The following is a 57,671-nucleotide window of genomic DNA, read 5'->3' on the forward strand; positions in this document are numbered from 1 at the left end:
TCACCATCGCGACCTCTGTTGGGCAGCGCGAGGTCGAGGCGCATGTGCACGCGGGATGGCCCCGTCCCCGGCCAGCGTCAGACGCTCGGCCAGCGGCAGCCGGTCGATGATCGCCCGCGCCTCCGCCCCGAAACCGACGAACCGCCCCGCCGCTCCTCGCCCGACCAACCCGCCACCCGCCGGCCAGATACTGTCGATACAGGTCGCGCTGCCCGCCTCGCAGTAAGGCGAGCGGAGCGCGACCCTGGCGAAATCGGCCAGCGAGGTCGCCAGCTGGGTGCGCAGAGCCGTGAAGATATTCCGGTCCGAGATGGTCAGGTCGTCCCGCGCCAGCACCCGATCCACCCGCTCGCGCAATCGTGCCGGATCGGTCGACGCCATGGTCAGCCGGATCGCGTGATACTTTACCGTCAGCCATGCGGGGTCGGTGGCCGCAACCTGCCCGGCGGCATCGACCAGCGCCGACGCTTCTCGGGGCTCAGCCAGCGCCAGGGCCGCGACCAGCCACATGGACTTGCCCGTGGCCCGCCAACGCTCCTGAGCATGGGCCAACGCCGCCTCACGGTCCTTGGGTTGCAGCGTGCGTATCCAGTCCGCCGCTTCCGGCCTGGTCGCCGCCTTGTCGCTGAGCGTCATGTAATCGCGAAAGGCCACCGCCACGTCCGACCCAGCGTCGCGCTCGCCCAGTTCACGATCGAGCCGCGTGAGAAGCGCCGCCGGGCGCTCGTGATATTCGAGGATCTGACGCATCCGCCCGACCTCGCCCCGGCCATAGGTTCCGGCCGGGGCAGCGGTCAGCCGGTCGATCGCAGCATGGGCGGCGGCGAACGCGTCGGCCCGCCGCGCGGCCAGCGCCCCGCGCAACGTGGCCCGCGCCTCCAGATAAAGCCCCGTTTTCTGCCACGGCGACGCAGGATCGCGCGCGATCGCCGCAAAGCGTTTCGCCGCTTCGTCCCATCGACCGTCATACAGCGCGATCGCCGCCAGCTGATACGCCCGGTCGGCTCGCAGCCAGGACGGCGCGGCGGGGGCAAGCGCAGGAAGCGTCACGCCCGGCGTGCTGCACGCCTGAAACACGACGTCCTGCCCCGCCAGCCAGGCGCGGACATCCGCCGACCCCGCGCCATAGCGCTTCACCCGGTCGTTGAGCGTCGCGGTCGCTGTCAGGAAGGCGTCGTCGAAACAGGTCGGGATCGTCGTGTAGTCGGGCCCCTGCCGCTCGGTCGGAACATAATAGATATCGGCCCGCGCGCCCGGCACCTGCCGCCGCGCGGTGATCCAGTCTTCCATCGTCCGGCTGGGCGGCTGTCCGCAGCAGGGGTTGGCCAGTGCGTCGGCCGCCGCCTTGCCGACACGCAAGCCGTTGAGCGCCCGCCAGTCGAGATAGAGCAAAGGGTCGCTCGCATCGGCCTTAACGATGCCGATCCGCCCTTCGGCGAGCGCGGCACGCTCCGCTGCGTCCTGCGGAGAGGACAGGACATAATGCGGGGTCGGCGGCGGCCCGCCCGAGGCGATGACCCGCGGCCCCGCCAGCGCCAGGACCAGCGCCACGCCCCCGGCCGACCACCACCCCTTCATTGCCATCCCTCGACCTCCCTGCGCACGGCCGTGAAATCCGCTGGCGTCCAACTGCGAGGATCGAACAGATAGACGCGCCGCCCCGGCGGTGCTCGCCGGACGGGCGTGTCGGTCGCGATTCCCAGAGCCGTCCGGCAGCGAGGATGACGGAAATCCCCGCCCTTCGCCAGTCGGTCCCGCATGGTCCGGTCCCCCTGCCCCATGCGAAAGACCATGGGCACGATCTCATCGGCCGGTGCCGCGTCCAGCCAGTCCTCGGTATCGCACCACGACGCCAGCGCGGTCATCGACAGACGGACGTTCGGGGGCAGACCGCGCCGGACATCGCCCAGAAGATCGAGCAACACTTGGCGCTGAGAGGCACGCACCTCGAAATCGATCTGGACCATCGGCGCGGGGATGCGCGTGGCATAATGAAGCACCGCCGCGCTCGTCCGTTGTCGAAGGGCTGGCGTCCAGCGGAGCGGCACGCGCTCGTCGATCTGGATATGGACCAGCGCGATGCCGGGCGGACGCTCGACCAGCAGCGGATGGCGACGGCCGCGCGCTACGACCTGATCACCGACCAGTTCGACAAAACCGCTCTGCACCGCCACCTCGACCGGCGGCTTCAGGAAGCGCAGGTCCTCCGGCCGCTCCCAGGCCCAGACGATCAGGGTCGAGGGTTCGGGCGGCGCGGGGCCGGAACAGCCGCTTACCAGCGCGAGCATCGCGGACAGGACGATCCGGCGGATCAGCGCCCCGCCCCCGGTGATTCGGGCAGATGCCGTCCCACCTTTGACTCCAGCAGGGCGATCAACTCGGGCTGCATGAAGGCGAAATCGTCCGGGATGTCGAGGCAGATCACCCGTTTACCGCCCAGCGTCGCGCGAAAGCGCCGCTGGAGCTTGGTCCGGTGCGCCTTTTCCATGACGAAGATCATATCGGCCCAGGCGATCGTCTCGGCCGTGACCGGATTCTCCGCGTCATGATTGGTCCCGGCCGAGTCCACCTCCAGGTCCTCGCGGCGTGCGAAGACCTGCTCGGCGGTCGGACTGCGCAGCTTGTTCTGGCTGCAGATGAACAGGACGGTGCGGATGCGCGGCATAGGCGGTCACCCTATGCCGCCGCCGTTTCGATGCAAGAACCGGCGGCGGGGTTACAGCACTTTCCAGTCCACAATCGCACGCAGCCCGACGACGACCACCCCCGGGGCATCGCGCAGCCCCGATGGGCGATGGACATACTGGACATCGGGCTGAAGCGTCAGGAAGGGCGCCACCCGGTCGCTATAGGTCAGCTCCACCATGGTCTCCGACTTCACCAGCGGCGCTTCATCGGGCGGATTGGACTGGCGATAGGCGGTGCTGATGCCAGCGGTCGCAAAGCCGAAGGAGATATGGGACTCGGGCCGCCCGGACAGGATGGCATGCCCCGCCACGCCCAGTTGCAGGCCGTCGCCGAACGGCGTCGTCAGGCCATCGGAAAAGCCCACGCGCATGAACCCGATCCAGTGCCCAGGCCGGTCCGCCTGCCCGACCAGATCACGTTCGACCAGCGCATAGACTCCGTGCGAGGCGGCGGTGTCGGCCGTGACGATTACGCCCGGTGGCACGGTGCGCGGCTGGCGATGGCTATAGGTCCATCCGCCGACGCCGATCGCGGTTCGCCCCTTCACCCCGAGTTCGGCAATGAACAGCGCCGAGCGCCGCCCGCCCTGATCGGTCGTGCCGCGCGGCGCACGGACGATGGCCGCCTGGGCATAATGATGCTTGCCGTCCAGCCGGAGCCGCATCGCCAAATCGGTCTGCGGAAAGATCGACGGACCATTGGGCCCGGTCGCCGCCAGTTCCGACCCGATGCCAAAGGCTGGGGCGATCAACTGGGACGCAGCGGCGTTGTAATAGAATTCGCTGTTCAAATCATATTTGCCGATCAGGAGGGAAGCACGATCGCCCGCGAAACGCTGCTGCACCCAAGCCTGATAGAGAAGCAGGTCGGGACTGTTGACCTCGATATTGTTGACGCCTTGCAAGGTGCTCGCGATGGCGTTGGGTCGCCCACCGGCATTGCTGAGAATGCCGACATAGGCACTTCCACCCTTCCAATGGGTCGCACGGTCCAGATCGAGCGTGGCGACGGCGTCGAGATTGTCGAGATAGCGCACGCCCCGCACACGCTTGCTGGCCCCGACCGCGATCAGATCGGCCTTATAGATCAGATCCAGGGCCAGCGGCCCTGCTTCCGGCTCGTCTTCGGAACGCGTCTGCGCCATCGCAGGGCAGGACCAGGCCGCCAAGGTCAAGGCGGCGATACAGGTGATGGATCGACGCGATGCCATCGTCATTGCTCTGGGGCGATTACGAGCGGAGATACGAGCGGAGATACGAGCGGAGGCAGGCGGGCCCCGCCTCTGCCGTTCAGGCCACGGCGCGTCCGAAGGCTTGGCCTTCCGCGTTGGCGCCGTCACGGCTCAGATCGAGCGCAACGCTTCGCCGAAGCACATTTTCTCACCTGTCATACCGCCCCCTAATGCCGCTTTCGATCGGGGCTACTCGCGTCGATCGAAGAATAGATCAGACGCAGCTATAATGACCGATGATTAATGATGGGTTCGTCGGCGGCGAATTACGTATCAACCGACATTTGGCCATCTCCGTCCGCAGCGCCGCTCTGCCGGTTCACGTCCACCGCTCAACGAACTGCAAGCACGATCAATCAAGTAACGTACCGGTCACCCCGCCTTTGGTCTGCGCCGAGCATCGTTGCCGTCTAACCATCCGGGTCGAGGCGGATATTGCTTTCGTCGCCCAACCGGCTAGCGTGCCGCCCACGGGGGGTAGCATACGCATGGGTCTGTTCGATTTTCTGAGCAAACAGTTCATCGACGTGATCGATTGGGTCGAGGCAGCGGACGATCTCGCCCTTCGTTATCCCATGCGCGACCATGCGATTCAGAACGGCGCATCGCTGACCGTGCGCGACGGACAGATCGCCTTTTTCTATGACGAAGGCCGGATCGCCGATGCGTTTCAGCCGGGGCAACACACGCTGGAAACCGGCAACCTGCCGGTGCTGACCGCGCTGATGAACTGGGACAAGGGCTTTGTCTTGCCGCTCAAGGCCGACCTCTATTTCTTCACCATGCGCGAACATGGCGGGCTGAAATGGGGCACGGCGCAACCGATCACGGTGCGCGACAAGGATTATGGTCCGATCCGGGTCAGGACCTTCGGCAGCTATTCGTTCCGCGTCGCCGATGTGCCCCGGTTCAAGGCGACGGTGATGGGTACGCTGGAGCATGTCCGCGTCGGCGATGTCGAGCCGCAACTGCGCGGCGCGATCACCACCGCCATCGCCAGCGAGCTCGGGCGCGCCGAGATCGCCTTTGTCGATCTGGCAGGCGACCAGCAGGCGCTATCGGAGCGGCTGCGCCACGCCGTCGCCCCCGCCTTTGCGCAATGGGGGCTGGAGGTCGCGAGCTTCTTCGTCGAAAGCGTATCGCTGCCCGATGAAGTGCAGGCGCATTTCGACAAGGCGAGCGCGATGCGGGTCGTCGGCGACCTCGACCGCTATGTCCGCTTCCAGACCGCCGACGCGATCGACACCGCTGCGGCCCAGGGCGGCGGTATGGCGGGAATCGGCGCGGGCGCGGCGGCCGGGGCCGCGCTGGGCCAGGCAATGGCTTCGGGCCTGGGTGCGCCAGCCGCCGCCGCGCCTGTGGAAGATCCGTTCGCGCTGATCGAAAAGCTGCACAAGCTGCATGTCGCCGGCGCGCTGAGCCAGGAGGAGTTCGAGGCCAAGAAGGCTGCGTTGCTCGCCAAGATCGGCTGACATGACCGAATTCGCCTGTCCCCAATGCGGCGCGCCCGTCGTGTTCCGCTCGTCGTTGCCCTCGCGCGTTTGCGACTATTGCCGCAGCCTGCTGGTGCGCGATGGCGACGATCTGCGCCGCGTCGGTCAGGTCGCGGCGGTGCCCGAGGACGTCAGTCCGCTGCAACTCGGCGTGCGGGGACGGTTCGACGGCCATGGCTTCGAGCTGGTCGGACGTGTCCGCTGGCGTTGGACGGACGGGACGTGGAACGAATGGTATGCTGCCGTCGATGATGGCCGCTTCTGGTGGCTGGGCGAAGCGACGGGCCGCTACATGCTGCTCGCCCCCGCAAGCGGCGACGCGGAACAGAACGCCACCTATCGCAGGATCGCGAACGACAGAGAGCCGGAGGTCGGCGAGCAGTCCCGTATCGGTAGCACACAATACAGTGTGGTCGATGTCCGCTATGTCGAATGCGTCGCCAGCGAGGGCGAACTGCCGATATCGACCCCGAGCGGCAGCAAGGCGCTGAGCGTCGACCTGGCCGCATCGGACGGCCGCTGCGCCACGATCCAGCGCGATGGCACCGGGACCACCCTCTATAGCGGCCGCTACGTCACGCTCGCCGAGATCGCCGCCACCGGCCTGCGCCGCTTCGATGGCTGGCCGATGCCGGGTTACGCGGCGTGAGGATGGGGCAATGACCGACACGGTGCGCGCCGTTACCTGCCCGCGTTGCGGCGGCACCATCGCGTTGCGCGCGGCGGGGTTGAGCGTGTCGCTGGTCTGCGAGCATTGCGGCACCACGCTCGACGCGACGTCCGACGATGTGCGCGTCATCACCGCCGCGCGGCAGGCGATGCACCAGCCCGCCATCGCGCTCGGCAGGCGGGGCACGCTGCGCGGCGAGCAATGGGAAGTGGTCGGCTATCTCGAGCGGACCGACGGCTATCAGGGTTGGCAGGAATATCTGCTGTTCAATCCATATCTCGGTTATCGCTTCCTGGTCGATGACGGCCGCTGCTTCAGCCTGGGGGTGCTGATCGATCGTATGCCTGACCCGGCATTCGACGGGTACGCGCTGGACCGTGCGCGCTATCGCCGCTTCGGCGCCGGGTACGCGGCGTCGGTCACCTTCGTCGTCGGCGAATTCTATTGGCGCGTCAGGGTGGGCGAGCAGGTCCATGTGACGGACTATGTTCGCCCCGGCGCGATGCTGACCTGCGAGGAGAATAGGCAAGAGCGGAGCTGGACGCTGCTGACCCTGCTGGGCGTCGGCGAGGCGGAAGAGGCGTTCGGCCTGGAACCTCGGCCAAGACCCTCGGGGGTCACGCCGTCACCGCACGAGCCCTCGCCCCATCTGCGCCCGTTGCGCGAGGCGGCGTTCGCCTTCGCCGCCGCTGTGATGGCGCTGGTCGCGGTGCTGATAGCCCTGGGCCAACCGAGCCGGACGCTCCTGACCCAGACGATCGAACTGACGCAGGATGCTCCGCCGGTCGAACGTGTCGTCGCCACCCTGTCCCTGCCCGCCGCGTATAACCGGATCACGGTCGACGCCCGCGCGGATACGCTGTCCAACAGCTGGGTCGACTTGGATTATGCGCTGGTAGATCGGCGCACCCAGCGCAGTTTCGACACCTATGCCCTGGCCGAGCGCTATAGCGGCACCGATTCCGACGGCAGCTGGAGCGAAGGCGACCGTTCGCCGAATACCAGTTACGCCAGCATTCCCGGTGGCACCTATGACCTGGTGGTCGAGGCCGCGGTCCATGGCTGGACCGGCGCGCAATCGCCACCCGTCGCGTGGCAGACGGTCCCGGTCACGATCCGCGTGACGTCGGGCGGCAGCTTCGCCGGGCCGATGATCCTGGCGCTGATCGCCCTGTCGCTATGGCCGGGCCTGCTGGCAATCCTTCACTTCGCGTTCGAACAGCGGCGGATCGCGCCGGTCAAGGGAGACGATTGATGCGGCTGAGCACGATCCTCTATGCCCTGTTCTGCCTGGGCGTCGTCGCCCTCTTCACGCTGGCCGTGATGCGCAGCTACTCGCCCTTCGCCGACAGCCATCCCGGCGGCGGCGCTCGGGCGTCGGGCGGCGTTCGCGGCGCGCATGGACCCACCCACAAATGACGGAGCAAGGAATGCTGTCCACCACCGTGCTGCTCGCGACCCTGCTCTATGCCGGGCTGGGAGTGCTGATCTTCGCCGTCGGTTTCTGGATCTGGGACCGGCTGACGCCCGCCGATCTGTGGGGCGAAATCTGTCGTGGGAACCAGGCGGTCGCGATCTTCAGCGGGGCGATCGCCATCGCCATCGCGATCATCATCGGCGCCGCGATCCACGGCTGATCCCATGTCCCAAACCGTGCCGCCACCGCGCGCGGGCGCGGCCCTGTTGCTGTCCGCCTTCGTCGTCGCGACCTGCGGCCTGGTCTATGAACTGCTGGCAGGAACGCTGGCCAGCTATCTGCTGGGCGACAGCGTCACGCAATTCTCGACCGTGATCGGCACCTATCTGTTCGCCATGGGCATCGGATCGTGGTGCTCGCGCTATGTCCGACGCGACGAGCTGGCGGTGTTCGTCCGGGTCGAGATACTGGTCGCGGTGATCGGCGGCTGCTCGGCGGCGCTGTTGTTCCTGCTGTTCGACCGGGTGGCCGATTTCCGCCTGCCGCTTTACGGCATCGTGCTGGCGATCGGCACGTTGGTGGGCCTGGAAATCCCGCTGCTGATGCGCATCCTGAAGGACCGGCTGGAGTTCGGCGATCTCGTCTCGCGCGTGCTGACCTTCGACTATATCGGCGCGCTGGCGGCCTCTTTGCTGTTTCCGCTGCTGCTGGTGCCGAAGCTGGGGCTGATCCGCACGGGCTTCCTGTTCGGGCTGTTCAACGTCGCGGTCGCCATCGCGCTGATCCTGCGGCTACCGGGGCGACGGCTTCGCGGCGAGCTGGCGGTGGCCATCGCCGTCGCGTTCGGCCTGCTGGCCGGTTTCCTCTGGTCGGAGCGGTTGCAGCGGACGGCCGAGATCGCCGCCTATGGCGATCCCATCGTCTATGCCGCCTCCACCCCCTATCAACGGATCGTCATCACCAAGCGGCGCGACGATCTGCGCCTGTTCCTGAGCGGAAACCTGCAATTCTCGTCCCGCGACGAATATCGCTATCACGAGGCGCTGGTCCATCCCGCGCTGAGCCGAGTGGCGGCCTTGCGTGACGTGCTGGTGCTGGGCGGCGGCGATGGGCTGGCGGTGCGCGAGATCCTGAAATATCCCGGCGTCCGGTCGGTGACGCTGGTCGACCTGGACCCCGCCATGACCGCGCTGTTCCGCAACAGCGCCATGCTGTCGGCGCTCAACGCCCATGCCTTTTCCTCGCCAAAGGTGCATGTCGTCAATGCCGACGCCTTTCGCTGGCTGCGCGACAATCGGCGGCGTTTTGATGCGGCGATCGTCGATTTTCCCGATCCGACCAATTTCTCGCTGGGCAAGCTCTACACGGTCAGCCTCTATCGTGAGCTGGCGCGCGCGCTGAGCCCCGGTGCGGTGGTGAGCGTGCAGAGCACCTCGCCCCTCGTCGCGCCCCAGGCCTTCTGGACGGTGGCGACGACCATGGAGGCGGCGGGCTTCGCGACGCGCGGCTATCACGTCTATGTGCCGAGCTTTGGCGAATGGGGTTTCGTGCTGGCGGGCTTGGGCGCGCTTCCGGCGGCGGGGCCGCTGCCCGCGGGCCTGCGCTTCCTCGACCCGACGACCGAGCGGCTCGCCTTCGCCTTTCCGCGCGACATGGCGCGGCGGCCGGTCAGCGTGAACCGGCTGGACAATCAGGTGCTGGTCCGCCGATTCGAGGAAGAATGGGCGAAGGTCGAGGGATGAGGCTGACCCGCCGTACGCTGATCGCCGGGGCGGCCGTCGCCGGGTTGCTCGACGGATGCGCGCATCCGGCCATGGCGGGGGAGCTGGGCGGGGCCGATCTGGCGCGCGGCCACCGACTGCGCGACGGTGGCTTTCCCGAACCCTCCAGCGAGCTGCATACCGATATCGCGATCATCGGCGGCGGCATCGCCGGGCTGTCGGCGGCCTGGACGCTGGCCGACGCGGGAGTCGCGTTTCGCCTGCTCGAATTGGAGGACGAAACCGGCGGCAATGCCCGTGGCGGGCGCAATAGCGTCTCCGCCTATCCGCTGGGCGCGCATTACCTGCCCATTCCCAACCCGGAAGCGACGCGCGTCATCGCGCTGCTGGAGCGGCTGGGGATCATCACCGGCTGGCAGGATGGCAAACCGGTCTTCGACCCCTATCAAGTCGTCTCCGCGCCCGAGGAACGGCTGCTGCGGCTGGGCCGCTGGCACGAGGGACTGGTGCCCGGCACCGCGCTCAGCCCCGAGGACCGCCACGACATCACCGCCTTCTTCGCCGCGATGAAGGTGTTTCGCGACCGTCGCGACGATGGCAGGCCCGCCTTCGCCATACCCATGGCGCTGAGTTCGACCGCTGCCGACCTGAAGGCACTCGACCGGATCAGCATGACCCAGTGGCTGGACCGGCAGGGATGGCGCTCGCGCGTGTTGCGCGATCATGTCCGCTATGCCTGTCGCGACGATTACGGCACCGAGCCCGATCAGGTCTCGGCTTGGGCGGGCATTCATTATTTCGCCAGCCGGCGTGGGACCGCCGCCAATGTCGATGGCGACCTGGTGCTGACCTGGCCAGAGGGGAATGCGCATCTGGCCCGCGCTATGGCGGCGCGTGTGCGCGGGTCGATCGAGACCGGGCGGATCGTCTGGCGGGTGGAGCGTCAAGGCGACGGGGTGGTGGTCGACAGCCATGACGTGGCCAGCGGCCGCACAACCCGGCTGCACGCCCGCGCCGCGATCCTGGCGACGCCGCGCTTCGTTACGGCCCGGCTGGTGAAGGACGTGGATGCGACCGGCTTTCGCTATGCGCCGTGGATCGTCGCCAATGTGACCGTCGATCGGCCGCCGGAAGGTCCGGGTTTCGACCTGGCCTGGGACAATGTGTCGGCGACCAGCGAGTCGCTCGGCTATGTCGTCGCGACGCATCAGTCCTTGGCGACGGCCCCCGGCGCGACCGTGCTGACCTGGTACATGCCCTTGTCACGCATGGCCCCCGCCTCCGCCCGCAGGCTGATGCTCGAACGGCCGCTCGCCGCGTGGCAGGACATCGTGCGGGACGACCTGCTGGCGACCAATCCCGATCTGGCCGGCGCGATCCGGCGGATCGATGTCTGGCGCTGGGGCCATGCGATGATCCGACCCGAACCCGGCTTCATCTGGGGCGAGGCGCGTCGCCACGCCGCCCGGCCGCAGCCGCCCCTGTTCTTCGCCCATTCCGACCTGAGTGGCTTCTCGATCTTCGAGGAAGCCCATCACCACGGCGCGGAAGCGGCCGAGCAGGCACTCGCATCGATCCGGGGTGGCCGGGCATGAACCAGGCGGGCACGCACCTGATCGCCGACCTCTATGGCTGTCGGGGCCTGGACGACATGGCGCTGATCGAGGACACGCTGCGCGCCGCCGTCCGCGCGATCGGCGCGACGTTGATCGGACTGCATCTCCACCCCTTTGGCGAGGGACAAGGGATTACCGGCGTCGCGATGCTGGCGGAATCGCATATGACGATCCATTCCTGGCCGGAGACCGGCTATGCGGCGATCGACATCTTCGTCTGTGGCCAGGGTCACGACCTGGACCGGGGCATCGCGCTGATCGCCGACGCGCTGGGGGCCGATCGGGAGGTCCTCACCCGCATCCAGCGCGGCGCTTAATCGACGGCGACCGAGAAGCTCTCCGCAATGCCCGCGCTCGCCAGGATGGGGAGGAGCGCGGCGCCCAGCACCGTTGCCTTCTCTCCGATCGCCGACGCCCGGATCGCCGGGCGACCCAGCTCGTCATACCAGGGCCGGTCGGACAGCAGCAACGCCAGTTGCTCGCGGATCGGCTGGGGCAAGGGGCCGGAGAGGATGATCTCGCCCGGATCGAACCAAGCCAGCGCGTTACTGATGACCGGATCAAGCTGAGCCGCCGCGCGCCGGGTCCAGCTCGCCACCGTTTCGTTATCAGCGGCGATCAGTGGGGCGACGTCGTCCGCCGAGCGCACCTCATGCCCGGCCGCGCGCAGGCATCGCAGCAGATCGACGGTGCTGGGACGGGGACGGTCGCCCGGGAAGAGCAGTCCGATCTCGCCGACATTGCCATGCTGTCCCTTGGCGAGCCGCCCATTCTCGATCACGCCCGCACCGATGCCATGGCCGAACAGGATGACCAGTGCCGAGCGGCACCGCTGCGCGACCCCGGCCAGATAGAAATCGGCCAGGGCGGCGGCATTGGCGTCGTTCTCGATCCACACCGGCAGCGCCAGCGCATCGCCGATTACCGCCTGCAAATCGATGTCCCGCCAGGTCGGCAGATTGGGCACGGTCAGCCAATGGCGGCGATCGGTCACCGCCTTGGGCCCCGGCACGCCGACGCCGCACCCGATCAGCCGCCGCCCGAGCAGGTGATGACGCTCGACCAGTTCGTGCACGATCCGCCGGACCTGCCGGGCGAAGACCTCGGGACCGGTATCCTCGAATGCCTCCCGCACTGAGGCGATCGGCGAGCCGTGAAAGTCGACCAGCGTCACGTCGACCGCGCCGTGATGGGGTGCTGCACCGATCGCATAGCCCGCGTCGCGCGCGATCTGCAGTGGTACGGAGGGGCGGCCGCGAGCAGGCGAGCGCAGGCTTTCCGCCTCCTCGACCAGACCCATGGCCATAAGGTCGCGCGCCATCGCGGTCATCGCTGCCGGGCTGAACCCCAGGTTGCGCGCCAGGTCCAGGCGCGACGCCGCGCCCTTGACCCATAGCGAGTGCACGACGCGCTGCTGCGCCCGGTCAAGTTGGAAATTCGTCCTCACGGGCCAGCGCCTATCGGCTGTTCGCGACGCTTTTATTTATTTTTGCATAAATAATAAAATTCGTCACAAAGCGCAGCGAAAGGCCCGCCATCTCATCCGGGGGCTTTCCATGACCAAGCAGCATCTTCTGACCACCGCAGGCCTTGTCGCGCTCAGCGCTCTGGCCGCCACGCCCGTCCAGGCGCAACAGGCGCCCCAGGCCTCGGCCGCCACTACCGCCGAAACCGGCGACACGCCCGCCGAGCAAAGCGGCGACATCGTCGTCACCGGCTCGGCCCGTGCCGAGCGTCGCTTCGACGTCGCCTATGCCGTCAACAGCCTGTCCCAGACCGACATCCAGAAGATCGCGCCGCTCAACACCGCCGACCTCTTGGGCAACGTGCCGGGCATCCAGGTTGAGGCGACCGGCGGCGAGGTGCAGAACATCACCCGCGTGCGCGGCATTCCGACCGATCGCGGTTATCTGTATTTCCAGCAGGACGGCCTGCCGCTCTATCAGGAAATCGACGGCTTCTTCTTCAATGCCGGCGAAGGCATGAACCGCTACGACCTGATGACCGAGCGGATGGAAGTGGTGCGCGGCGGCCCGGCACCCATCTACGCCAGCGACGCCGCCGCCATCGTCAACAACATCACTGTCACCGGCACCGCCACTACGCGCGGCCGTGCGCAGCTGACGCTGGGTGATACCGGCCTCTATCGCTTCGACACCTATCAGGCCGGGCCGCTGGGCGAGAACACCTATTATGCAGTCGGCGGCTTCGTCCGTTATCATGACGGCTATCGCGACAACGGCTTCCCCAATGATCGCGGCGGCCAGATTCGCGCGAACATCAAGCACGACTTCTCCAACGGCTTCTTCAAGCTGAGCGCGCAGTTCGTCGACGACCACAATGTCTTCTACCTGCCGATCCCGACCAACGACCCGCGCAACCCGTCGGTCTCGCTCAACCCCTATATCGACTATTTCACGGGCACGATGAACTCGCCCGCGCTGCGCAACGTGGCGATCACCTTCCAGAATGCGGGCGGTGGGCTGACCACGCTGCACCGCGATCTCGCCAATGGCCGCTATATCCGCTTCGGCAACCTCGCCTTTACCTATCAGGCGGAGTTCGACGACTGGACCGTCTCGCTGAAGTCGGGCGCGACCATCGGCAAGAACAGCTTCGACGCCTTTTACTCGACGACCAATCCGGCCGACGGCAACACTTTCGCCGCCAGCTATCTGAACGCCGCGCGTACCGCCTTCGGACCGTCGGTCACGCAGATGGGCTATGCCATTGCCGGCACGAATGGCGCGACCACCTACGATCCGTACGGCGCGTCGGGCCTGGTCATGTCGGGCCAGTATCGTGCGGTCGAATCGAATTTCTACTCGGGCCAGGCCGACTTGAGCGTCACGCGCCAGTTCGACACGCCCATCGGCCGTCACGACGTGAAGGCGGGGCTGTACGGTTCGCTCTGGGGCCAGAGCGTCCTCCAGGCCTATCAGGATTATCTGATCGAGGTGCGCGGCAAGCCCCGGACGCTGGACCTCTTCGCCTATAACGCGAACGGCGCGATCGTCGGCAGCGTGACGCAGAACGGTGTCCTGCGCGACACGACCACGCTCAATCGCGGCAATGTCGATGCACGGATGGCCGCCATCTATGCCAACGATACCTGGGACGTGACCGACCGGCTGCGCGTCGATGCGGGTATCCGCCACGAATGGTATGGCTATGCGGGATATGCGGCGTTGACCACGAGCGCCAATCTGGGTGACCCGACGACGCTGGCCGACAACAACACCCGCGCCTTCACCGGCTCGGCGATCCGCAACCGCTACACGCCGCAGGCGACCAACTGGACCGCGGGTGTCAATTACGACCTGACGCGTCATTTCGGTGCCTATGCCCGCATCTCGCAGCTGGAAATCCCGACCAGCTCGACCACGGTGCTCAGCACCGCGCCGGTCGCCATCGCGTCCAAGGCGCGGCAATATGAGGTCGGTTTGAAGGCGGTGTCGGGCGGTTCGTACCTGTACCTGACCGGCTTCTACACCAAGTTCGATCCGCTCAACGCCAGCTTCACCGCCTATAACCCGGTGACCGGCCGCAACGACCAGCCGGTGACCTTCATCGGCACGGCCGTGACCAAGGGGATCGAGGCGGACGGCCGTCTGGCCTTCGGCCGCACCTTCTCGCTCGCCGGGTCGGTCACGGTCGGCGATCCGCAGTACAAGAACCTGGTCAACAATGTCGGCGCGGACCCCAGCGCGGTGAACGGCAAGCAGATCATTCGTGAGCCCAAGCTGTATGGCCATGTCCGTCCGACCGTCGATTTCGACATCGGCACGACCCACGTCTCGCTCTACGGCAGCTATGAATATACCAGCCAGCGCTACACCGACTTCTTCAACCAGACCGCCCTGCCCGCCTTTGGCAGCTTCGGCGCGGGCGTGATGGTGACGAACGGGCCGTGGCTGGTGCAGGTGGTCGCTGACAATCTGACCAACGCGCACGGCCTGACCGAGGGCAATACCCGCACCGACTCGCTGACCGGTCAGGGCAACGCCACCGCCATCTATGGCCGCCCCGTCTTTGGTCGCAACGTCCGCCTGGTCGTGAGCCGCTCGTGGTGACGGGACGCCTGATCCTCGCCGTCGGTGCCATGGCACTGGCGGCGGTAGCCATGGCCCAGTCCGCCCCGCGCCCGGCCGACGAGACTTTAAAGCTGAACCAGATCCAGGTCGTCGGCACGCACAACAGCTACGCCTTGCCCGCCGACCCGCGCGTGATGGCGATGATGGCACCGCGCATTCGGGCTCGGTTCACGCACCCCCCCGCCAGTCTCTCGCCCGAGCAGCGCGCCGCGCTGGCCGACGAGCATCCCGGCGGCCTCGCCGATCCGATGGACGCTTTCGGCTATATCCAGATGCCGCTGGAGGCTCAGCTGGCGAGCGGCGTGCGCAGCGTCGAGCTCGACCTGCAACCCGACCCCAAGGGCGGCCTCTATGCTGACCCAGCACCCTATCGCGCCCTCGCCGCACGTGGCGAGAAGGACCTGAAAACCATCGATCGCGACGCATTGCGCGAGCCGGGGCTGAAGGTGTTCCACGTCGCCGATCTCGACTTTCGCAGCCAGTGCCCGACCTTCCGCTCCTGCCTGACGCTGCTGCGCCAATGGTCGGATGCGACGCCGGGGCACAGCCCGGTCTTCGTGCTGCTCGAGCCCAAGCTCAGCGGCGCGGGCGAGCGCAGCGTCGCGCCTTTCGACGCCGACGCCTTTGCCGAAGTCGACCGCTCGATCGCCGAGATCATCGGGCGCGACCGGGTGGTGACGCCCGACGACGTGCGTGGGACAATGCCGACGCTGGAAGCCGCCGTGCTGGCCAAGCGCTGGCCCACCCTGGCGCAGGCGCGTGGCAAGTTCTTGTTCCTGTTCCTGGTGCCGGGAATGAACTTCGCCGCCTTCGCCCCCTATCTCGACGGGCATCGCTCGCTGGAGGGGCGCATGGCCTTTGTGCAGGGCAAGCCGGGCATGGCGCACACCGCCTTCCTGCTCTTCGACAATGCCCTCACCCGCCAGGCCGATATCCGCGCCGCCGTCGCCAAGGGCTATTTGGTGCGCACCCGCGCCGATATCGACACAGCCGATGCCCGGCGCAACGATCCTGCCCGGCGCGAAGCGGCGCTGGCCTCTGGCGCGCAGATCGTGTCTACGGACTATTTGACGACGCCCAATGTTCATGGGACCGACTATCATCTCGCGCCCTTTGCCGGCGGGTGGCGGTGCGATGCCGTGACCAGCCCTTGCCCCGTGTCACGCTGATACCTCGGGAGATCGAATGACCATGAAGCGTATCGCCCTCCTCATGCCGTTCCTTCTCGCCAGCCCGGCGTCCGGCATGGCCGGCACCGTGCCATCGGCCACCGCGACCGCCGACGACCGGGTGCTGGCCACATTGCAGCGTCAGCTTTTCCCCACCGTTACGGCCATGATGGCGACCCCGGCTGCCCGAGCGCTGCTGGCCGAGCGGGCCGGGCGTGATGCCCGGTGCAAGGGCGATACCAGCTGCCGGATCGAAGCCGCGCGCTGGTCGGATGCGGATATCGCGCGGCTGGCGACGCAGGGCGACGGGGCCGCGATCCGGCGCGAACTGGCCGGGCTGAACAAGGTCATCGCCGTCTATGCCCAGGGGGTGGCCCCCGCCTATCCGCTGATCGACGGGCCGGGCGTCACCGGTCCGGCCCTGATGGCTCTGGTCGCCACCGCCCTCGCCTCCGGCGACGCGCTGCGGGCCGAACCGGTCTCGGCCCATGATCCGGGTCTCGCCCTGGCCCTCACCCTGCTGGACTCGGCTGATCGGCTGGAGGCCGTCCACTTCGGCCCGCTGGCGGCCCAGGAGAATGCGCTCGCCTTCCGTCATGCCCGGACGGTTGCCTGGTCGCGCTACAAATACAGCGCGATCATCGTGCCAGGTATCGGTCCCGAAGACCTGACCACCCCGCTCAGCGCGGCGGGCAAGCTCAACGTCCATATGGCCGCCGCCCGCTATCGTGCGGGACTGGCCCCGTTCATCATCCTGAGCGGCTCGGCCGTCCACCCGCGCGGCACGCTCTTCTTCGAGGCGATCGAGATGCGGCGCGCGCTGATCGAACGCTACGGCGTGCCGGCGGAGGCGTTGGTGGTCGATCCCTATGCCCGCCACACGACCACCAATGTGCGCAACGCGGCCCGCCTTCTCGCGGCCATGAACGCACCATCGAAACCGGCGCTGGTCGTCACCAATGTCGGGCAGGCCAGCTATATCGCCGGGCCCGCCTTCGCCGAGCGCAACCAGCGCGAGCTCGGCTACCAGCCCGCCGAGATCAAGGCGCAACGCTCGCCCAATGAAGTCGAGATTCTGCCCCGCCGAACCGGGCTGTTCATCGACCCCGCCGACCCTCTCGATCCCTGACCTGGGCCGCATTACGGCGTTCGGCCCGCAAGCCTTTCGACCAGGAAGTCGACGAACACACGCACCCGCGCGGGCGTTGTCGAGCCGCCGACAAAGACGGCATGGATCAGCTCGACATCGCCCGGATTATATTCCTCCAGCAGCGGCACCAGCCGCCCTTCGGCGATGTCGGTCGCGACGCTGAAGCGGCCGACGCGGGTGATGCCGACCCCAGCCACCGCGAGCTGCCCCAGCGTCTCGCCATTATTGGCAACGATCCCGCCCTCGATGCTCAGCGCGAAGTCCCGTCCATCCCGGCGGAACGGCCAGATCGGTTCGGCCCGGCGGAAGTTGAAGCTGAGGCAATTATGGGCGTGCAGGTCCTCCGGCACCCGCGGCGTGCCCGCCCGCGCCAAATAGTCGGGCGAGGCGACGATCACCCGGCCGGACTCGCCCAGCTTGCGCGCGGTCAGCCCGCTATCGGCGAGCGGACCGAAGCGGATCGCGACATCGGCCTGTCCGCCCGCGACATCGACCAGCGTGTCGGTCAATGCCATGTCGATCAGGATATGCGGATAGGCCCGCGCGAAATCGCCGAGCAGTGGCACGATACACAGCCGTCCGTGTGACAGCGCCGCATTGATCCGCAGCCGCCCGCGCGGCGCGCCCTGATCGGCGATCTGCTGCTCGGCATCGTCGAGATCGGCGAGGATACGCCGCGCGGCGAGCAGATAGGCCTGCCCCTCGGCGGTCAGCGTCAGCGCGCGGGTCGACCGCAGCAACAATCGCACGCCCAGCCGTGCCTCGATCCGGTCGACCGCCCGCGCCACTGCCGATGGCGTCAGCCCCAGCGTGCGTCCGGCCGCGGAAAAGCTGCCCGCCTCCACGACGCTTGCGAACAGGGCGAGCGACCGGGCGCGGTCCTCTTGGCCGGCAAGCTTTGCATCCAATGCACAAATCCTTTGCTCCGGCAGGGCATTCCGCCGCCTGGCCCGACCGGCCATTTATGCGCCAGACCACGACATTCGCAAAGGACCTGTGATGGAATATCGGCAATTGGGATCGTCCGGCCTACGCGTACCCGCCCTGTCGTTCGGAGCCGCCACGTTCGGCGGCAAGGGAACGCTGTTCAGCGCCTGGGGCACAAGCGACGCCGCCGAGGCGCGGCGGCTGGTCGACATCTGCCTCGACGCGGGGGTCACGCTGTTCGACACTGCGGACATCTATTCCGACGGTGCATCGGAAGAGGTGTTGGGCGCGGCGATCAAGGGGCGGCGCGATGCCGTCCTGATCTCGACCAAGACCGGCCTGCCGGTCGGCGACGGCCCACAGGATTGGGGCGCGTCGCGGGCGCGGCTGATCGGTGCGGTAGAGGCGGCGTTGCGGCGGCTCGGCACCGACTATCTCGACCTGCTCCAGCTCCACGCCTTCGACGCCTCGACGCCTACCGAGGAGGTGATGGGGACGCTCGACCGGCTGATCGCCGACGGCAAGGTCCGCTATGCTGGCGTCTCCAACTATCCCGGCTGGCAGATCATGAAGGCGCAAAGCCTGGCCGATCGCCATGGCTGGCCGCGCCTCGTCGCGCATCAGGTCTATTATTCGCTGATCGGCCGCGCCTACGAATGGGACCTGATGCCGCTGGCGGCCGATCAGGGCGTCGGTGCGCTGGTCTGGAGTCCGCTCGGCTGGGGACGGTTGACCGGCAAGATCGGACGCGGACGGCCGATCCCGGCGGGCAGTCGCCTGCACGACACCGCCCAGTTCGCGCCGCCGGTCGAGGATGAGCATCTCTATCGCGTGGTCGACGCGCTGGAGGCGGTGGCGGCGGAGACCGGCAAGACCGTACCCCAGGTCGCGATCAACTGGCTGTTGCGGCGGCCGACCGTGGCGTCGGTCATCATCGGCGCGCGAGACGAAGCGCAACTCCGCGACAATCTGGGCGCCGTCGGCTGGACCCTGACGCCCGAGCAGGTCGCCTCGCTCGATGCGGCGAGCGACGTGCTGCCGCCCTATCCGCACACGCCCTATCGGCAGCAGGAGGGTTTTGCCCGCCTCGCGCCGCCGATGGTTTGAGGAACCCAAATCATGAAATTCCACTCTGGGCTGATCGCACTGGCGGTCGGCGCTTTCGGCATCGGCGTGACCGAGTTCGCGCCGATGGGCATGTTGCCGGTGATCGCCAGTGACCTGCACATATCGATACCATCCGCCGGATTGCTCATCAGCGCCTATGCGATGGGCGTGCTGATCGGTGCGCCGTTGATGACGCTGACCACCACGAGGTTCGACCGCCGGACGTTGCTGATCGCACTGATGGGCATCTTCACCCTGGGCAACGCGCTGTCGGCGCTGGCGGACGGATACTGGATGCTGATGGCGGCGCGGGTCATTACCTCGTTCAATCACGGTGCGTTCTTCGGCGTCGGGTCGGTGGTGGCCGCCAGCCTGGTGCCGCCGGACAAGCGTGCGGGCGCGGTGGCCGCGATGTTCACCGGGCTGACCGTCGCCACGATCGGCGGCGTGCCGTTGGCGACCTGGGTGAGCGAGGCAATCGGCTGGCGCACCGCCTTTGCCGGGATCGCGGGTGTAGGGGCGGTCGCCATGCTGTCGCTACGCCTCGCCCTCCCCTCGCTACCCTCGACAGGGGATGGCGACATACGCGGGGAACTGCGTGTCCTCACGCGGGGGCCCGTGATGATGGCGCTCGCCCTGACGACGATCGGCTTTGGCGGAGTTTTCACGGTCTTCACCTATATCGTGCCGATCCTGCGCGACGTGACGCATGGCTCGACCGGCTATATCACAGCGATGCTGATGCTGTTCGGGATCGGCGCGACCATCGGCAATGGTTTGGGTGGTCGACTGGCGGACCGGTCGGTCGATCGGACGTTGATGACCATGCTGGCGATCATGGCCCTCACCCTGCTGGGCTTCACAATCTTGATGCAATGGCCGGTGACCGCCTCCATCGCGATCCTGATCTGGGGCATTGCCAGCTTCGCGATCGTGCCGCCACTGCAGATGCGGGTGATGGACGCCGCCTCGGACGCGCCGAATCTGGCCTCCGCGATGAACATCGGAGCGTTCAACCTGGGCAATGCCGTCGGCGCGGCGCTGGGCGGCGGCGTGATTTCAGCCGGGCTAGGCCTGCCTGCCGTTTCGCTGGCGGGGGCGGCGATGGCCGCCCTGGCGTTGGTCACGCTGCTAGTGTCACGCCGTCGAGCAGGCACTTTTGTTCAGAGGGAGGAGGCACTGACATAAAGGCCGACACCGATCACCACCGCGGCAAAACCCCGCTCCAGCACGCCCTTGCGCCCGCCGAGCCGTTTGCCCAGCGCAATGCCGCCGATCGTGCCACCGACACCGCCCGTCACCAGCCATGCGGTGAGCGTCCAGTCGACCAGCCCCGATGCGGCATAGGACGCCGCGGTGGTCAGCCCCAGCGCGCTGACCACCACCAGCGAGGTACCGATGGCGAAGGGCAGCGGCATGGCGGTCGCCAGGACCAGCCCCGGCACGATCAGGAACCCGCCACCGATCCCGAAGAACCCGGCGGCGAGCCCTACGCCCAGCCCGATCGGTACCAGGCGCGGCAGCAGCGTCGCGGCACTCCCCCGCGTCAGCCGGACATCCGGCGCCTCCGCCGTCCGTCGCGGTCGCAGCATCGAAAAGCCCACTCCGATCATCAGCAACCCGAACAGCACCAGCAGGCGCTTGCCGTCAAACGCCTTGCCCAGTTCCGCACCCAGCGCCGCCCCGATCATGCCCGACGCCGCGAACACACCCGCACAGCGCCACTTGACCCGGCCCGCCCGTGCATGACCGATCAGGCTGGCGACCGCATTGACCGTGACCGCCACCGCCGCCGTGCCGATCGCGGCATGGGGTGACCCGACGCCGACGACGTAGACCAGCAGCGGAACGGCCAGAATCGATCCGCCCCCGCCGACAAGGCCCAGGATCAGGCCGATCACCCCGCCCGAGGCAAGTGCGGCAAGGATGGTGAGGCTACTCATGACCCGCTTACGCGGCCGCGCGCCGGTTCCAGGGCATCAGGCGCAGCAGGTTGGCCATGCCACACCAGCCACTCGCGCCCGCGAATATCAGCCCTGCGCCGACGAATGCCGACAGACCGAAAAAGCCGGGTGCGACGAACAGGCCAAGCAGCACGCCGATCAGGACCAGCGCGCCCGCCGTGATCTGCACCTGACGCATGATTTCGATCGGCTGCGACCGATCGGTGAGGGTCGGATGGCCCGCGCCGCGCCACGCCTCGATCCCGCCGCCCAGGACATAGGCCGGGGCGGCGCCCGCCGCCGCGCGAAGCTGGTCCGCATTGGCTGCGGTACGCATTCCCGACTTGCAGTGAAAAATGATCGGCCTGCCGTCGCCCGCCAGCTCGCCGATCCGGTCCAGCGGCAGGTTCACGGCGCTGGCAATCCACTCGCGCGCGTGTTCGTCGGCGCCACGAATATCGATCAGCCGCGCGCCTGCGGTGATGGCGGCGCGGGCTTCGGCGGGAGACAGGGTGACAAGGGTCATCACATCAATCCTTGCAATAGAGTTGGTACAGGGTGGCGAGCAGCGTTTCGACGCGCGGGTCGGCGATGGCGTACCAGAGCGTCTGGCTCTCACGCCGATAGGTGACGAGGCCTTCGTCGCGCATCTTCGCGAGATGCTGCGAACAGGCGGATTGCGACAGGCCGACATCGCGGGCGAGATCGCCAACCGTCACCTCGCCATGTTCGACCAGCTTGCACAGCAGCATCAGGCGGCGGGCGTTGCCGATGGCCTTCAGCGTGTAGGCCACGCCGCCCGCCTTCTTCTCGAACGTCGCCAGGTCCATCGGCGGTTTGAGCATCATCGCCACTCCATTAGATATTGCTTATGTAGCACTTCCTAATATATTAGCAAGGGCGAATGGAGGACATCATGACCCGACCGGTGATCGAGGCGTTTTTCGACGAACCGACCAACACGATCAGTTATCTGGTCGGCGATCCTGCCACGCGCGCCGCCGCCGTGATCGATCCGGTGCTGGATTTCGACATGCCGAGCGGTGCCGCCGATACCCGGTCGGCCGAGAGAATCCTGGCCTTCGCACGCGAACAGGACTGGCGGATCGCGATGGTGCTGGAAACGCATGCCCATGCCGATCATCTTTCGGCCGCTCCCTTCATCAAGGCCGCCACGGGTGCGTGGATTGGGATCGGCGCGGCAATCCGCGACGTGCAGAAGATCTTCCGCCCGATGTTCGCGATGAAGGATCTGAAGACCGACGGCTCGGACTTCGACCGGTTGTTCGCGGATGGCGACCGCTTCGCGATTGGCGACCTGGCCGTAGAGGTGCTGCACGTACCCGGTCATACGCCAGCGGACATCGCATACCGGATCGGCGACGCCGCCTTCGTCGGCGACACGCTGTTCATGCCCGACTACGGCACGGCGCGCGCAGACTTTCCGGGCGGCGATGCGCGAACCCTCTATCGCTCGATCCGTCGATTGCTGGCGCTCCCCGACGAGACGCGGCTGTTCCTGTGCCATGATTACAAGGCGCCCGGCCGCGACGATTATCGCTGGGAAACGACGGTCGGTGAGCAGAAGCGCGCCAGCGTCCATGTCCATGACGGGGTCAGCGAGGACGACTTCGTCGCCATGCGCGAGCGGCGCGATGCTGGTCTTTCGGTCCCGAAGCTGCTGCTCCCCGCGATCCAGGTCAATATCCGCGCCGGTCGCTTCCATCGGGCCGAGGCGAACGGCGTATCCTATCTGCGCATCCCGGTGACGTGGGCATCATCCGCTATGCCGTGACGGCGTGCGCCCATGAAGCCGCCACCAGCATCACCACCAAAACGATCGGGGGCGGCGGCGATCGCGAATAGCGGTCCGGGCAAGGCCTGCGCGGCGCCATAGCCGCCTAGGAACTGGTCATCGGTCATGAGGGCCGTCGGCACCAGATCGGCACGCAACAGCGGCAGGACGACATGCCCTCCGCCGAACACCAGCGCCCCTGCCCGGTAGAAGATGGCGAAAATCTCGGAACCCATACCTCCCGCCAGCATGGGGAGGCCGACCAGCAGCACCACAAACAGCGTCAGGCTGATCAACCTCACTCGCCGCGAAACGGCCAAGGTCAGCCCTGTAGCGGGCGAAGCCGGAATTGCACGGCACAGCACCAGTCCCCCGGCCGCGCCGATCAGGATCGCGGCAATCTGTCCCACCGCACCGCCGACCAGTGCCAGTACCAGCTCGGCGGCCAGGGCGATGCCCCGTCGCCGCCAATTTGGCGTCAGCGTCTGCGCCATGCCCCAGACCGCCTGGGCGACGACGACGATCGCCACCAGCTTCAGGCCATGGATCGCAGCCTTGGCAAGCTCGCCATGCAGCCGCGCCGAACCATAGGCGACCCGTCTTGGCTACGCCTCCAGCAACCGCCGGGCGCAGGTCCGGACGTGGTCGGCGATCAACCGGAAATCCGATTGGTCTCGCCCATCATATGTCATTGCATCGACACCACATGGATCAGACCGAAGCGTACCTTTCTTAAGCGTCCAGCAAAGATCCAGCAAAAATTGGCCATTATCGGCTCGCTCGAAAGACGAAGGGGGACGGACGTGGCTTCACAGCGATTGGGATTTCGGGACGCGATAGGCTGGCTATCGCAGATTATCGGCCCCGATGCCGCCTATGTGCGGTTGGGGCTTGTCTATACCGTGGCGATCAGCCTCCTGGCTCTGGCGACGCCGATCTCGGTCCAGCTGCTGATCAACAGCGTCGCGAACACGGCCATGCCCGCGCCGTTATGGGCGCTGTCGGGTGTGCTGCTGCTGCTCTTGCTGATGGTCGCCGGGCTCAGCGCGCTGCGGGTATGGATCATGGCGGCGTTCGAGCGGCGGCTCTTCTCGCGCGTGGTCGCCGAAGTCACCCTGCGCGCGGTCCATGCCCAGGACCCCTTCTTCGCCGACGGCAATCGCGGCGACCTGTTCAACCGCTATTTCGATCTGGTGGTGGTCCAGAAGTCGGTGCCCAGCCTGGTCATCGGCGCCTTCACCATCGTGCTGCAAGCGGTTATCGGGCTGACGATCACCAGCTTCTACCATCCCGTCTTCCTGGCCTTCAACACCGTCCTGGTCGCGGCGGTGCTGCTGGTGTGGATGCTGTGGCGGCGCGGCGCGATCAGCGGGGCGGTGGCGCTCAGCCATGCCAAGCACAATGCCGCGCGCTGGCTGGAAAGCGTGGGCGGATCGAACGGCTTCTACAAGTCGCTTCGCCATCTCGACTTCGCGATGGACCGGTCGGAGGCGGTGACCGCCAGCTATGTCGGCACCCATCGCCGCTATTTCCGCTATCAGTTCGCCCAGACCGTCGCATTCCTGCTGATCTATGCCTTTGCCAGCGCGGGGCTGCTGCTGCTCGGCGGGATGTTGATCCTGAAGGGGCAGTTGTCGCTGGGCCAGCTGGTCGCGGCCGAGCTGATCCTGTCGGGCGTCTTCTACGGCATCTCGCAGCTCGGCTGGTATCTCGACACCTTCTACGACCTGGCGGCGAGTTCGGAAGAACTGTCGCTGCTCTTCGCCATTCCGCAGGAACCCAATGTGCGCGGCGACAATGGCCCGCGCGACGGGGCGGTGAAGATGACCGATGTCGCGTTCGACGATGCCCGCTACAATCTGGCGCTCGCGGCGGGCGATCAGCTGGTCACCGTCGCCGAGCCGGGGGCGGAGCGTCGCCTGGCGATGCTGCTGAAGCGCCACTGCCTGCCCGATCGCGGGCTGATCCAGATCGGCGGCGGCGACCTGGGCTCGTTCGACATGTATCACCTGCGCTCGGACGTGACGGTGCTCGACCGGTCGACGATCGTCGAGGTGACGATCCGCGAATATCTGCGCCTCGCCTCGGGCGAGCTGGTGCAGAACGCGATGCAGGCGCTGGCCACCGTCGGGCTGGAACGCCGCTTGGCCAGCCTGCCGCAGGGGCTGGACACACTCCTCGGCTCGACCGGCTATCCGCTCAGCGTCGGCGAGACCATGGCGTTGAAGCTCGCCAATGCGCTCCTCGTCCGGCCCAAGCTGTTGCTGCTGGGCCAGCTTTACGACCTGCTGCCGCCCGAACGACTGGTGGCCGCGCTGCGGCTGCTCAAGGCACATGGCACGACCGTACTGCTCTGCACCGGGCGCCCAGAGGACTTGGAACTCGATGGCTATCTTCATCTCGGCATGACCGAGCAGCGCCGCTTCGCCCGGCTCGCCGATCTTCAGACCGCTTGCCAGCAGGAGGGCGCCAATGTCGCATCCGCCTGAACATCTCGCGCATTTCCGCACCCTCGCCTCGCTGCGCCCGCCCCGGGTCACCGTCGCCATCGCGTGGATCGTGACCGTGGGGATTGCCGCGGCCATCTTCATCCTGTTCTTCGTACCCTGGCTGCAGACCGCCCAGGGGCGCGGTCAGGTCGTCTCGCTCGATCCGCAGGACCGGGCGCAGGATGTGACCGCCCTGGTCCCCGGCCGGGTCGAGCGCTGGTATGTGCATGACGGCCAGCATGTCCGGCGCGGCGACCCGATCGCGCGGATCATCGACCTCGACCCCAACCTGCTCTCCCGCCTCGCCGCCGAGCGCGCGCAGGTGGAGGCCGAGATCGCCTCGGTCCGCCAGTCGCAGGCGGTCGCCCAGCTCGACGTCAACCGCACCCGCCAGCTTTATTCCGAAGGGCTGGCCTCGCGGCGTGATTACGAGCAGGCGCAGATCAAGGTCGCGGACTCCGGTGCCAAGCTGGCGGAATCCCGCGCCAAGCTGAACCGGATCGAGGTCCAGCTCAACCGACAGTCGGCGCAGCTCGTCCGGGCGCCGCGCGACGGCCGCATCCAGAACCTGAACGCTGCCGCCGGCGGTGCGCTGGTGTCGGCGGGCACCGCGCTGGCGGTCGTGGCGCCCGAACAGGTCGAACGCGCGGTCGAGCTGATGATCGACGGCCGCGACGTGCCGCTCCTCCGCCCCGGCGGCCCGGTGCGCCTGGAGTTCGAGGGTTGGCCCGCTATCCAGTTCAGCGGCTGGCCTTCCGTCGCCTATGGCTTTTTCGATGGTCGCGTCCGGACCATCGATCCCAATGCCAATGCACAAGGGCTGTTCCGCATTCTGGTCGAGCCCATGCCCGGCAAACCCGCCTGGCCGGAGCGCCGTTTCGTCCGGCTGGGCGGCAAGGTACAGGGTTGGGTCCAGGGGCAGACGGTCACCGTCGGCTATGAACTCTGGCGGCAGCTGAACGACTTCCCGCTGGAATTCGGCCAGACCGCGACCGACAAGAACGCGGACAAGGACGACGACAAGAAGATCGCGGCCAAGGCGGGGAAACCGAAATGATCCGGTCGCTGATGCTCGCCCCCATGCTGGCCGCCCTGCCCCTGTGCCCAGCTCCCGCCCTCGCCCAGCGGATCGAGGCCAACCCCGTTCCCGCCCCGGCCGTAGCCACGTCCGGTCCGCTGACGCTGGACGAAGTACTGCGCACCTCCGCCCGGGCGGCGCCGCAGATCGTCGAGGCGCTGGCCAAGATCCGCAGCGCCGAGGGCCGCGCCCTCACCGCCAGCGGCGCCTTCGACACGGTGTTCGAGGCGGAGGGGCGGTCACGCACGCTGGGCTATTATGACGGCACCGTCGCTTCGGCGGGCGTCACCCGGCCGCTCAGCGACAATGGCGGCTATCTCTATGGCGACTACCGCGTCAGCCGGGGCAATTTCCCGGTCTATGAGGACAAGAGCTATACCAACCGCCTGGGCGAGGTGAAGGTCGGCGCGCTCTATTCGCTGCTGCGCGACCGGCTGGTGGACGAGCGGCGGACGCGGCGGACGCTGGCATCGGGGGATATCGACATCGCCCGGTTCGAGCGGGAAGCCGTCGCCATCGGCGTGCAGCGGCGTGCCATCGACGCCTATCAGAACTGGGTCGCGGCGGGCCTGCGCCTGCGCGCCTATCGCGACCTGCTCCAACTATCCGAACGTCGGCGCGGCGGACTCGCCCGGCAAGTGGAGCTGGGCGCGCGACCCGAGATCCTGCTGGCCGAGAACGATCAGAACCTCGTTCGCCGCCGCGCTCTGGTGGTCCGGGCCGAGGGCGATTTCGAGGCCGCCGCCAATGCCCTGTCCCTCTATTATCGCGACGCGGCCGGGGACCCGGTGCTGGTCGGGCCAGAACGCCTGCCCGCCGACGCCACCGCACTGTCCGGCGTGGCGGCGATCGCGCGCCAGGATTTCGAGCGGCGACGGCCTGATCTCCAGATGTTGCTCGCCCGGATCGATCAGGGATCGGCACGGCTGGCGCTGGCGCAGAACGACCTGCGTCCCCGGCTCGACCTGCGCGGCGAAATGGCGAAGGACGTCGGCCCGGTCGGCCTGGGCGGTTCTTCTCGTACGCCGCTCGAAGCCGCGATCGGCTTTCGCTTTTCCCTGCCGCTCCAGAACCGCGCCGCCAAGGGCAAGATCGTCGAGGCGCAGGCCGAGATGGACGCACTGGCCGCCCGCAGCCGCTTCCTGCGCGACCAGATCGCGGTCGAGGTGGAGGGCATCTCGATCGGCGTCGGCGCGAGCGAAAAGCTGGCGAGCATCGCCGAACAGGAGCGCCAGCTGGCCGAACGCCTGGCCGCTGCCGAACGGCGACGCTTCGAGCTGGGGTCGAGCGACTTCTTCCTGGTCAACCAGCGCGAGGAAACGGCGAACGACGCGCGCGTCCGCCTGATCGACGCACAGGCCCGCATCGCCGCCGCCCGCGCCGAACTCGCCGCCGCCACCGCCGACCGCGCCGCCCTGGGACTGGAACCTTGATGTCGGGGAGCGGACCCGACATTCAGAAGGGCGTCCGCAGCCCATAGCGGGCAGCCATATTGACCATGGTCAATGTCATGCGCGGCCTAACGCCGCATGGTCCTCTCATCCCAGGAGGACATGATGACGACCACCGACACCGAACTGCTGGTCACCCGCCAGGGCGTGCGGCTCCACGTCCGCCCGGCTTGTGACGCGGACGAACCCGCCCTCGCCGCCTTTTTCGCGCGGGTGTCGCCCGAGGATCTGCGCTTCCGTTTCCTGACCGGGGTGCGTGAGGTCAGTCATGCGCGCTTGTCGAGCATGATCCACGCGAATGACGAAACGAACGAAAGCCTGGTCGCCTTTGCCGATGACGGATCGATCGTCGCGGCGGCCATGCTGGCGGGCGACGACAACGCCACCACGGCCGAGGCGGCGATCGCGATCCAGCGCGACAGGAAACAGCAGGGCATCGGCTGGACCCTGCTCGATCATCTTGTCGAGCATGCCCGGCGCAAGGGATACCGGGCGATCGAAGCGATCGAGGACCGCGACAACCGGTCCGCCATTCTGCTCGAAACCGACATGGGGTTCGAGCCGCATGCCGTGGAGGGCGACCCGACGATCGTCAGGCTGAGACGCCACCTCGCCTGACGATCGGCCGGGGACGATCCCCGGCGTGGATCAGAATTCCCGCCACTCGTCGTCGGCCAGCGCGGTGTTGCCTTGCGATACCAGCCGGATCGCGGGTTTGGACGGCGATGGGGCTGGGGCAGGTGCTGGCGACACCGGTCGAGCCACCGGCATCGCAACGGGACTGGCACCCCGGATCTGAAACCGGGAGACATGGGTCGCCAGTTCATTGGCCTTGTCCGTCAGCTCGCGGGCGGCGGCCGTGGTTTCCTCGACCATGGCGGCGTTACGCTGGGTCACATCGTCCATTTCATCGACCGCGACATTCACCTGCCCCAGGCCGCCCGCCTGCTGCTCGGCGGAGTGGGCGAGGCTGCCGATCAGCGCCTTGATCTCCTCGACCCGACCGATGATCTGCTCCAGCGATCGTCCGGTCTCGGCCACCAGTTCGACGCCGCTTTCGATCTGCTCGTTGCTGGCGACGATCCGCGACTTCACATCCTTGGCCGCATCCGCCGATCGCTGCGCCAGCGCCCGGACCTCGCTGGCCACCACGGCAAAGCCCTTGCCCGCATCGCCCGCCCTCGCGGCCTCGACGCCCGCATTCAGGGCCAGCAGGTTGGTCTGGAACGCGATGCCGTCGATGACGCTGATGATTTCCGAGATTTCATGGCTGGACCGCTCGATCCCGCTCATCGCGGCCACCGCTTCGCGCACGACCTGCCCGCCGCTCTGCGCCGCGCTGCTGGCGTCCGCCGCGACTGCATCGGCGCGTTTCGCGTCGGAGGCGGAGCGTCCCACCATATCGGTGATCTGATGCATCGAGGCGGCGGTTTCCTCCAGGCTGGCGGCCTGTTGCTCGGTCCGCTGCGATAGGTCCTCGGAGGCCGAGCGGATTTCGCCCGACGCGGCGCGAAGCCCTTCGGAGACGCCGCGCACCGCGACCATCGCCTGCTCCACCTGGGTCATGGCGTGGTTGAAGTCGCTCGCCAGCGACGCAAAGGGTCCGTCCAGCGCGACATCAATCCGGGCGGTCAGATCCCCGGCGGCCAGGGCCTGCATCCCCGTCCCGATCGTCGAGACGATCAGCGCCGCCTGTTCGTCCTTTTGCCGATCGGCCTGCGCCAGCTGATCGCGCAGTGCGGCGGCGGCGCGCATCATGTCGCCAACCTCGTCTCGCGCGTCATTCGCGGGGATCGCGACGGATCGCTCCCCCGCCGCCAGCTTGCCCAGCAGACCGCTCATCGCCCCGACCGGCCGTGCGATCAGGCGAACCAGCAGCATCAGCATCGTCATGGTCAGCGCGGCGACGCCGATCACGGTGCCGATCACGATCCACTGGCTGGTCTGGTAATTGTCCTTCGCCTCGGCCACCAGCGCGTCGATCGCCTGCGACTGTTTCACGCGCAGCGTATCGGCGGCCTTGTTCACCGTGACGAAATAGGGCCGCGCGACCCGGAAAAGCGCAATGGCCTGGGGCGATCCCGCCGTCGCCGCGCGCGAGGTTTCCTCGGCATGGCTGCGATATTCGTTCCAGTCGCGCACGAACGTATCGAGCGCATTGCGCGTCTCGTCATTCGCCAGCCTTGGCCGAAGCCAGCGCGTCCGCTCCGCGATCTGGTCGCGAAGCTCATCGATCCGCCGCTGCGCCACCGCCCGGTCCTCCGGCGTGACGGACAACAGATGCTGGCCGACCGTGGCGCGATAGGTCGCCGTGCTGGCGTTGATGACCGCGATCGCCTCCAGCTGAGTCCGCTGCTCGCCGCCCAGGTTGACCGCGACGTCGCGCATTTCACCCAGGCGGACGACGGTGAGCACCGCCAGTCCCATCAGCGCGATCAGCAAGAGGGAAAAGCACGCCAGCAGTTTTCCCGAGATGCGAAGATTTTGCACGGAGGCCGTTCCTTCAATCTATCTGCGCCCCCCGGCGAGGGCCGCTCCACTGACGGCACGGGGTTAAGCTTTCGGCACCAGACACGGTTAATTTGGGTTAAGCCTGGCGCGGACGATGCCCGATTGCCGGACTGGCAGGACAATGTAAGCTCCAGGGGCGGAACGGATGCGATGCGCATCCCCGGACCAAGGGACCGAACGCCATGAACGGGATTTTCCGCCTGTCGCTGACCATCGCCGCCCTTGTCGCCTCCCCGCCCTTGCTGGCGCAGGATAGCGACGGCCGGGATCATCCGCTGTTGCCGCGCTATCCCGATGCCGTGATCGACGGCTATCGCGCGCCCTCGCTAGACACGATCGTCATGCCGACCGGTCCGATCGCCAATGAGGAGGGCTCGACCAACCGGCGGACGCTGGAAGGCCAGGTCACGCATATCGATTACCGGGTCCGGCCCGCCACGGCGCCCCTGCAGATCGAACGCTATTATACGGACCTTTTGCGCAAGGCCGGATGGACCACCGTCTATTCCTGCATCGGCCCGGCCTGCGGAAAGGCGATGGGCAGCCTGATTTTCAATTCGGGCAAGGTCGCGCCGGTCGGTCTGCCCGATGGCCTGTTCAACGACCGCATCCGGGTGATCGTCGCGCGGCACGACAAGGACTGGGCGCTGCTCCACATCGCGGAGGGCCCCGACCGGTCGCAGATTTTCGAGGCGGTGGTGCAGGACACGGCCCCGACCGCGCCGTAAAGCCAGCCCCCACCCGAGCCACGGGACATTGCCGCGCCGGGGCCGATCATGGCATGGCCCTGGGCGTGGAGCAGCAACCCCAAATTCTCGTGGATGCCGACGCCTGCCCGGTGAAGGAAGAAATCTATCGCGTGGCCTTCCGCCTGGAGGTGCCGGTGACGATGGTCAGCAACACCCATTTTCGCATACCCCAGCATCCGCTCGTCACACGCATCGTCGTCGGGGCGGGCTTCGATGCGGCCGACGACTGGCTCGCCGAGCACGCCCATGCCGCCAGCGTCGTCGTCACGGCCGACATCCTGCTGGCCGACCGGTGCCTGAAGGCCGGTGCGGCGGTGATCGCGCCCAACGGCAAGCCCTTCACCACCAGCTCGATCGGCAATGCGGTGGCGGTCCGGGCGATCATGAGCGACCTGCGTGCCGGCGGCGAGCGGATCGGCGGCCCGCCGCCCTTCGCCAAGGAGGACCGATCGCGCTTCCTCTCCGCGCTGGACACGGCCCTGGTGCCGATCCTTCGCAAGAAAAGAGGATAGCGACGGGCGTGTGGCTTGTCCTTGATCGGCCACCCTCGCCCGACTAGGGCGCGGGGCATGAACCGTCCGCTTCCCCTCCGCCGCCTTTTTGTCATGCTCGCCCTGCCCGCGCTCGCGGCATGGCCCGCCGTCGCCCAGAAGGCCCCCGCGCCAAAGCCGGTGAGTGCCGATAACGCGATCATCCCCCTGCCGCTCAACCCGGTCCTGCCCCCGGCCAAGCGCGTTTGCGCCGCGCGCACGCCCACGGGCCTCGGCTATACGGTGCTGCGCGCCGCAGAGGGGGCCAAGCCCGCTGCCGATGATACGGTGCTGGTCAATTATATCGGTTATCTGAGCGCGACGGGTGCCGTGTTCGATCAGTCGATGCAGTCGCCGATGCCGCTGAACGGCGTCATTCCCGCCTTTTCGCAAGGCGTACAGATGATCGGTCGCGGCGGCATCATCCGCCTCTGCGTCCCGGCCGCACTGGGCTATGGAGCCGAGGCATCGGGTCCGATCCCCGCCAATTCCGACCTGGTATTCCAGATCGAGCTGCTGGATTTCAAGACCGCCGCCGAAATCGACGCGATGCGCAAGGCAGCCGGTGTGCAGGCGCCCAAGCCCGCCCAGCCCTGACCCACGCGGATTATCCGTTGCCGGGGGCAAGCGTTTTCAGGCGCTTGGCGCAACGCACGCCCCCCGCTTCGGTCGGCGCGACCCGGCCCCCAAGCCCCACTATTCTGGAGCCTCCGCATTGCCCTTCTGCACGGGCGGACGCTAGGACGGGCAGCATATCGTTAGAATGCAGGGGTCAAGGTGCCGATACTGGATTGGATGACGCGCGGAGAGGATGTGCGCGCGGCGGCGGCGGTGCCGTATCGGTTGCTGGAAGCGGTGCCCATGTTGGACGGCGGGGATGCGGACGCCGCCAACATGCTCATCCAGGGCGACAATCTCGACGCGCTCAAGGCGCTGCTGCCCTATTACAAGGGCGCGGTGAAGTGCATCTATATCGATCCGCCCTATAATACGCGGTCGGCATTCGAGCATTATGACGACAATCTGGAACACAGCCAATGGCTCGCGATGATCTATCCACGCCTCGTGCTGCTGCGCGAGTTGCTGGCGGAGGATGGTAGCATCTGGGTGTCGATCGACGACAATGAGGGGCATTACCTCAAGGTCGTGATGGATGAGGTATTTGGGCGGCGGAATTTCGTAGGCAGTGCTATTTGGCAAAAAAAATACACGGTCGCGAATGACGCAACGTGGCTGTCAGATAACCACGATCACATCATGATTTACGCCGCGAACAAAGTTTCATGGCGACCAAGGCGGCTTCCTCGTAGCGAGGAGATGAACGCCCGATATCGTAATCCGGACAACCACCCGAAGGGTCCTTGGAAAGCAACTCCCCTGTATGCCAAGCGATCTGGCTCAGAGCGAGAGAAGGCATTCACGTTTACGTTCAAGAATGGTTTTGTTTGGACAACGCCGCCTGGTGCTTCACCTCGTTTCCCGGCTCAGTCTCTTGAGCGGATGGATGCCAACGATGAGATCTGGTTTGGCGCAGATGGGAAAGCGCAGCCATCCCGCAAGACATTCCTGTCGGATCTCTCGGCTGATGGTCCTCCGTCGCCGACCGTCTGGCTACACTCCGATGTCGGTCACAATCATGAAGCTCGCGACGAGGTAAAGCGTATAAGTCCGGAGGACCCATTTACGACTCCAAAGCCTGAACGGCTCTTACAACGCATTATCCACTTGGCGACATTGCCCGGCGATCTCGTGCTCGACAGCTTCCTCGGCTCGGGCACCACGGCGGCGGTGGCGCACAAGATGGGGCGGCGCTGGATTGGGATCGAGATGGGCGACCATGCCGAAACCCATTGCAAGCCGCGCCTCGACAAGGTGATCGCAGGCGAACAGGGCGGTGTGTCCGAAGCGGTCGGCTGGACCGGCGGCGGTGGCTATCGTTATTATCGGCTGGGCGCGCCGGTGTTCGAGGCGGACGGGCATATCGCCGACGGCATCCGCTTCGCGACGCTCGCCGCCCATATCTGGTTCAGCGAGACGGGCACCCCCTTCACCGGTGCGGCCTACACACCCATGCTGGGGGTGCATGACGGCATGGCTTATGCCCTGCTCTACAACGGCATCCTCGGCGACCGGTCGGTCAGCGGCGGCAATGTCCTGACCGCCGCACTGCTCGAACGGCTGCGGGCGGAAAGCGGCTGGAACGGGCCGATGACCGTCTATGGCGAATGGTCGAAACTGGGCGCGGCGCGTCTGGCCGAAGCCCAGGTCGTCTTCAAGCAGACCCCCTATGACGTGAAGGCGCGCTGATGGAACTGAAGGACTATCAGCGCCGGGCGCTCGACGCGCTGCACACCTTTCTCGACCAGGCGGCGATCCGCGACCATGCGGCCGCCTATGCCGCCGCCTGCGCGGTCGGCGAGCCGGGGGCCTATGGCGCGACCTATCGTCCGCTGAGCGGCCTGCCCGAAGTGCCCTATTGCTGCCTGCGCCTGCCGACCGGCGGCGGCAAGACGCTGCTCGCCGCGCACGCCATCGGCATCGCGCGCGACACCTATCTGGCGCGGCGCTATCCGGTGGTGCTGTGGCTGGTCACGTCGAGCGCGATCGCCGACCAGACGCTGGGCGCGCTGAAGAAGATCGGGCACCCCTATCGCCAAGCGCTGGAGGCGCAGTTCGGCGGCGCGGTCCGGGTGTACGGCATCGACGAGCGGCGGCAACTTCGCCCGCAGGACATGGCGGATGCCGCGACGGTGATCGTCGCGACCGTCCAGTCCTTCCGCGTCAACAATGTCGCCGATCGCAACGTCTATCGCGACGATGAAGAGCTGGAGCCGCACTTCGCCGCCCTGCCCCCCGCCGTGTCCGGCGCGGCCGATCTGGCCCGGCATGCCGACGGCCCGCGCCGGGGCAAGCCGATCGCCAGCTTCGCCAACCTGCTGAAGCTGCACCGCCCGCTGGTGATCGTGGACGAGGCGCACAACTTCACCTCCACCCTGTCGGGTGAGACGTTCGGCCGCCTGGCACCCGCGGCCGTAGTGGAGTTTACCGCGACGCCGGTGCGCTCCAACGTCATCGTCTCCGCCACCGCCGCCGAGCTGAAGGCGGCGGACATGATCAAGCTGCCGATCCACCTGTCGCAGCATGGCAGCTGGCAGGCGGCGATCACCCACGCCGTCGACAACCGCGCCTGGCTGCACGGTGTCGCGGCGCGGGACGGCGGCGGCATCCGCCCGATCGCGCTCTATCAGGCCCAGCCCGCGCGCGAGGGTGCCGAGGCGACGGTCGACGTCGTCAAGCGCCATCTGATCGAGGATTGCAAAATCCCCGAAGAGCGGATTGCGGTGGCGACGGGCAACCAGCGCGAGCTGGACGGCATCGACCTGTTCGATCCCGCCTGCATCATCGAGCACGTCATCACCGTCGATGCCCTGAAGGAAGGCTGGGACTGTTCCTTTGCCTATGTCTTCTGCTCGCTCGCCAGCATTCGCAGCGGCGGAGCCGTCGAGCAGCTGCTGGGCCGCGTGCTGCGCATGCCCTTTGCGACCCGGCGCTCGTCCGAAGAGCTGAACCGCGCCTATGCCCATGTCTCCGAACGCAATTTCTTCGAGGCCGCCGAGGGCCTGAAGGATCGGCTGACCGAAATGGGCTTTGACGAGCGAACCGCGCTGGAGGCGATCGTCGAGCAGCCCGAAACGTTCGACTGGCACGAGGACCAGCCGCTGTTCACCCGGCCCGAGCTGCCGGTGCTGCACGTGCAGGAACGCCCCGACCAGAGCGGCTGGACGCCCGAAATGGTCTCGGCGACGCGCATCGCCGACGATGGCGCGGGCGGCGTGGCGATCACGTTCGACACGACCGCGCCCGACACGGTGCTGCGCGAGGTCGCTGCGGCGGTTCGTGCGCCCGGCGCGTCGCCAGAGACGGCGATCGAAGCGTTCATCGTGCAGCGTTCGGCGTCGCTGTCACCGGCCGAGCAGGGCGAGGTATTGACGCTCCCCCGCCTGGCTATCGAGCGCGACGGACAGCTTGAGATCGTGTTCCCCGACACGTTGGTGGATGTCGGCGGCTGGGATCTGCGGCACGTCGACACCAGCCTGCCGGGCTTTACGCTGACCGACCGGCCCGACACGTTCGAGATGGACGTCGATGGCGATCAGGTCGTCTATGCCCGTATCGACGCCGCCGCCGAACTGGCGCTGGACGACGCGACCCACTGGGACGTGGCGGCGCTGTCGCGCTGGCTCGACCGCACCACCCGCCAGCGCGACGTCGCCCAGCCGATCTTCCTGGAATATTGCCGCCGCGTGGTGGAGGGCGTCGCCACACGCATCCCGCTCGCCCAGCTCGTTCGAGGCAAATATGCCCTGCGCCGCGCGATCGTGGCACGGGTCGGCCAGCTGCGCCGGGACGCTGGCGCGCGCGGCGTACAGCTCCTGCTCGGCGATATCGCCCCGGTGCTGGCGCTGGGCGACAACGGGTTCCGCTTCAGCAAGGCGGGCTATGACCCGCGCACGCCCTACAAGCCGGGGTACAGGTTCCAAAAGCATCTGTTCGCCCAGGTCGGCGACCTGAAGCACGGCGGCGAGGAATGGCAGGCGGCGGTGCATATCGACGAACACCCGGCGGTCAAATACTGGGTGCGCAACGTCGATCGCACGGCCTGGTCCTATGCGCTGCCGACGTCGACCGACCTGTTCTACCCCGATTTCGTCGCGGAACTGACGGATGGCCGCAAGCTCATCATCGAATACAAGGGCGCCGACCGCACGGACAATGCCGACAGCCGCGAGAAGAAGAATATCGGCGCACGACTACAGGAGGTCAGCGGCGGCAAGGTGCTATTCCTTTGGGCGGAGCGGGATCGCGACGGCAATGTCTCAAGACAATTGGACAGGGCCCTGGGATGAAGCCCCTTCATCGCCTCCCCCTTTTGAACGACTGTCCGGGTGAACGGCGAAAATGTATACACCGGTGGAGCCTTAACCTGCGTTTGCAAAGCTGCGCAGAATCGCGCAGGGGGGCGCTTCACACGGGGGCCTGGGACCGAACATGGGAGCGACGCATCGGGTCTTTGGGCGGTTGCCGCTGCTTCGCGACCGCAGGCCCTTGGCCTATCTGGCGGCGCTGCTGCTCTCGGCCATCGCATGGTGGATTCGGTGGGAGCTCGATCCCGCCTTCCCGCCGGGATTTCCATACCTAACATTCTTTCCGGCGGTCATCATCTCGTCCTTCTTGTTCGGACGTGGACCGGGGACATTCTCGGCTATCCTCTGCGGTCTTCTCGCCTGGTATTTTTTCATCCCTCCGACCCACACATTCGGGTTGGATTCGCGCACGTTCGTCGCCTTGGGCTTTTACGCTGGCGTCGTTGCGGTCGACATCGGCCTCGTCGATGCCATGCAGCGGGCCAATCAGCGCTCGTCCCGCCTGGCGGAAGAGCAGCGGCAATTGGCCGAACGGACCGAGCTGCTTTTCAGTGAGTTGCAGCACCGGGTGTCCAATAACATCCAGATGGTCGGCGCCATGCTATTCCTGCAGCAGCGGCAGGTCATCGATCCGATCGCCCGCATGGTTCTGGCGGATGCTTCCACGAAGCTGCAGCTTATCGGTCGTATTCAGCGGCAGCTTTACTCGACGACGGGCGAGCAGGTGCCACTGGACATCTTCCTCCGGGATTTGATGGCCGACCTGTTTGCCGCCGACACCAAGCCGGGAGTCCTGCATCGGATCGAGGCTGCTCCCGGGATTCGCCTCTCCCCCGATCTGGCGATCCCGCTCGCCCTGATCATGGCCGAGGGTATTGCCAATGCGATGGAGCATGGCTTTCCCGATCGGGACTTCGGCGAGATTGCCGTCACGCTCACACGCGAAAACGACGCCATCGAATTGTGCGTAATCGACGACGGCGCAGGCCTGCCGCCAGGCTTCGATCTCCATCGTTCGGACAGCCTTGGCCTGAAGCTCGTGCGAAGCTTGGCCAAGCAGATGGAAGCGCAGGTCCGGATCGAAACCCTTCCCGCATCGGGTACGATCTTGCGCCTTTCACTGCCCCAGCGCGCTTGTCAGCCGTGAGACGCCGTGGCCGATTACGCTTGCGCACGGCCTAGATAGGAACAGCCATACGGGTCCGAGCCCTTCCGGCAGTCGAGCAACCGGATGGCTTTTGAGTGACCAAGCCTCCGGAAAATGGGCTTGAGATCGCGCTCCGATAAGCTCACGACGAAGCCTGACAGCATGTGACCCGGATCGGCCCTGGACACATTGACAGGCGGCTCGAGTCGCCAGCCGCAGCCCGCCCATTTCCTCACTATCGCGCGTCCGCAGCATCGGTTTTTCGCAGCCGTTTTATTTCCGCCTGTCATCCTGAATCCAAACCCCGCACGCCGCACAAGAATTCTGGCAGTACCAGAAAGCGCAAAACCCTCTGATAATTCGTTGACGGATGGTCGCGACAGGCAGATTTTAATCCAAATAACCCATATCTGGTACTACCAGAATGCCGGGAGAGGTGTCGTGCAAGTCTGGGCGCAGAATTACGATCCGTTGGGCAATATCTGGCTCTCCAGCCTGGTCGCCGCCGTGCCGATCATCTTCTTCTTTCTGGCGCTGACCGTTTTTCGCCTGAAAGGCTATGTCGCGGGGACAATCACCGTGGCGCTGACGTTGGCGGTCGCCATCGCGCTGTACGGCATGCCGATGCACAGCGCGCTGGCGGCCGGGGTGTTCGGCTTCTTCTACGGTTTGTGGCCGATCGCCTGGATCATCCTGGGCGCAGTGTTCCTCTACCGTATCGCGGTGGCAACCGGCGCGTTCGACATCATCCGGCAATCGATCCTGAACGTCACCGAGGATCAGCGTCTGCAACTGCTGCTAGTCGGCTTTGCGTTCGGTGCCTTTCTGGAAGGCGCGGCCGGGTTCGGCGCGCCGGTCGCGATCACCTCCGCCTTGCTTGTCGGCCTCGGCTTTCGGCCGCTCTATGCGGCGGGGCTGTGCCTGATCGCCAACACCGCCCCCGTGGCGTTCGGGGCGATGGGCATTCCGATCGTCGTCGCCGGACAGGTGACCGGCATCGACCCGTTCCTGATCGGGCAGATGGCGGGGCGGCAGTTGCCATTGCTGTCGGTCCTCGTGCCCTTCTGGCTGATCCTGATCATGGATGGGCCGCGCGGCGTACGCGAGACGTGGCCCGCCATTCTGGTCGCCGGTGGGTCGTTCGCCATCGTCCAGTTCCTGACCGCGCAGTTCATCGGGCCGGAGCTGCCCGACATCACCGCCGCGCTCGCGACCCTGATCACGCTGCCCATCTTCCTGCGCTTCTGGCAGCCCAGGCGCATCTTCCGCTTCGACGCGGCGGAGGTCGCCGCCGACGGCGCGGTGCCGGTCGCGCCGGTCACGGCGCAGACGGTTCGCCATTCGCCCGCACAGATCGCCTGGGCCTGGTCGCCCTTCCTAATCCTGACCGTGTTCGTCACGTTGTGGAGCATCGCCCCGGTCAAGGCGCTGTTCGCCGCCGACGGGCCGCTCGCGCACCTCGTGCTGAAGCTGCACGTGCCGTTCCTCGACAAGCTGGTCGCCAAGGTGCCGCCGATCGTCCCGCAGGTCACGCCCTATGAAGCCGTGTACAAGTTCGACTGGCTGTCAGCGACCGGCACCGCGATCATGCTGGCGGCGATCGTCACCATCGCGTTCCTGCGGATGAAGCCGGCGGATGCGGCGCGTACCTTCGTCGACACGTTGAAGAGCCTGCTGATCCCGATCTATTCGATCGGCATGGTCCTCGCCTTCGCGTTCCTCGCCAATTATTCGGGGCTGTCGGCGACGCTCGCGCTGGCCCTGGCGCATACGGGATCGGCCTTCACCTTCTTCTCGCCGTTCCTCGGCTGGCTGGGCGTGTTCCTGACCGGATCGGATACCTCGGCCAACGCGCTGTTCGCGGCATTGCAGGCCAATACCGCGCATCAGATCGGGGTCAGCGACGTGCTGCTGGTCGCGGTCAACACCACCGGCGGCGTCACCGGCAAGATGATCTCGCCGCAGTCGATCGCCATCGCCTGCGCTGCGGTCGGGTTGGTCGGCAAGGAGTCCGACCTGTTCCGCTTCACCGTACGCCACAGCCTGCCGCTCTGCGCACTGGTCGGGATCATCACCACCGTCCAGGCCTATCTCCTACCATGGATGATCCCATGAGCGGCTCAGCCAGCGTATCCCACCGCGCGGAAACCGCGATCGAGGCGCTGATCGCCCAGCGCAAGTTGCTGCCCGGCGCGCGCCTGCCCTCCGAACGATCGCTGGCCGAAACGCTGGGGGTATCGCGCAACATCCTGCGCGAGGCGATGAACCGACTGGCGGCGCAGGGACGGATCATCATCCGCCCGCGTGCCGGGGCGATCCTGGCCGAGCCGTCGGCGCAATGGACCGAGCAGATGATCGCCGAACCGCTGGCCCCGCTGGTCGAGGCCAATCCGGGCTATGGCCATGACATTTTCGAGGTGCGGGAGTCGCTGGACGGCACCGCCGCCTATCATGCCGCCCGGCGCGCCGACGCGGTGGACAAGGACCGTATACGCCGCCGCTTCGACGCGATGGAGAAGCTGCACGGCGCGGGCGACGTCGCGGCGGAGGCGCATGCCGACGCCGCGTTCCACCTCGCCATCGCGCATGCCTCGCGCAACGCGGTGCTGACGCATGTCATGTCCAGCCTGTTCGGGCTGCTGCACACCAGCATCTCGCAGAGCCGCGAAAAGATCTACGCCGTGCCGCGCACATTCGAGGCGCTGTCGGCGCAGCACCGCGCGATCATGGAGCGAATCGTGGCGGGCGATGCGGACGGGGCGCGCGATGCGGCCGATGTCCATCTCGAATTCGTGCGCACCACGGTCCGGCAGGTCGAGGACGACCTGGCCCGCACCGAGCGCGCCACCGCCGCGCGTAGCGCCGAACTCTCGTCATAGATTGGGAACGACCCGATGATCATCTCCGCCCCCACCGACTATCGCGAAGCCGCGCGCCGGCGCCTGCCGCCGTTCCTGTTTCACTATATCGACGGCGGCGCCTATGCCGAACATACGCTGCGCCACAATGTGTCGGACCTGTCCGACATCGCGCTGCGCCAGCGGGTGTTGCGCGACGTCGCCGACATCGACCTGGGCACGACGCTGTTCGGCCGGTCGCTCGGCATGCCGGTCGTCCTCGCCCCCGTCGGCCTGACGGGCATGTATGCCAGGCGCGGCGAAGTGCAGGCGGCACGCGCCGCCGCAAGCAAGCAGGTGCCCTTCACCCTGTCGACCGTATCGGTCTGCGCCATCGACGAGGTGCAGCGCCAGTCGCCCGCGCCGATCTGGTTCCAGCTCTATGTGCTGAAGGATCGCGGCTTCATGCGCGACGCGCTGGAGCGGGCGCAGGCCGCCGGGGTGGAGACTTTGGTCTTCACCGTCGACATGCCCGTTCCCGGCGCGCGCTACCGCGATGCGCATTCGGGCATGTCGGGACCGGGGGCCGCATGGCGGCGGATGCTGCAGGCGGTCACGCATCCGCGCTGGGCCTGGGACGTCGGCATCCATGGCCGACCGCACGATCTGGGCAATATCTCGGCCTATCGCGGCGCGGCCACGGGGCTCGAAGATTATATCGGCTGGCTGGGCGCGAATTTCGATCCGGGGATCGGCTGGCGCGACCTGCAATGGATTCGCGATGTCTGGAAGGGATCGATCGTCATCAAGGGCATCCTCGATGTCGAGGATGCGCGCGAGGCGGTGCGTTTCGGTGCCCAGGGTATCGTCGTGTCGAACCATGGCGGGCGACAGCTCGACGGTGTGCTGTCATCGGCGCGCGCCTTGCCCGCCATCGCCGACGCCGTGAAAGGACAGCTGACGATCCTCGCGGACTCAGGGGTGCGATCGGGGCTGGACGTGGTGCGGATGCTGGCCCTGGGCGCGGACGCGGCCATGCTCGGCCGCGCCTTCATCTACGCGCTAGCCGCCGATGGCCAGGCGGGGGTCGCCAACCTGCTCGACCTGTTCGACCGCGAGATGCGGGTGGCGATGGCGCTGACCGGCGTCCGGACGATCGCGGACATCGACTCCACCATCATCGCGCGCTGACGCCGACCGGGCCGGCGTCACGCGCCGGACCTCTCGATAAAAGGACTACAGGATGCCGCATGTTCGGCAGCGGACGACGTGTGCCATGTTGCTTTGCGGCGAGGTGACGCAGTTGCAGCAGCAGCACGTCAATCGATAGTTTCACGCGTTGATCGAGGCTCATACCCGGGGATCATTCGCTGTACACAATGCGCAAGGCTTCCGTCGACGAGCCGAGGCGCAAGGCGATACCCGCGCGTCCGGAAAGCTCATCGAACCGGTGGGTAACGCCAGCGTTGACCGCACGCCGGCGACCGTCATTTTCTTCCGCCGCCAATAGCGACTGTCGCGCAGCGTCACGGTCGGACCAGGCAGCTCAATCTGGCGCGTGTGGATTTTGGCAGACGAAATTGAGGAAAAACACGAAGCACGCGCAGCCGGGCCAGGAATGCGTCGAATGCGATCGCGCCCACCCTCAATCCTCCGGCGCGATACGTATCCGACAATTGGTGCTGATATTGCGAACTGCGAGCTGGCAGGCGAGGCGGGATCGGTCGGTGCGATAGCTGCTACTGTCGAGCAGATCGTCTTCGTCGGGACCGGGCGGCGGCAGGTCTTCTCCCCCCGCCTCGACATAGACGTGGCAGGTTGCGCAGGAGCAGCATCCGCCGCACATCGCCAGCAGTTCATCCACACCGGCATCACGGATCGCTTCCATGACGCTGACATCGGCAGCGCCCTCGACCTCGATACGGTCGCCGTCACGGGTAATGACCTCGATCGTTGCCATTACGCCGCTCCCGCCGTGATCAAGCCCGACAACCGCTCTGCGATCAGATTTTGCGCATCGCCGACGATCCGCTCGATCAGTTGGCGACATGTCGGCACGTCATGGATCAGCCCCTGGACCTGCCCGGCCCAGACCAGTCCGGCGCCGAGATCGCCGGTTTCCAGCGCGGTCCGCCCCTTGGCACCGGACACCAGCGGCCGTATGTCCTCGAACACGGCGTCAGGGCGGGCGGAGATTTCGACGACCTGGTCCGACACGCTGGTCTTTGCCACCCGTCCCGTATTGTGAAAGCGACGAAAGATCAGGTTTGTCGCGCGTTCATCGTTCGCGACGATCAGCTGTTTGACCGCGTCGTGGATCGGCGCTTCGACCGTCGCGCAGAAGCGGGTGCCCATGTTGATCCCCTCCGCACCAAGCGCGAGCGCGGCGACCAGTCCCCGGCCATCCGCAAAGCCGCCGCTCGCCAGCATCGGGATTTTCACCTTGTCGGCGGCGGCGGGGATCAGGATCAGCCCTGGAATATCATCCTCGCCCGGATGACCGGCACATTCGAACCCGTCGATCGAGATGATGTCGACGCCCATCCGCTCGGCGGACAGGGCATGGCGGACAGCGGTGCATTTGTGGATCACCGTGACGCCGTGCGCCTTGAAGTCCTCGACATGCTCCTGCGGGCGGTGGCCAGCCGTCTCGACGATCCGCACCCCGCTGTCGATGATCGCGCGGCGATACTCGGCATAGGGCGGCGGCGTGACCGAGGGCAGGATGGTCAGGTTCACTCCGAACGGCTTGTCAGTCATGGTCCGGCAGCGGTCGATCTCGCGGCGCAAATCATCGGGCGTCGGCTGGGTCAGCGCGGTCAGCATGCCCAGCCCGCCCGCATTGGACACCGCCGAGGCCAGCTCAGCCCGGCCGACCCACATCATGCCGCCCTGCACGATGGGATGTTCGATCCCGAGCAGCCGGGTTACGCGCGTAGCGAGGGCCATCACAGTGCCTCGATGATGGTGACGTTGGCGATACCGCCGCCCTCGCACATGGTCTGAAGGCCATAGCGCTTGCCCCGCGCGCGCAGGGCGTGGACCAGGGTCGCCATCAGCTTGGTGCCGCTTGCGCCCAACGGATGGCCGAGTGCGATCGCACCGCCATTCACGTTCAACCGAGCGGGATCGCCACCGACATGCTTGAGCCAGGCGAGCGGGACGGGTGCGAACGCCTCGTTCACCTCGTACAGGTCGATATCGCCGATCGACAGGCCGCTCTTCTTCAGCGCTTTGTCGGTGGCGAACAGCGGCTCCTCAAGCATGATGATGGGATCGCCCGCCGTCACCGTCATGTCGACGATCCGCGCGATCGGAGTCAGGCCGTGCGCCTTCAGCGCCCGCTCGCTAACCACCAGCACCCCGCTCGCCCCGTCGCATATCTGGCTGGCATTGGCGGCCGAGATCATGCCCCCCTCCTGCAACAGCTTGACCGAGCCGATGCTCTCCAGGGTCGCGTCGTAGCGGATGCCCTCGTCGCGGACATGCGGCTCGCCATCGACCAGCACCGGCACGATCTCGTTCGCGAATGCTCCTGCGTCGGTCGCCGCGGCGGCCCGACGGTGACTTTCCAGCGCGAAACGGTCGAGCGTCTCGCGGTCAAAGCCATGTTTGCGTGCCAGCATCTCGGCCCCGGCGAACTGGCTGAACTCCTTCACGCCGAACCGCTCGGCGATGCTGGGGCTGACCGGGCCGATACCGATCCCCTCGCGCTGATGGAAGCTGAGGTTGGAAAACATCGGTACCCGGCTCATGCTCTCGGTGCCCGCCGCAATCACCACGTCCTGCGTACCGGACATGATCGCTTGGGCGGCGAACTGGACCGCCTGTTGCGACGATCCGCATTGCCGGTCGATGGTGACGGCGGGCACGCTGTCAGGCAGTTTGGAAGCAAGGACAGCGTTGCGTCCAAAGGCAAATGCCTGCTCGCCCGCCTGCGTCACGCAGCCCATGATGACGTCGTCGATCGCCGCCGGGTCCAGGTCGTTACGGTCGACCAGCGCGTTCAGGACATAGGCGGCGAGGTCGGCCGGGTGAACGCCGGACAAGCGCCCGTTGCGGCGCCCCCCGGCGGTGCGAACGGCATCAACGATATAGGCATCGGCCATGTCAGGCTCCCCAAGAAGCAGATAGGAAATCGGGTTTGCGGCGTTCGACGAAGGCGGCGATCCCCTCGCGCGCTTCGGCATTCCCCCCGGCGCGGGCGATCGTCTGAGCCTCGCGGTTCAGATGATCGGGCAGGGTCGCGGTTGCGCCATCGATCAGCAGGCTACGGGCGGCACCCAGCGCGGCGGTCGGCGAGGCGATCAGGCGCGCCACCACCGCTTCGGCCTCCTGCATCAGTTCGGCGTCGTCGACCATGCGCGTGACCATGCCGATCCGCTCGGCCTCTTCCGCCCCGATCCGCTGATTGGTGAGAATGATCGCCTGCGCCCGGCGAAGCCCGACAAGCCGGGGTAGCAGCCAACTCATCCCGCCATCGGGGCTGAGGCCGACCCCCGTATAAGCGGCGGTAAAATGGGCCGATCGCGCGGCCAGCACGACGTCGCCCATGATCCCCAGGCTCAGCCCCGCGCCCGCCGCCGGGCCGTTGACCATCACGACCAGGGGCTTGGCCATGCCCGTCAGCGTGAGGATCGCACCGTGCAGAGTATCGGCCAAATCGTGGAGGAAAGGCCCCGCTTCTTGCCCGGCCCCCGCCATTGCGGCGACATCACCGCCGACGCAGAACAGGCGTCCCGCTCCGGTCAGCACGACGCACCGTATCGCCGGGTCGTCTGCCACGTCGCGGGCAACGTCGGCCAGATGGCGCGCCATTGCCGGATTTACCGCATTGCCCGCCTCGGGCCGGTTGAGCGTCAGCCAGGCGGCCCCGCGCTCCTTGCGGACCAGGACGGCGCTCATCGGCACGCCTCCATCGCTTCGCGGGCCAGTCGCGCCAGCCGAGGAAAGCTTGCCGCACGCTCGCGGGCATGGGCGGACGAGGCGTTACCCCGGATCACCCGCCCCTTGATCCCGTGGAATATCGCGGCGATGCGGAAGAAGTTGAACGCGATGTAGAATTCATAATCGGCGATCCCGTCGCGTCCGGTTCGCGCGCAATAGGCCGCGACATAATCGGTCTCGCTGGGCAGCCCCAACGCCGCGACATCCGCCCCGCCCAGCCCCGCAACGATGTCCGGCGGCATCCGGTACATCATCGCATGATAGGCGAAATCGGCCAGTGGATGGCCCAACGTCGACAGTTCCCAGTCCAGCACCGCCAGGATACGCGGCTCGCTGGGATGAAAGATCAGATTGTCGCAGCGGAAATCGCCGTGCACGATTCGGCTCTCTTCACCCGCCGGAATATGCTCGGGCAACCAAGCGACCAGCGCGTCCATATCATCATTGGGTCCGGCATCGGCGTCGTCCAGATACTGGCCGGTCCACCGCGCGATCTGCCGCGCGAAGTAATTGCCCGGTCGCCCATAATCGCCCAGTTCCACCGCCACCGGATCGATCCGGTGCAGCGCCGCGATCGTCGCGTTCATTGCATCGAAATAGGAGGGGCGCTCGACCCGGTCGACCTCGGCGAAGCTGGCGTCCCAGAAGATGCGGCCTTCGACCATCTCCATCACGAAGAAGGGCGTGCCGATCACCCCTTCATCCGCACACACGCCGTGCACCCGCGCCACCGGCACCGGGGTATCGGCCAACGCGGTCAGGATACGCGCCTCGCGAAGTACGTCATGCGCGCCTTTCGCCAGCGGCCCAGGCGGCTTGCGGCGCAGGACATAGCGGGCGCTTGGCGTAGACAGGCGATAGGTTGGATTGGACTGGCCGCCCTTGAACTGTTCTACCGTCAAAGGACCATCGAAACCGGGTATGGCTTCGGCCATCCACGCCGCCAGCGCCGCTTCGTCAAAGCGATGCACCTCACGGACGGGCGTCGTCCCGGCATTGGCGACCTGATCGAGGGCACTGACCATGGTCAGCAGCCCTTCCATTGTGGCGACCGCTTCTCGGCAAAGGCCGCTGGTCCCTCAATGGCGTCCTGCGAAGCCATCATCGTCGCGATCGCCGGATAATCCCATTGCTCGCGCAGGAAGCGATCGGTGGGTGTATCCAGCCCGCGCAGCACCGCTTCCTTGGTCGCGCGGATCGACATAGGACTGCACGCCAGTATCTCGTCGGCCCAGCGCCGGGCGGAGGCGAGGACGTCGTCCTCCGCCACCTCGTTGACGAAGCCCAGCCTTTGCCCTTCCTCGGCGCTCACCCGCCGCCCGGTCAGCATCATGCCCATCGCCGATTTCAGCCCGATGGTACGGGGCAAGCGTTGCAACCCGCCCGCCAGCGCCGCCAGCCCGACCTTCGGCTCCGGCAGCGCAAAAGCGGCGCGCGCGCTGGCGACCACGATGTCGCACGCCAACACGATCTCAAAACCGCCCCCCATCGCGACGCCGTTCACCGCAGCGATCACCGGCTTGGCCATGTCGAACCGCGCGGTCAGCCCGCCAAAGCCGCTGGGCGGGGTCGCCATGCCGCCGCCCGATGCCTGCTGCTTCAGATCATGCCCTGCGCAAAACGCCTTCTCCCCCGCACCAGTGATGATCGCCACCCATTGGTCGTGATCGGCGGCAAAGGCGTCGAATGCCGCCGCCAATTCCTCATGCGCGGCGGCGTTCAGGGCATTGTGCGCCTCCGGCCGGTTGATCGTTACGATCGTCAGACGGCCTTCGTTCGCAACGGTGATATAATGGTAGGTCACTGCGCGGCTCTCCAATCCCGCTTGATTGTCTTGGCGAGGCTCCATTTGTGGACCTCGGTCGGGCCGTCATAAATTCGGAAGGCCCGCACCTCGCGGAACACCTGTTCGACGATGGTGTCGCCGGTCACACCAGTGCCGCCCATCACCTGGACGCAGCGGTCGGCAACGCGCATCAGCGCCTCCGACACCGCAACCTTGGTCATCGAGCTTTCAGTGCCGCCGCTCTCGCCCGCGTCGAGCACGCCCGCGCACCAGTCGATCATCAGTTCGGCCTGCTTCAGGTCGATCCGGTTCTCCGCCAGCATGAAGCCGACGCCTTCATGGTCGATGATCGGCTTGCCGAACGCCTCGCGGCGACAGGCATAGTCGGTGGCGATCTCGTTCGCGCGCAGGCACGTGCCCAGCCAGCGCATGCAGTGCGACAGGCGGGCAGGCGCGAGGCGGATCTGAGCGTATTTGAAGCCCTCGCCACTCTGGCCCAGCATCTGGTCGGCGGGGATGCGCAGGTTCTCGATGCGCACGACCGCATGGCCGCCCGGCATGGAGGTGTCGATCGTATCCAGCACGCGCTCGACGGTGATCGCCGGGTCGGGCAGATCGACCAGGAACATGCAGGCCCCGTCATCGGACTTCGCCATGACGATGCCGACTTGCGCCCCCTGTGCGCCCGTAATGAACGCCTTGTGCCCGTTCACGACCCAGTGATTGCCGTCGAAAACCGCGCGGGTCTTCATCATCGAAGGGTCGGACCCCGCCCCACCCTCGTCCGCCGGTTCGGTCATGAAGAAGGCCGACCGCGCTTCACCCCGCACGAGCGGATCGAGAAAGCGTAGCTTCTGCTCCGCGCTACCGACCTTGCCGAGCAGATACATATTGCCCTCGTCCGGGGCGGCGGTGTTGACTGCCAGCGGCCCCAGCGGCGACAGGCCCGACTGGCGCAGGACATAGGCGGTCTCACGCTGGGTCAGATGCTCGCCATCCGCCAGGATATGCGGAGTAAGGACGCCCGCCGCCCGCGCCTTGGCCCGCATCTCGATGACAAGATCGTCGGAGGGCCCATGCGCGTCGCGGCGGGGGTCGCGCTCATAAGGTACGACCACCTCGCGTACGAACGCCGCCACCGCCGCGCCGATTGCCTCGGCGCGTTCGGACGGCGCGGGACCGGTCAGGCTCATCGTGGTGCCATCCGGATCGCGCCATCGATGCGGATCGTCTCGCCGTTCAGCATCGGGTTGGTCACGATCGCCTCGACCAGTTGCGCGAACTCGTCCGGCTGGCCGAGCCGCGACGGAAACGGCACCTGCGCACCCAGCGAATCCTGTGCCTCCTGCGGCAGGGTGGCGAGCAACGGGGTCATGAATATCCCCGGCGCGATCGTCATGACGCGGATGCCGTAACGCGCCAGTTCGCGCGCGATCGGCAGGGTCATGCCGACCACGCCCCCCTTCGACGCCGAATAGGCCGCCTGCCCGATCTGCCCGTCATAGGCCGCGACCGAGGCGGTGTTGATGACGACGCCTCGTTCCTCCCCCAGCGGATCGGCGGCGTGGAGCGCAGCGGCGAATTTCGACAGGACGTTGAAAGTGCCGATCAGGTTGATCGTCACGATCTTCGAGAAGGCGGCGAGCGGCAGCGGCTGCCCCTCTCGGTCGATAACCTTGGCGGGCGGGCCGATGCCGGCACAATTGACCAGAATGCGCGCCTTGCCATGCAGCCCTTCGGCCTCCTGAATGGCGGCCGCGACGGCGGTTTCGTCGGTCACGTCGACCCGGACGAAGTGGCCGCCGATCTGCTGCGCCAGCGCACTGCCCAGCTCGGCGTTCAGGTCGAAGATCGTAACCTTCGCCCCTGCCCGCGCCAGCCGTTCGGCCGTGCCGCCGCCCAGCCCCGATGCGCCTCCCGTGACGATGGCGGCTACGCCCTGGATATCCATGATCCTGTCCCTTTCGATGTCAGATGAGTTCGATGGCGATGGCCGTCGCCTCGCCGCCGCCGATGCACAAAGCCGCCACGCCGCGCCGCAGCCCCCGCGCCCGGAGCGCGGCGATCAGCGTGACGACAATCCGCGCGCCGCTCGCCCCGATCGGATGGCCAAGCGCGGTCGCGCCGCCGTTCACGTTCATCCGGTCGCGGGGGATGCCCAGATCGTGCATCGCGATCATCGCGACGGCGGCGAAGGCTTCGTTGACCTCGAATAGGTCAACATCGGCGACGCTCCAGCCTGCCCGATCGAGCACCTTGCGGATCGCGAAGACCGGCGCGGTGGTGAACAGGGCCGGTGCGTGCGCGTGCGCGGCGGTGGCAACGATCCGCGCCTGCGGGATAAGCCCCTCGCGCTCGGCGACACTCTGCGGAGCCAGGACAAGCGCGGTAGCACCGTCCGAGATCGACGCGGAACTGGCCGCCGTGATGGTGCCATCCGCCGCAAAGGCGGGGCGCAAGTCCGGTATCTTGTCGGGGCGCGCCTTGCCCGGCTGTTCGTCGCGGTCGACCAGGGTGGTGCCGCTCCGCCCCGTAACCGGGACGGCAGCGATCTCCGCGACGAACGCGCCCTGCTCGATCGCCGCCTGCGCCCTCGCCAGGCTTTCCAGCGCATAGGCGTCCTGGGCTTCCCGGGTCAGGCCATAGGTTTGCGCGGAGTCCTCGGCAAAGGCTCCCATGGGCTTGCCACGATCATAGGCGTCCTCCAGCCCGTCCATCATCATCGAATCGATCACCCGGTCATGCCCGATCCGCGCGCCACCGCGATGCTTGGGGAGCAGGAAGGGCGCGCCGGTCATGCTCTCCATACCGCCCGCAACGATCACCCGCGCCGATCCGGCGGCGAGCGCCTCGGCGGCCATGATGACCGCCTGCATTCCCGATCCGCACATCTTGTTGACCGTGGTCGCCTCGACCGATTGCGGCAGACCCGCCTTGAGCACCGCCTGTCTGGCAGGGGCCTGGCCGAGGCCGGCGGGGAGGACGCAGCCCATATAGATGCGCTCGATCCGTTCCCCGACGATGCCAGCCCGCTCGACCGCCGCCGCGACCGCGACCGCGCCCAGATCGACCGCGCTCAGGCTTGCGAAGGCACCCTGGAAACCGCCCATCGGCGTCCGTGCGCTGCCCAGGATGACGATCGGATCAACCATGATGGTCTCCCAGGCCACGGGCGATCACCATCCGCTGGATATCGGACGTGCCCTCGTAAATCTGGCAGACCCGGACATCGCGATAGATTTTGGCGAGCCCGAATTCCTCCAGATAGCCATAGCCGCCCAGCGTCTGGATCGCGCCCGACACCACCGCCTCGGCAGTCTCCGACGCGAAAAGCTTGGCCATGGAGGCGGCCTGAAGGGCGGGGAGCCCGGCATCCTTCAAGGCGGCGGCATGCAGCACCATCTGGCGCGCGGCCTCCAGCTTGGTAGCGAGGTCGGCCAATCGGAAGCCGACCGCCTGATGCTCGATGATCGGCTTGCCGAAGCTCCGGCGGTCGCGGGCATAGGCGATGGCGATGTCCAGCGCGCCTTGCGCCATGCCGACCGACTGGGCCGCGATGCCGATCCGGCCTGACTCCAGATTGGCCAGCGCCATCGCGTAACCGCGCCCCTCCTCGCCGAACAGGGCGTCGGCATCGACCCGACAATCCTCCAAGCGCAGGCCGCAGGTGTCGGACGCCCCCTGCCCCAGCTTGTGCTCGACCTTGTCGACGCCGTAGCCAGGCGCGTCCGTGGGCACGAGAAAGGCCGACATGCCCTTGCGCCCCGCCGCCGGGTTGGTGACGGCGATCACCATCGCGACGGAGGCGATCTTGCCCGAGGTGATGAACTGCTTGGCCCCGTCGATCCGCCAGCCATCCTCCGTCCGCTGTGCCCGCGTGCGGATGGCGGCGGCGTCCGAGCCTGCATCGGCCTCGGTCAGCGCAAAGGCCCCGATCGCCGCGCCGCTGACCAGGCCCGGCAGCCAGCGTTCGCGCTGCGCCGTTGATCCGAAAGCGATCAGACCATTCACCATGATCGAATTCTGGATCGACACGATGGTCGACAGGGCGCCGTCCGCCGCCGCGAGCTCGATCAAGGCCAGCGCATAGGAGACATAATCGGCGCCTGCCCCGCCCAGATCGGCGGGCGCGGTCATACCCATCAAGCCCATTTCGCCCAGCTCACGGAACAGCTCCGGTGGATAACCGTCCGCGGCCTCGAACGCCGCCGCGTGGGGACGGATGCGCTCTTGTGCGAAGTCGCGCACGGCGTCGCGGATCGCGACCTGATCGTCGGTCAGAACCAAAGGGCCTCTCCCATGCTCCCGTTCGCCGGGATGCCTGTTGCCCCATGGATAGCCGACAATGCCGCCGCAGGCTTTGCCCGGCATCGCCGTGCTTTTTTACATTTCTTGCGTCCCCGTTGCCGGGTGGCCAGCGACCGTGGTTCGCAACGGACATAAGATAAAAGGAGAGGCCCGATGCATCCGGCGAACCATGCCGCACGCCATCCCGACAAGCCCGCCATCATCATGGGCGGGACCGGCGAATCGATCAGCTTTGCCGAACTCGACGCCGCCTCGAACCAGAGCGCGCATCTGCTCCGCGCGCTGGGGCTGAAGCGCGGCGATGTCGTCGCCACCGTCTTCGCCAACGCGGCCGAGGCCTTCATCCTGGGCTGGGCGGCGCAGCGGTCGGGGCTGTACCAGACCGCGATCTCCTGCAAGCTCAGCGCGCGCGACATGGCCTATATCCTGCGCGACTCGGGGGCCAAGCTGCTGGTCGTCTCGCCCGCCTATACCGATCTGGCGCGCGAGGCGGTGGAGGAAATCCCGACGCTCCTGACCTATCGCTGGACCGGATCGGACGCCCGGTTTGCCGACTGGAGCCTGGCCGCCGGGGGCTATCCCGAAACGCCGATTGCTGACGAAAGCGCTGGCACCGATCTGCTGTACTCGTCTGGCACCACCGGGCGGCCAAAAGGGGTGATGCCGCCGCTTCCGACGGGGCCGATCGATGCGCCGACGCCATTGATGCGGATGGGGCAGGCGCTGTACGGCATGGGGCCGGACATGATCTATCTGTCCAGTTCGCCGCTCTATCACGCCGCCCCCCTGCGCTGGGCGATGGCGGCGCAGCAGCTGGGCGGGACGGTGGTCGTCATGGAGCGGTTCGAGCCGGAGATGGCCCTGGCGCTCGTCGAGCGCCACCACGTCACCCACGCCACCTTCGTACCGACGCATTTCGTGCGGATGCTGAAACTCCCCGATGCCGAGCGACTGGGGCATGACCTGTCCTCGCTGCGCGCGGTCATCCATGCCGCCGCCCCCTGCCCGGTGCCTGTCAAACGGGCGATGATCGACTGGCTGGGCCCTATCGTGCACGAATATTATTCGGGCACCGAATGCTGCGGCATCACCGCGCTGAGCAGCGAGGAATGGCTGCAACGGCCGGGATCGGTCGGTCGCGCCGTGCTGGGCACGCTGCACATCCTGAACGAGCAGGGCGACGAACTGGCGGCGGGCGAGACAGGGAATGTCTATTTCAGCGACGGCCCCCAATTCGCCTATCTCAACGATCCCGCCAAGACCGCCGAGGCGCATAATGCGCAGGGCTGGGCGACGCTGGGCGATATCGGGCGGGTCGACGGGGACGGCTATCTGTACCTGTCGGACCGCAAGAGCTTCATGATCATCTCGGGCGGGGTGAACATCTATCCGCAGGAGATCGAAAACCTGCTGGTCACCCATCCCAAGGTCGCCGATGCGGCAGTGATCGGGATACCGTGCGAGGAAATGGGTGAGACGGTGATGGCGATCGTCCAGCCCGCCGTCGGGATCACAGGCGACGAGACGCTGGCGGAAGAACTCCAGGGTTTTGCCCGGCGGGAACTGGGCGGGGTGAAAACACCGCGCCGGTTCGCGTTTCTGGACGAACTGCCCCGCGAACCGACCGGCAAGCTGTTCAAGCGGCTGCTGCGCGACCGCTATGCCGCCTCAGGATAAAAGGAGCTCCTTCAGCGGCCGTGCGGTATCGGCCAGCAGCTCCGGTGGGATCACCGCCCCCGCCTGCACCAGCGCGCGGCCCTGAACATAATCCTTGACCGCGTTGACCGCATCAATCGCGATCACGCGCCCCTGCCGCAGATAGACGACCGAAAAGCTGCGCGCCGCCGGATCGCCACGCAGCACCGCCGCGTCAAAGCCAGCCGACAGACCAATGGTCTGGAGCTTCAAATCATATTGATTGGACCAGAACCAGGGCACCGCGTCATAATCGACCGAGCGTCCGACGATATCGCGCGCCGCCGTCACCGCCTGGTCATTGGCATTTTGCACCGACTCCAACCGGATCACCGCGCCATCGGCATAGCGGTTGGCATGTGCGGCACAGTCGCCAATGGCATGGATATGTGGCAGACTGGTCCGGCAACGGGCATCGACGATCACGCCATTACCCGCATCCGCTCCCGCTTGTACCAGCGGTTCGATGGCTGGGACGATACCGATGCCGACGATGACCATATCAGCGGGCAGCAATGCGCCGCTCTCAAGCCTAACACCGGTCACCCGGTCCCCGCCCTCAAGGCAGGATACGCCGACGCCCAGCATCAGCGTGACGCCATGCGCCCGGTGCTCTGCCTCGTAAAAGCGGGACAGCGGCTCGCCCGCCACGCGCGCCAGCACCCGATCCTGCGCCTCGACCAACGTCACGCTCTTACCGAACTTCGATAGCGCGGCCGAGGCCTCCAGCCCGATATAACCGCCGCCGATCACGACGATTCGTTCAACCGCATCCCATTCGCCGAGCAGCCGGTCGACATCGGCACGGGTGCGGACGGTGTGGATACCCGCCAGATCATGCCCGGCACAGGTCAGGCGACGGGGCTCGCCCCCGGTCGCCCAGATCAACTCGCCATAGCCGATAGTCCGGCCCGCCTCGGTCAGCACTGACCTGGCAACAGGGTCGACCGTCACGACCGTCTCACCGAGCAGAAGCGAGACACCGCGCTCGGCCCAGAACGTCTCGGGTCGAATGAGGATGCGCTCGAAGGATTTGACGCCCGCCAGATATTCCTTGGACAAGGGCGGGCGCTCATAGGGTGGGTGCGGCTCGGCCCCCAAGATCGCGACGGACCCCGTGAATTTCTCCTGCCGGAGCGCCACCGCCGCCTGTGCGCCCGCATGACCGCCACCGACGATCAGCACGTCATAATGCTCCGCGCTCACGGGATCAGCACCACCTTAACGCAATCGCCGCGCTTCTGCGCCTCGATCGCGGCGTTGATCTCCGTCAGCGGGAAGGTCCGGACCAGCTTGTCGAAGGGAAATTGCCCGTCGCGATGCGCGGCGATCAGTTCGGGGATGAAGCTCTGCGGATCGCTATCCCCCTCCATGATGCCGACGACGCGCTGGCCATAGGTGATCATACCCGCGATGTTGATGGTCAGCGCCGCATCCGCATTGCCCGGCACGCCGACCAGACCCAGCATCCCGCGCGGGGTCAACGCGGCCAGCACCGCCTCCATCATCTCGACACGGCCGCTGGTGTCGAAGGCATAGTCCACGCCGTCGGCCACGATTGCGCGGATGGCGGAGGTGACGTCGCCCGCCATCGGGTCGATCACGTGGGTCGCGCCCAGTTCACGGCCGAGATCACGCCGCTTCTCGACCGGCTCGACCAGGATGATCGTCGCGCAGCCCCGGATCTTCGCCCCCATCACCGCCGCCAGCCCGACCGGCCCGCCGCCGACGATCACGATCGACGATCCCGCATGGCACGCCATCGAGCGCATCACGCCCCCCGCCCCGGTCTGGAACCCGCAGCCAAGCGGTCCTAGGATCGCCAGCGGTGCAGCCGGATCATTGACCTTGACCACATTGCGTGCGCGGACGATGGCATGGGCCGCGAAGCTCGATTGCCCGAAAAAGTGCGACGAGATCGCCTCGCCGTCCTTGGAATAGGCCTTGGACCCGTCCTCCAGCCGCATTCCCGCATAATTGAGCGGCGGGAACTCCCGGCAGTAGCTGGGCAGATGCTCGCCGCACTGCGCACAGTGTCCGCAACTGGAAAAACCCAGCACCACGGAATCGCCGACCGCCAGCCCCTCGACCTCCGGTCCCAGCGCCTCGATCACCCCTGCGCCCTCATGGCCGAGCACGGCGGGCAGCGGATAGGGCACGAACTGGTCGCGAAAGATTAGGTCGGTGTGACAGAGGCCGACCCCCGCAATCTTGACTCGCACTTCACCCGCACGGGGGGCCTCAATCTCGACCGTCTCCAGGGTGAAATCCCCCTTAGGTTCGCGGGCGACGGCGGCAATGGTCTGCATATATGACCTCAATCTACTGAAGTGTGTGGCGCCAGCCGCTGGGCGTGTCCCCGGCATATTGGCGAAAAGCGCGGGTGAAGTGGCTCTGGCTGGTAAAGCCGGTCATCTCCGCCACCTGAGCGATGGAAAGGTCGGACTGGCCCAGCAGGTCGCGGGCGCGATCCAGCCGGGCCTTCATCACATATTGGTGCGGCGTCACGCCCGTCGCCCGCTTGAACACGCGACAAAAATGCGAGGGCGTCAGTCCCGCCTGCGCGGCCAGGGCCTCCAGGCTATGATCCTCCTCGGGCCGCCCGAGAATGTCGTTCATGATCTGGTGGATGCGATAGGCGGAGAAGTCGGCGCTCGGGAACGCTCCCTCGCTGCTCGGCGGCGAGCTGCGCAGCGTGTGCATCTTCAGCGCATCGAGCAGCGTGCCGATATAGGCGGTCCGCTCGACCGTCTGCGCGGCATAGAGTTCGCTGAGGATCTGCCTCGTCAGCGCGATACCCAGCGGATCGGCAAAGGCAAAGCGCATCTCGCGAAACCGCTCGACCGCGCGCTGGTCCTGCAACTGGGCCATCGGGACCGAGACGGTGACGACGTCCAGTTCCCCGTCGATCCGCCAGCCGGTGCTGCATCCGGCGGGTACGATCGTGGCACATCCCGGAATGGAGCGCGAGTGGCTCCACTGGTCCGCTTCCCAGAGCCGGGTGTCGGGCTTGCCACCGACATGGACGACGAAGACGGGATCGACGAGGGCGGGCAGTTCATAGCTGCCGATGAACTGGCGCCAGCGGGCGAACTGCCACGACCCCAGGTTGACGCTGCGATCCGGCGCTCGACCGAGCGTCTTGGCGATGATCTTCTCGTTGCTGGACGAAAGCTCTGCCATAGTCATCTCTCCTCATACAGCCCGCATGATGACGTCGAGGTTCTTGAGGCCGTTAATGAAGTTCGACCGGAACCGTCGCGGCGGTGCTTGCACGTCGAAAGATGTAACACGATCCGCCAGCAAGTCGAACGCGACGCGCAGCTGCATTTCCGCCAACCGCGAGCCGACGCAGACATGCTGTCCCGACCCGAAACCGACATGCTGCGCGCCCTTGCGGGTGACCAGGAAGCGGTCGGCATCGGGAAACACCGTCTCGTCGCGATTGGCGGAGATGTACCAAAGGACAACCTTGTCGCCCTTCGCGATACGCTGGCCACCGATGACCGTATCCTCCATCGCGGTGCGCCGCATGTGCATGACCGGGCTGGCATAACGTACCATCTCGGGCGTCGCGGTCTTCAGCACGTCGCGGTTCTGGCGGATGAGGTCCCACTGATCCGGGTTTTGCGACAAGGCGACGATGCTGTGGCTCAGCGAGTTGCGCGTCGTCTCGTTGCCGCCGACCAGCACCAGGATCAGATTGCCGATAAAGTCGCGGAACGGCACAGGTTGCCCGTCGATCTCCGCATTGGCGAGCAGCGAGGCGATGTCGGACGTGGGCTCGGCCCTGCGCGCCTCGAACAGTTCCTGCCCGAAGGCGAAGAACTCGCCCAGTGTCGCCGCCATCGCTTCGGGGCTCTGGCGGAACTCGGGGTCGTCCTCGCCGACGAACGCATTGGTCCAGTCGTAGAGCTTGGGCCAGAGGTCGATCGACACGCCCAACAGTTCGGCCAGCGTCATCAGCGGCAGTGGAGCCGACAGCAGCGGCACCACGTTCACCGCTTCGTTCAGCGGGATCGCGTCGATCAGCTTCGTCGCCCTCTCGCGGATACGCGTTTCGATATCGCCAAGCCGACCCGGCGACAGCGCGGGCATGACGAACTTGCGATAGCGGGTGTGGATCGGCGGATCGCGCGAGATGAAGGGGATGCCGATGGCGGACTCGCCCGCGCCGGTCAGTCCCACCTCATTTTC

General features: G+C 66.8%; 53 protein-coding genes (1 of these 53 running past the window's edge). 28 read left to right on the plus strand and 25 right to left on the minus strand.

The genetic code is table 11. The features are described 5' to 3' along the window. The 4 genes from SB4_RS11005 to SB4_RS11020 are packed head-to-tail and all read right to left on the minus strand — an operon-like array spanning position 1 to position 3,898. Positions 1-1,584 (minus strand): hypothetical protein, encoded by a 1,584-nt coding sequence (locus SB4_RS11005; RefSeq protein ID WP_153006182.1) that lies wholly within the window; start codon positions 1,582-1,584, stop codon positions 1-3. Continuing rightward, on the minus strand, positions 1,575-2,288 hold the full coding sequence (locus tag SB4_RS11010; RefSeq protein ID WP_082670121.1) for a hypothetical protein: 714 nt from the start codon (positions 2,286-2,288) through the stop codon (positions 1,575-1,577). Before SB4_RS11010 ends, SB4_RS11005 begins: the two co-directional genes overlap by 10 nt. Positions 2,289-2,311: 23 nt before the next feature. Next, positions 2,312-2,665, minus strand: coding sequence for a low molecular weight protein tyrosine phosphatase family protein (locus tag SB4_RS11015; RefSeq protein WP_153006183.1), 354 nt, complete (start codon positions 2,663-2,665; stop codon positions 2,312-2,314). 51 nt (positions 2,666-2,716) lie between these two features. Then, positions 2,717-3,898 carry a carbohydrate porin gene (locus SB4_RS11020; protein ID WP_193753799.1) on the minus strand — a complete coding sequence of 394 codons (1,182 nt, stop codon included), beginning with the start codon at positions 3,896-3,898 and terminating at the stop codon, positions 2,717-2,719. Between the two features lie 509 nt (positions 3,899-4,407). Between SB4_RS11020 and SB4_RS11025 the strand changes: the two genes are divergently transcribed. The 8 genes from SB4_RS11025 to speD are packed head-to-tail and all read left to right on the plus strand — an operon-like array spanning position 4,408 to position 11,153. Beyond that, positions 4,408-5,391, plus strand: a complete 984-nt coding sequence (locus SB4_RS11025) for an SPFH domain-containing protein (protein ID WP_058752599.1) — start codon at positions 4,408-4,410, stop codon at positions 5,389-5,391. 1 nt (position 5,392) lies between these two features. Further along, a complete protein-coding gene (locus SB4_RS11030; protein ID WP_058752600.1) occupies positions 5,393-6,061 on the plus strand; it encodes a DUF4178 domain-containing protein in 669 nt (222 codons plus the stop codon). A 10-nt stretch (positions 6,062-6,071) separates the two neighbouring features. Then, complete coding sequence (locus SB4_RS11035; RefSeq protein WP_058752601.1) at positions 6,072-7,337, plus strand: DUF4178 domain-containing protein; 1,266 nt, start codon at positions 6,072-6,074, stop codon at positions 7,335-7,337. Next, positions 7,337-7,501, plus strand: coding sequence for a hypothetical protein (locus tag SB4_RS20015; protein WP_193753800.1), 165 nt, complete (start codon positions 7,337-7,339; stop codon positions 7,499-7,501). Before SB4_RS11035 ends, SB4_RS20015 begins: the two co-directional genes overlap by 1 nt. Before the next feature lie 11 nt (positions 7,502-7,512). Then, positions 7,513-7,719 (plus strand): DUF350 domain-containing protein, encoded by a 207-nt coding sequence (locus tag SB4_RS11040; protein WP_058716632.1) that lies wholly within the window; start codon positions 7,513-7,515, stop codon positions 7,717-7,719. Between the two features lie 4 nt (positions 7,720-7,723). After that, positions 7,724-9,241, plus strand: coding sequence for a polyamine aminopropyltransferase (locus tag SB4_RS11045; protein ID WP_058752602.1), 1,518 nt, complete (start codon positions 7,724-7,726; stop codon positions 9,239-9,241). Continuing rightward, positions 9,238-10,815 (plus strand): FAD-dependent oxidoreductase, encoded by a 1,578-nt coding sequence (locus SB4_RS11050; protein WP_058752603.1) that lies wholly within the window; start codon positions 9,238-9,240, stop codon positions 10,813-10,815. Before SB4_RS11045 ends, SB4_RS11050 begins: the two co-directional genes overlap by 4 nt. Beyond that, complete coding sequence (gene speD, locus SB4_RS11055) at positions 10,812-11,153, plus strand: adenosylmethionine decarboxylase (protein WP_058752604.1); 342 nt, start codon at positions 10,812-10,814, stop codon at positions 11,151-11,153. Before SB4_RS11050 ends, speD begins: the two co-directional genes overlap by 4 nt. Here the strand turns inward: speD and SB4_RS11060 are convergent. After that, positions 11,150-12,283: an ROK family transcriptional regulator gene (locus tag SB4_RS11060; protein WP_058752605.1), complete on the minus strand. Its 1,134-nt coding sequence runs from the start codon at positions 12,281-12,283 to the stop codon at positions 11,150-11,152. The two genes, speD and SB4_RS11060, sit on opposite strands and share 4 nt — an antisense overlap. Positions 12,284-12,392: 109 nt before the next feature. On the opposite strand from SB4_RS11060, the gene SB4_RS11065 reads away from it, so the two are divergent. The 3 genes from SB4_RS11065 to SB4_RS11075 are packed head-to-tail and all read left to right on the plus strand — an operon-like array spanning position 12,393 to position 17,228. Further along, on the plus strand, positions 12,393-14,909 hold the full coding sequence (locus SB4_RS11065; protein WP_058752606.1) for a TonB-dependent receptor: 2,517 nt from the start codon (positions 12,393-12,395) through the stop codon (positions 14,907-14,909). Between the two features lie 29 nt (positions 14,910-14,938). Continuing rightward, complete coding sequence (locus tag SB4_RS11070) at positions 14,939-16,099, plus strand: Ca2+-dependent phosphoinositide-specific phospholipase C (protein ID WP_058752634.1); 1,161 nt, start codon at positions 14,939-14,941, stop codon at positions 16,097-16,099. Between the two features lie 22 nt (positions 16,100-16,121). Continuing rightward, entirely contained in the window at positions 16,122-17,228 is a 1,107-nt protein-coding gene (locus tag SB4_RS11075) for a YdcF family protein (protein WP_241488588.1), read from the plus strand. Between the two features lie 11 nt (positions 17,229-17,239). Here the strand turns inward: SB4_RS11075 and SB4_RS11080 are convergent, their stop codons facing one another. Then, entirely contained in the window at positions 17,240-18,157 is a 918-nt protein-coding gene (locus tag SB4_RS11080; protein WP_058752607.1) for a LysR family transcriptional regulator, read from the minus strand. Positions 18,158-18,248: 91 nt separating this feature from the next. Between SB4_RS11080 and SB4_RS11085 the strand changes: the two genes are divergently transcribed. Continuing rightward, the gene (locus SB4_RS11085; RefSeq protein ID WP_058752608.1) at positions 18,249-19,283 is read left to right on the plus strand and encodes an aldo/keto reductase; all 1,035 of its coding nucleotides are present in this window, start codon (positions 18,249-18,251) and stop codon (positions 19,281-19,283) included. A gap of 12 nt (positions 19,284-19,295) precedes the next feature. Next, the gene (locus tag SB4_RS11090; protein ID WP_058752609.1) at positions 19,296-20,471 is read left to right on the plus strand and encodes an MFS transporter; all 1,176 of its coding nucleotides are present in this window, start codon (positions 19,296-19,298) and stop codon (positions 20,469-20,471) included. Here SB4_RS11090 and SB4_RS11095 read toward each other — a convergent pair. The 3 genes from SB4_RS11095 to SB4_RS11105 are packed head-to-tail and all read right to left on the minus strand — an operon-like array spanning position 20,447 to position 22,074. Next, positions 20,447-21,226, minus strand: coding sequence for a sulfite exporter TauE/SafE family protein (locus SB4_RS11095; protein ID WP_058716641.1), 780 nt, complete (start codon positions 21,224-21,226; stop codon positions 20,447-20,449). The two genes, SB4_RS11090 and SB4_RS11095, sit on opposite strands and share 25 nt — an antisense overlap. A gap of 7 nt (positions 21,227-21,233) precedes the next feature. Then, on the minus strand, positions 21,234-21,752 hold the full coding sequence (locus SB4_RS11100) for a rhodanese-like domain-containing protein (RefSeq protein WP_058716658.1): 519 nt from the start codon (positions 21,750-21,752) through the stop codon (positions 21,234-21,236). A 4-nt stretch (positions 21,753-21,756) separates the two neighbouring features. After that, positions 21,757-22,074 (minus strand): ArsR/SmtB family transcription factor, encoded by a 318-nt coding sequence (locus SB4_RS11105; RefSeq protein ID WP_058752610.1) that lies wholly within the window; start codon positions 22,072-22,074, stop codon positions 21,757-21,759. Positions 22,075-22,142: 68 nt separating this feature from the next. Between SB4_RS11105 and SB4_RS11110 the strand changes: the two genes are divergently transcribed. After that, complete coding sequence (locus SB4_RS11110) at positions 22,143-23,021, plus strand: MBL fold metallo-hydrolase (protein WP_058752636.1); 879 nt, start codon at positions 22,143-22,145, stop codon at positions 23,019-23,021. Here SB4_RS11110 and SB4_RS11115 read toward each other — a convergent pair. After that, entirely contained in the window at positions 22,976-23,551 is a 576-nt protein-coding gene (locus SB4_RS11115; protein WP_058752611.1) for a chromate transporter, read from the minus strand. The genes SB4_RS11110 and SB4_RS11115 overlap by 46 nt on opposite strands. Before the next feature lie 273 nt (positions 23,552-23,824). Here SB4_RS11115 and SB4_RS11120 point away from each other — a divergent pair, with 273 nt between their 5' ends. From SB4_RS11120 to SB4_RS11135, 4 genes are all read left to right on the plus strand, one after another. Continuing rightward, positions 23,825-25,510 (plus strand): ABC transporter transmembrane domain-containing protein, encoded by a 1,686-nt coding sequence (locus SB4_RS11120; RefSeq protein ID WP_058752612.1) that lies wholly within the window; start codon positions 23,825-23,827, stop codon positions 25,508-25,510. Then, complete coding sequence (locus SB4_RS11125) at positions 25,494-26,567, plus strand: efflux RND transporter periplasmic adaptor subunit (RefSeq protein WP_058752613.1); 1,074 nt, start codon at positions 25,494-25,496, stop codon at positions 26,565-26,567. Before SB4_RS11120 ends, SB4_RS11125 begins: the two co-directional genes overlap by 17 nt. Then, complete coding sequence (locus tag SB4_RS11130; protein ID WP_206598001.1) at positions 26,564-28,021, plus strand: TolC family protein; 1,458 nt, start codon at positions 26,564-26,566, stop codon at positions 28,019-28,021. The genes SB4_RS11125 and SB4_RS11130 overlap by 4 nt, the downstream gene beginning before the upstream one ends. 120 nt (positions 28,022-28,141) lie before the next feature. Further along, positions 28,142-28,657 (plus strand): GNAT family N-acetyltransferase, encoded by a 516-nt coding sequence (locus SB4_RS11135; RefSeq protein ID WP_241488589.1) that lies wholly within the window; start codon positions 28,142-28,144, stop codon positions 28,655-28,657. A 30-nt stretch (positions 28,658-28,687) separates the two neighbouring features. On the opposite strand, the gene SB4_RS11140 is transcribed toward SB4_RS11135, so the two are convergent. Then, positions 28,688-30,529: a HAMP domain-containing methyl-accepting chemotaxis protein gene (locus tag SB4_RS11140; protein WP_082670123.1), complete on the minus strand. Its 1,842-nt coding sequence runs from the start codon at positions 30,527-30,529 to the stop codon at positions 28,688-28,690. Positions 30,530-30,732: 203 nt separating this feature from the next. On the opposite strand from SB4_RS11140, the gene SB4_RS11145 reads away from it, so the two are divergent. From SB4_RS11145 to lldD, 9 genes are all read left to right on the plus strand, one after another. Beyond that, positions 30,733-31,278, plus strand: a complete 546-nt coding sequence (locus SB4_RS11145) for a hypothetical protein (RefSeq protein WP_058752615.1) — start codon at positions 30,733-30,735, stop codon at positions 31,276-31,278. A 53-nt stretch (positions 31,279-31,331) separates the two neighbouring features. Further along, positions 31,332-31,811, plus strand: a complete 480-nt coding sequence (locus SB4_RS11150; RefSeq protein WP_058752616.1) for a YaiI/YqxD family protein — start codon at positions 31,332-31,334, stop codon at positions 31,809-31,811. 57 nt (positions 31,812-31,868) lie between these two features. After that, positions 31,869-32,426 carry an FKBP-type peptidyl-prolyl cis-trans isomerase gene (locus SB4_RS11155; protein WP_082670124.1) on the plus strand — a complete coding sequence of 186 codons (558 nt, stop codon included), beginning with the start codon at positions 31,869-31,871 and terminating at the stop codon, positions 32,424-32,426. Between the two features lie 198 nt (positions 32,427-32,624). Then, positions 32,625-34,136, plus strand: coding sequence for a site-specific DNA-methyltransferase (locus tag SB4_RS11160; RefSeq protein ID WP_206598002.1), 1,512 nt, complete (start codon positions 32,625-32,627; stop codon positions 34,134-34,136). Beyond that, positions 34,136-36,736 (plus strand): DEAD/DEAH box helicase, encoded by a 2,601-nt coding sequence (locus tag SB4_RS11165; RefSeq protein ID WP_058752619.1) that lies wholly within the window; start codon positions 34,136-34,138, stop codon positions 36,734-36,736. The genes SB4_RS11160 and SB4_RS11165 overlap by 1 nt, the downstream gene beginning before the upstream one ends. Before the next feature lie 142 nt (positions 36,737-36,878). Next, positions 36,879-37,901, plus strand: a complete 1,023-nt coding sequence (locus SB4_RS11170; protein ID WP_058752620.1) for a sensor histidine kinase — start codon at positions 36,879-36,881, stop codon at positions 37,899-37,901. Between the two features lie 441 nt (positions 37,902-38,342). Next, positions 38,343-40,016 carry an L-lactate permease gene (gene lldP / locus SB4_RS11175; RefSeq protein WP_058752621.1) on the plus strand — a complete coding sequence of 558 codons (1,674 nt, stop codon included), beginning with the start codon at positions 38,343-38,345 and terminating at the stop codon, positions 40,014-40,016. Continuing rightward, the gene (locus SB4_RS11180; protein ID WP_058752639.1) at positions 40,013-40,780 is read left to right on the plus strand and encodes an FCD domain-containing protein; all 768 of its coding nucleotides are present in this window, start codon (positions 40,013-40,015) and stop codon (positions 40,778-40,780) included. The genes lldP and SB4_RS11180 overlap by 4 nt, the downstream gene beginning before the upstream one ends. A 15-nt stretch (positions 40,781-40,795) precedes the next feature. Further along, positions 40,796-41,929 carry an FMN-dependent L-lactate dehydrogenase LldD gene (gene lldD, locus SB4_RS11185; RefSeq protein ID WP_058732724.1) on the plus strand — a complete coding sequence of 378 codons (1,134 nt, stop codon included), beginning with the start codon at positions 40,796-40,798 and terminating at the stop codon, positions 41,927-41,929. Between the two features lie 454 nt (positions 41,930-42,383). Here lldD and SB4_RS11190 read toward each other — a convergent pair whose 3' ends face one another. From SB4_RS11190 to SB4_RS11235, 10 genes are read right to left on the minus strand one after another with little or no spacing between them, the layout of a single operon-like run. Next, complete coding sequence (locus SB4_RS11190) at positions 42,384-42,698, minus strand: 2Fe-2S iron-sulfur cluster-binding protein (protein WP_058716938.1); 315 nt, start codon at positions 42,696-42,698, stop codon at positions 42,384-42,386. Then, complete coding sequence (locus SB4_RS11195; protein ID WP_058752622.1) at positions 42,698-43,687, minus strand: NAD(P)H-dependent flavin oxidoreductase; 990 nt, start codon at positions 43,685-43,687, stop codon at positions 42,698-42,700. Before SB4_RS11195 ends, SB4_RS11190 begins: the two co-directional genes overlap by 1 nt. Then, positions 43,687-44,847: an acetyl-CoA C-acetyltransferase gene (locus tag SB4_RS11200; RefSeq protein WP_058752623.1), complete on the minus strand. Its 1,161-nt coding sequence runs from the start codon at positions 44,845-44,847 to the stop codon at positions 43,687-43,689. Before SB4_RS11200 ends, SB4_RS11195 begins: the two co-directional genes overlap by 1 nt. A 1-nt stretch (position 44,848) precedes the next feature. Continuing rightward, a complete protein-coding gene (locus SB4_RS11205) occupies positions 44,849-45,643 on the minus strand; it encodes an enoyl-CoA hydratase/isomerase family protein (protein WP_058752624.1) in 795 nt (264 codons plus the stop codon). After that, complete coding sequence (locus tag SB4_RS11210; protein ID WP_241488590.1) at positions 45,640-46,728, minus strand: phosphotransferase family protein; 1,089 nt, start codon at positions 46,726-46,728, stop codon at positions 45,640-45,642. The genes SB4_RS11205 and SB4_RS11210 overlap by 4 nt, the downstream gene beginning before the upstream one ends. Continuing rightward, complete coding sequence (locus SB4_RS11215; protein ID WP_241488591.1) at positions 46,713-47,489, minus strand: enoyl-CoA hydratase-related protein; 777 nt, start codon at positions 47,487-47,489, stop codon at positions 46,713-46,715. The genes SB4_RS11210 and SB4_RS11215 overlap by 16 nt, the downstream gene beginning before the upstream one ends. Further along, positions 47,486-48,664, minus strand: coding sequence for an acyl-CoA dehydrogenase family protein (locus tag SB4_RS11220; protein WP_058752626.1), 1,179 nt, complete (start codon positions 48,662-48,664; stop codon positions 47,486-47,488). Before SB4_RS11220 ends, SB4_RS11215 begins: the two co-directional genes overlap by 4 nt. Beyond that, positions 48,661-49,422 carry an SDR family NAD(P)-dependent oxidoreductase gene (locus SB4_RS11225; protein WP_058716944.1) on the minus strand — a complete coding sequence of 254 codons (762 nt, stop codon included), beginning with the start codon at positions 49,420-49,422 and terminating at the stop codon, positions 48,661-48,663. The genes SB4_RS11220 and SB4_RS11225 overlap by 4 nt, the downstream gene beginning before the upstream one ends. 19 nt (positions 49,423-49,441) lie before the next feature. Next, positions 49,442-50,626, minus strand: coding sequence for an acetyl-CoA C-acyltransferase (locus SB4_RS11230; protein ID WP_275044982.1), 1,185 nt, complete (start codon positions 50,624-50,626; stop codon positions 49,442-49,444). Further along, on the minus strand, positions 50,616-51,758 hold the full coding sequence (locus SB4_RS11235) for an acyl-CoA dehydrogenase family protein (protein ID WP_058752627.1): 1,143 nt from the start codon (positions 51,756-51,758) through the stop codon (positions 50,616-50,618). Before SB4_RS11235 ends, SB4_RS11230 begins: the two co-directional genes overlap by 11 nt. A 174-nt stretch (positions 51,759-51,932) precedes the next feature. Here SB4_RS11235 and SB4_RS11240 point away from each other — a divergent pair, with 174 nt between their 5' ends. Next, complete coding sequence (locus tag SB4_RS11240) at positions 51,933-53,456, plus strand: acyl-CoA synthetase (protein WP_058752628.1); 1,524 nt, start codon at positions 51,933-51,935, stop codon at positions 53,454-53,456. Here SB4_RS11240 and SB4_RS11245 read toward each other — a convergent pair. The 4 genes in view from SB4_RS11245 to SB4_RS11260 are tightly spaced (at most 13 nt apart) and all read right to left on the minus strand, a layout consistent with a single transcriptional unit that may run on beyond the window. After that, positions 53,448-54,680, minus strand: coding sequence for an NAD(P)/FAD-dependent oxidoreductase (locus SB4_RS11245; RefSeq protein WP_058752629.1), 1,233 nt, complete (start codon positions 54,678-54,680; stop codon positions 53,448-53,450). The genes SB4_RS11240 and SB4_RS11245 overlap by 9 nt on opposite strands. Beyond that, positions 54,677-55,783, minus strand: a complete 1,107-nt coding sequence (locus SB4_RS11250; RefSeq protein ID WP_058752630.1) for an NAD(P)-dependent alcohol dehydrogenase — start codon at positions 55,781-55,783, stop codon at positions 54,677-54,679. The genes SB4_RS11245 and SB4_RS11250 overlap by 4 nt, the downstream gene beginning before the upstream one ends. A gap of 13 nt (positions 55,784-55,796) precedes the next feature. Then, a complete protein-coding gene (locus SB4_RS11255; protein ID WP_241488592.1) occupies positions 55,797-56,657 on the minus strand; it encodes a helix-turn-helix domain-containing protein in 861 nt (286 codons plus the stop codon). Between the two features lie 12 nt (positions 56,658-56,669). After that, positions 56,670-57,671 carry the 3' portion of a cytochrome P450 gene (locus SB4_RS11260; protein WP_058752631.1) on the minus strand. Its footprint extends 228 nt past the window's final position, so 1,002 of the gene's 1,230 nt are visible here — the last part of the coding sequence; the start codon falls outside the window, past its right edge; it ends in the stop codon at positions 56,670-56,672.

This window comes from Sphingomonas sanguinis (genome assembly GCF_001476905.1).
Taxonomy (GTDB): domain Bacteria; phylum Pseudomonadota; class Alphaproteobacteria; order Sphingomonadales; family Sphingomonadaceae; genus Sphingomonas; species Sphingomonas sanguinis_B.

Excerpts from the sequence above, each read along its gene's own strand:
- SB4_RS11005 (WP_153006182.1), bottom strand. The coding sequence starts at position 1,584 with ATGGCAATGAAGGGGTGGTGGTCGGCCGGGGGCGTGGCGCTGGTCCTG.
- SB4_RS11010 (WP_082670121.1), bottom strand. The coding sequence starts at position 2,288 with ATGCTCGCGCTGGTAAGCGGCTGTTCCGGCCCCGCGCCGCCCGAACCC.
- SB4_RS11015 (WP_153006183.1), bottom strand. The coding sequence starts at position 2,665 with ATGCCGCGCATCCGCACCGTCCTGTTCATCTGCAGCCAGAACAAGCTG.
- SB4_RS11020 (WP_193753799.1), bottom strand. The coding sequence starts at position 3,898 with ATGGCATCGCGTCGATCCATCACCTGTATCGCCGCCTTGACCTTGGCG.
- SB4_RS11025 (WP_058752599.1), top strand. The coding sequence starts at position 4,408 with ATGGGTCTGTTCGATTTTCTGAGCAAACAGTTCATCGACGTGATCGAT.
- SB4_RS11030 (WP_058752600.1), top strand. The coding sequence starts at position 5,393 with ATGACCGAATTCGCCTGTCCCCAATGCGGCGCGCCCGTCGTGTTCCGC.
- SB4_RS11035 (WP_058752601.1), top strand. The coding sequence starts at position 6,072 with ATGACCGACACGGTGCGCGCCGTTACCTGCCCGCGTTGCGGCGGCACC.
- SB4_RS20015 (WP_193753800.1), top strand. The coding sequence starts at position 7,337 with ATGCGGCTGAGCACGATCCTCTATGCCCTGTTCTGCCTGGGCGTCGTC.
- SB4_RS11040 (WP_058716632.1), top strand. The coding sequence starts at position 7,513 with ATGCTGTCCACCACCGTGCTGCTCGCGACCCTGCTCTATGCCGGGCTG.
- SB4_RS11045 (WP_058752602.1), top strand. The coding sequence starts at position 7,724 with ATGTCCCAAACCGTGCCGCCACCGCGCGCGGGCGCGGCCCTGTTGCTG.
- SB4_RS11050 (WP_058752603.1), top strand. The coding sequence starts at position 9,238 with ATGAGGCTGACCCGCCGTACGCTGATCGCCGGGGCGGCCGTCGCCGGG.
- speD (WP_058752604.1), top strand. The coding sequence starts at position 10,812 with ATGAACCAGGCGGGCACGCACCTGATCGCCGACCTCTATGGCTGTCGG.
- SB4_RS11065 (WP_058752606.1), top strand. The coding sequence starts at position 12,393 with ATGACCAAGCAGCATCTTCTGACCACCGCAGGCCTTGTCGCGCTCAGC.
- SB4_RS11070 (WP_058752634.1), top strand. The coding sequence starts at position 14,939 with ATGGCACTGGCGGCGGTAGCCATGGCCCAGTCCGCCCCGCGCCCGGCC.
- SB4_RS11075 (WP_241488588.1), top strand. The coding sequence starts at position 16,122 with ATGAAGCGTATCGCCCTCCTCATGCCGTTCCTTCTCGCCAGCCCGGCG.
- SB4_RS11085 (WP_058752608.1), top strand. The coding sequence starts at position 18,249 with ATGGAATATCGGCAATTGGGATCGTCCGGCCTACGCGTACCCGCCCTG.
- SB4_RS11090 (WP_058752609.1), top strand. The coding sequence starts at position 19,296 with ATGAAATTCCACTCTGGGCTGATCGCACTGGCGGTCGGCGCTTTCGGC.
- SB4_RS11095 (WP_058716641.1), bottom strand. The coding sequence starts at position 21,226 with ATGAGTAGCCTCACCATCCTTGCCGCACTTGCCTCGGGCGGGGTGATC.
- SB4_RS11100 (WP_058716658.1), bottom strand. The coding sequence starts at position 21,752 with ATGACCCTTGTCACCCTGTCTCCCGCCGAAGCCCGCGCCGCCATCACC.
- SB4_RS11105 (WP_058752610.1), bottom strand. The coding sequence starts at position 22,074 with ATGATGCTCAAACCGCCGATGGACCTGGCGACGTTCGAGAAGAAGGCG.
- SB4_RS11110 (WP_058752636.1), top strand. The coding sequence starts at position 22,143 with ATGACCCGACCGGTGATCGAGGCGTTTTTCGACGAACCGACCAACACG.
- SB4_RS11125 (WP_058752613.1), top strand. The coding sequence starts at position 25,494 with ATGTCGCATCCGCCTGAACATCTCGCGCATTTCCGCACCCTCGCCTCG.
- SB4_RS11130 (WP_206598001.1), top strand. The coding sequence starts at position 26,564 with ATGATCCGGTCGCTGATGCTCGCCCCCATGCTGGCCGCCCTGCCCCTG.
- SB4_RS11135 (WP_241488589.1), top strand. The coding sequence starts at position 28,142 with ATGATGACGACCACCGACACCGAACTGCTGGTCACCCGCCAGGGCGTG.
- SB4_RS11145 (WP_058752615.1), top strand. The coding sequence starts at position 30,733 with ATGAACGGGATTTTCCGCCTGTCGCTGACCATCGCCGCCCTTGTCGCC.
- SB4_RS11150 (WP_058752616.1), top strand. The coding sequence starts at position 31,332 with ATGGCCCTGGGCGTGGAGCAGCAACCCCAAATTCTCGTGGATGCCGAC.
- SB4_RS11155 (WP_082670124.1), top strand. The coding sequence starts at position 31,869 with ATGAACCGTCCGCTTCCCCTCCGCCGCCTTTTTGTCATGCTCGCCCTG.
- SB4_RS11160 (WP_206598002.1), top strand. The coding sequence starts at position 32,625 with ATGACGCGCGGAGAGGATGTGCGCGCGGCGGCGGCGGTGCCGTATCGG.
- SB4_RS11165 (WP_058752619.1), top strand. The coding sequence starts at position 34,136 with ATGGAACTGAAGGACTATCAGCGCCGGGCGCTCGACGCGCTGCACACC.
- SB4_RS11170 (WP_058752620.1), top strand. The coding sequence starts at position 36,879 with ATGGGAGCGACGCATCGGGTCTTTGGGCGGTTGCCGCTGCTTCGCGAC.
- SB4_RS11180 (WP_058752639.1), top strand. The coding sequence starts at position 40,013 with ATGAGCGGCTCAGCCAGCGTATCCCACCGCGCGGAAACCGCGATCGAG.
- lldD (WP_058732724.1), top strand. The coding sequence starts at position 40,796 with ATGATCATCTCCGCCCCCACCGACTATCGCGAAGCCGCGCGCCGGCGC.
- SB4_RS11190 (WP_058716938.1), bottom strand. The coding sequence starts at position 42,698 with ATGGCAACGATCGAGGTCATTACCCGTGACGGCGACCGTATCGAGGTC.
- SB4_RS11195 (WP_058752622.1), bottom strand. The coding sequence starts at position 43,687 with ATGGCCCTCGCTACGCGCGTAACCCGGCTGCTCGGGATCGAACATCCC.
- SB4_RS11200 (WP_058752623.1), bottom strand. The coding sequence starts at position 44,847 with ATGGCCGATGCCTATATCGTTGATGCCGTTCGCACCGCCGGGGGGCGC.
- SB4_RS11205 (WP_058752624.1), bottom strand. The coding sequence starts at position 45,643 with ATGAGCGCCGTCCTGGTCCGCAAGGAGCGCGGGGCCGCCTGGCTGACG.
- SB4_RS11210 (WP_241488590.1), bottom strand. The coding sequence starts at position 46,728 with ATGGAAGGGCTGCTGACCATGGTCAGTGCCCTCGATCAGGTCGCCAAT.
- SB4_RS11220 (WP_058752626.1), bottom strand. The coding sequence starts at position 48,664 with ATGAGCCTGACCGGTCCCGCGCCGTCCGAACGCGCCGAGGCAATCGGC.
- SB4_RS11225 (WP_058716944.1), bottom strand. The coding sequence starts at position 49,422 with ATGGATATCCAGGGCGTAGCCGCCATCGTCACGGGAGGCGCATCGGGG.
- SB4_RS11240 (WP_058752628.1), top strand. The coding sequence starts at position 51,933 with ATGCATCCGGCGAACCATGCCGCACGCCATCCCGACAAGCCCGCCATC.
- SB4_RS11250 (WP_058752630.1), bottom strand. The coding sequence starts at position 55,783 with ATGCAGACCATTGCCGCCGTCGCCCGCGAACCTAAGGGGGATTTCACC.
- SB4_RS11255 (WP_241488592.1), bottom strand. The coding sequence starts at position 56,657 with ATGGCAGAGCTTTCGTCCAGCAACGAGAAGATCATCGCCAAGACGCTC.